This window comes from Streptomyces sp. NPDC088707 (assembly GCF_044752725.1).
In the GTDB taxonomy this organism is placed as follows: Bacteria; Actinomycetota; Actinomycetes; order Streptomycetales; family Streptomycetaceae; genus Streptomyces.
In genome coordinates, this window is the sequence record NZ_JBIVLV010000002.1 from 1 (window position 1) to 55,055 (window position 55,055).

At 72.0% G+C, this 55,055-nt stretch carries 56 protein-coding genes, 1 rRNA gene, 1 pseudogene and 1 riboswitch (1 of these 59 running past the window's edge); of the genes and pseudogenes, 36 read left to right on the forward strand and 22 right to left on the reverse strand.

Translation table 11 applies throughout. From position 1 onward, the window contains the following. Positions 1–136: 136 nt before the first annotated feature. The 11 genes from rrf (at position 137) to ACIP84_RS07445 (ending at position 10,893) form a co-directional block, all read left to right on the forward strand. A 5S ribosomal RNA gene (gene rrf, locus ACIP84_RS07395) occupies positions 137–253 on the forward strand. Positions 254–403: 150 nt separating this feature from the next. Further along, a complete protein-coding gene (locus ACIP84_RS07400) occupies positions 404–1,012 on the forward strand; it encodes a CDP-alcohol phosphatidyltransferase family protein (protein WP_355970173.1) in 609 nt (202 codons plus the stop codon). A 116-nt stretch (positions 1,013–1,128) separates the two neighbouring features. Then, entirely contained in the window at positions 1,129–3,624 is a 2,496-nt protein-coding gene (locus ACIP84_RS07405; RefSeq protein ID WP_355970176.1) for a mannose-1-phosphate guanyltransferase, read from the forward strand. Between the two features lie 101 nt (positions 3,625–3,725). Then, entirely contained in the window at positions 3,726–4,655 is a 930-nt protein-coding gene (locus ACIP84_RS07410; RefSeq protein ID WP_401795747.1) for a DUF881 domain-containing protein, read from the forward strand. Next, a complete protein-coding gene (locus ACIP84_RS07415; protein WP_015032176.1) occupies positions 4,652–4,984 on the forward strand; it encodes a small basic family protein in 333 nt (110 codons plus the stop codon). The genes ACIP84_RS07410 and ACIP84_RS07415 overlap by 4 nt, the downstream gene beginning before the upstream one ends. 5 nt (positions 4,985–4,989) lie before the next feature. Beyond that, entirely contained in the window at positions 4,990–5,988 is a 999-nt protein-coding gene (locus tag ACIP84_RS07420) for a DUF881 domain-containing protein (RefSeq protein WP_401795750.1), read from the forward strand. 58 nt (positions 5,989–6,046) lie between these two features. Then, a complete protein-coding gene (locus ACIP84_RS07425; RefSeq protein WP_355970192.1) occupies positions 6,047–7,009 on the forward strand; it encodes an FHA domain-containing protein in 963 nt (320 codons plus the stop codon). Positions 7,010–7,038: 29 nt separating this feature from the next. Continuing rightward, positions 7,039–7,782: a MerR family transcriptional regulator gene (locus ACIP84_RS07430; protein ID WP_355970183.1), complete on the forward strand. Its 744-nt coding sequence runs from the start codon at positions 7,039–7,041 to the stop codon at positions 7,780–7,782. Positions 7,783–7,948: 166 nt separating this feature from the next. Continuing rightward, positions 7,949–8,422, forward strand: coding sequence for a bifunctional nuclease family protein (locus ACIP84_RS07435; RefSeq protein WP_015032172.1), 474 nt, complete (start codon positions 7,949–7,951; stop codon positions 8,420–8,422). A gap of 192 nt (positions 8,423–8,614) precedes the next feature. After that, positions 8,615–9,292 (forward strand): MerR family transcriptional regulator, encoded by a 678-nt coding sequence (locus tag ACIP84_RS07440; RefSeq protein WP_355970186.1) that lies wholly within the window; start codon positions 8,615–8,617, stop codon positions 9,290–9,292. Positions 9,293–9,453: 161 nt separating this feature from the next. Next, entirely contained in the window at positions 9,454–10,893 is a 1,440-nt protein-coding gene (locus ACIP84_RS07445; RefSeq protein ID WP_401795755.1) for a DNA polymerase IV, read from the forward strand. Between the two features lie 428 nt (positions 10,894–11,321). Here the strand turns inward: ACIP84_RS07445 and ACIP84_RS07450 are convergent, their stop codons facing one another. Further along, the gene (locus tag ACIP84_RS07450) at positions 11,322–11,687 is read right to left on the reverse strand and encodes a PRC-barrel domain-containing protein (protein ID WP_073901970.1); all 366 of its coding nucleotides are present in this window, start codon (positions 11,685–11,687) and stop codon (positions 11,322–11,324) included. Between the two features lie 113 nt (positions 11,688–11,800). Next, positions 11,801–11,900: riboswitch (glycine riboswitch) on the forward strand. 177 nt (positions 11,901–12,077) lie between these two features. Between ACIP84_RS07450 and gcvP the strand changes: the two genes are divergently transcribed. Beyond that, on the forward strand, positions 12,078–14,963 hold the full coding sequence (gcvP, locus tag ACIP84_RS07455; protein ID WP_401795758.1) for an aminomethyl-transferring glycine dehydrogenase: 2,886 nt from the start codon (positions 12,078–12,080) through the stop codon (positions 14,961–14,963). Positions 14,964–15,055: 92 nt separating this feature from the next. Here gcvP and ACIP84_RS07460 read toward each other — a convergent pair whose 3' ends face one another. Then, the gene (locus ACIP84_RS07460; protein WP_355958209.1) at positions 15,056–15,262 is read right to left on the reverse strand and encodes a DUF5999 family protein; all 207 of its coding nucleotides are present in this window, start codon (positions 15,260–15,262) and stop codon (positions 15,056–15,058) included. 330 nt (positions 15,263–15,592) lie between these two features. Beyond that, on the reverse strand, positions 15,593–16,183 hold the full coding sequence (locus tag ACIP84_RS07465; RefSeq protein ID WP_355958211.1) for a hypothetical protein: 591 nt from the start codon (positions 16,181–16,183) through the stop codon (positions 15,593–15,595). Positions 16,184–16,663: 480 nt separating this feature from the next. Between ACIP84_RS07465 and ACIP84_RS07470 the strand changes: the two genes are divergently transcribed. Both ACIP84_RS07470 and ACIP84_RS07475 read left to right on the forward strand, forming a co-directional pair. Next, entirely contained in the window at positions 16,664–18,163 is a 1,500-nt protein-coding gene (locus tag ACIP84_RS07470; RefSeq protein ID WP_401795763.1) for a glutamate--cysteine ligase, read from the forward strand. 122 nt (positions 18,164–18,285) lie between these two features. Further along, complete coding sequence (locus ACIP84_RS07475; RefSeq protein ID WP_401795765.1) at positions 18,286–19,068, forward strand: CPBP family intramembrane glutamic endopeptidase; 783 nt, start codon at positions 18,286–18,288, stop codon at positions 19,066–19,068. A gap of 118 nt (positions 19,069–19,186) precedes the next feature. On the opposite strand, the gene ACIP84_RS07480 is transcribed toward ACIP84_RS07475, so the two are convergent. Then, the gene (locus ACIP84_RS07480; protein ID WP_401795768.1) at positions 19,187–19,996 is read right to left on the reverse strand and encodes a PhzF family phenazine biosynthesis protein; all 810 of its coding nucleotides are present in this window, start codon (positions 19,994–19,996) and stop codon (positions 19,187–19,189) included. A gap of 365 nt (positions 19,997–20,361) precedes the next feature. Between ACIP84_RS07480 and ACIP84_RS07485 the strand changes: the two genes are divergently transcribed. Beyond that, on the forward strand, positions 20,362–20,991 hold the full coding sequence (locus ACIP84_RS07485) for a PadR family transcriptional regulator (protein WP_187623566.1): 630 nt from the start codon (positions 20,362–20,364) through the stop codon (positions 20,989–20,991). A 226-nt stretch (positions 20,992–21,217) separates the two neighbouring features. Here ACIP84_RS07485 and ACIP84_RS07490 read toward each other — a convergent pair whose 3' ends face one another. Both ACIP84_RS07490 and ACIP84_RS07495 read right to left on the reverse strand, forming a co-directional pair. After that, positions 21,218–21,646 (reverse strand): SRPBCC family protein, encoded by a 429-nt coding sequence (locus tag ACIP84_RS07490; RefSeq protein ID WP_401795771.1) that lies wholly within the window; start codon positions 21,644–21,646, stop codon positions 21,218–21,220. Positions 21,647–21,715: 69 nt separating this feature from the next. Beyond that, a complete protein-coding gene (locus tag ACIP84_RS07495) occupies positions 21,716–21,940 on the reverse strand; it encodes a hypothetical protein (protein ID WP_355958220.1) in 225 nt (74 codons plus the stop codon). A gap of 196 nt (positions 21,941–22,136) precedes the next feature. Here ACIP84_RS07495 and ACIP84_RS07500 point away from each other — a divergent pair, with 196 nt between their 5' ends. The 3 genes from ACIP84_RS07500 to ACIP84_RS07510 all read left to right on the forward strand — a co-directional run bounded on the left by ACIP84_RS07500 (position 22,137) and on the right by ACIP84_RS07510 (position 24,973). Continuing rightward, positions 22,137–22,772: a Clp protease N-terminal domain-containing protein gene (locus tag ACIP84_RS07500; RefSeq protein ID WP_401795774.1), complete on the forward strand. Its 636-nt coding sequence runs from the start codon at positions 22,137–22,139 to the stop codon at positions 22,770–22,772. Between the two features lie 41 nt (positions 22,773–22,813). Continuing rightward, on the forward strand, positions 22,814–23,833 hold the full coding sequence (locus ACIP84_RS07505; RefSeq protein WP_401795776.1) for an EamA family transporter: 1,020 nt from the start codon (positions 22,814–22,816) through the stop codon (positions 23,831–23,833). A 174-nt stretch (positions 23,834–24,007) separates the two neighbouring features. Further along, positions 24,008–24,973: a DMT family transporter gene (locus ACIP84_RS07510; RefSeq protein ID WP_355958225.1), complete on the forward strand. Its 966-nt coding sequence runs from the start codon at positions 24,008–24,010 to the stop codon at positions 24,971–24,973. Between the two features lie 31 nt (positions 24,974–25,004). On the opposite strand, the gene ACIP84_RS07515 is transcribed toward ACIP84_RS07510, so the two are convergent. Then, the gene (locus ACIP84_RS07515; protein WP_401795779.1) at positions 25,005–25,649 is read right to left on the reverse strand and encodes an FMN-binding negative transcriptional regulator; all 645 of its coding nucleotides are present in this window, start codon (positions 25,647–25,649) and stop codon (positions 25,005–25,007) included. 47 nt (positions 25,650–25,696) lie between these two features. Beyond that, positions 25,697–26,419, reverse strand: a complete 723-nt coding sequence (locus ACIP84_RS07520) for a pyridoxamine 5'-phosphate oxidase family protein (protein ID WP_401795782.1) — start codon at positions 26,417–26,419, stop codon at positions 25,697–25,699. A 35-nt stretch (positions 26,420–26,454) separates the two neighbouring features. Between ACIP84_RS07520 and ACIP84_RS07525 the strand changes: the two genes are divergently transcribed. Further along, positions 26,455–27,789 (forward strand): aminotransferase class I/II-fold pyridoxal phosphate-dependent enzyme, encoded by a 1,335-nt coding sequence (locus ACIP84_RS07525; protein ID WP_401795785.1) that lies wholly within the window; start codon positions 26,455–26,457, stop codon positions 27,787–27,789. A 181-nt stretch (positions 27,790–27,970) separates the two neighbouring features. Here the strand turns inward: ACIP84_RS07525 and ACIP84_RS07530 are convergent, their stop codons facing one another. Continuing rightward, the gene (locus tag ACIP84_RS07530) at positions 27,971–29,071 is read right to left on the reverse strand and encodes a DMT family transporter (protein ID WP_401795788.1); all 1,101 of its coding nucleotides are present in this window, start codon (positions 29,069–29,071) and stop codon (positions 27,971–27,973) included. A gap of 74 nt (positions 29,072–29,145) precedes the next feature. Between ACIP84_RS07530 and ACIP84_RS07535 the strand changes: the two genes are divergently transcribed. Continuing rightward, on the forward strand, positions 29,146–30,048 hold the full coding sequence (locus ACIP84_RS07535; RefSeq protein ID WP_401795791.1) for a LysR family transcriptional regulator: 903 nt from the start codon (positions 29,146–29,148) through the stop codon (positions 30,046–30,048). Between the two features lie 8 nt (positions 30,049–30,056). Here ACIP84_RS07535 and ACIP84_RS07540 read toward each other — a convergent pair whose 3' ends face one another. Then, entirely contained in the window at positions 30,057–30,524 is a 468-nt protein-coding gene (locus ACIP84_RS07540; RefSeq protein WP_401795794.1) for a pyridoxamine 5'-phosphate oxidase family protein, read from the reverse strand. A gap of 78 nt (positions 30,525–30,602) precedes the next feature. Between ACIP84_RS07540 and ACIP84_RS07545 the strand changes: the two genes are divergently transcribed. After that, the gene (locus tag ACIP84_RS07545; protein ID WP_401795797.1) at positions 30,603–31,355 is read left to right on the forward strand and encodes a cysteine hydrolase; all 753 of its coding nucleotides are present in this window, start codon (positions 30,603–30,605) and stop codon (positions 31,353–31,355) included. Here ACIP84_RS07545 and ACIP84_RS07550 read toward each other — a convergent pair. Continuing rightward, the gene (locus ACIP84_RS07550; protein ID WP_355958237.1) at positions 31,342–31,743 is read right to left on the reverse strand and encodes a Rieske (2Fe-2S) protein; all 402 of its coding nucleotides are present in this window, start codon (positions 31,741–31,743) and stop codon (positions 31,342–31,344) included. The two genes, ACIP84_RS07545 and ACIP84_RS07550, sit on opposite strands and share 14 nt — an antisense overlap. A 714-nt stretch (positions 31,744–32,457) precedes the next feature. Between ACIP84_RS07550 and ACIP84_RS07555 the strand changes: the two genes are divergently transcribed. Continuing rightward, a complete protein-coding gene (locus tag ACIP84_RS07555; protein ID WP_401795800.1) occupies positions 32,458–33,246 on the forward strand; it encodes an alpha/beta fold hydrolase in 789 nt (262 codons plus the stop codon). A gap of 200 nt (positions 33,247–33,446) precedes the next feature. On the opposite strand, the gene ACIP84_RS07560 is transcribed toward ACIP84_RS07555, so the two are convergent. From ACIP84_RS07560 to ACIP84_RS07570, 3 genes are all read right to left on the reverse strand, one after another. Beyond that, positions 33,447–34,163: an adenosylcobinamide amidohydrolase gene (locus ACIP84_RS07560; protein ID WP_401795803.1), complete on the reverse strand. Its 717-nt coding sequence runs from the start codon at positions 34,161–34,163 to the stop codon at positions 33,447–33,449. 28 nt (positions 34,164–34,191) lie between these two features. After that, on the reverse strand, positions 34,192–34,650 hold the full coding sequence (locus ACIP84_RS07565) for a group II truncated hemoglobin (protein ID WP_401795806.1): 459 nt from the start codon (positions 34,648–34,650) through the stop codon (positions 34,192–34,194). A 148-nt stretch (positions 34,651–34,798) separates the two neighbouring features. Continuing rightward, positions 34,799–35,437 carry a TetR/AcrR family transcriptional regulator gene (locus ACIP84_RS07570; RefSeq protein WP_355958242.1) on the reverse strand — a complete coding sequence of 213 codons (639 nt, stop codon included), beginning with the start codon at positions 35,435–35,437 and terminating at the stop codon, positions 34,799–34,801. 183 nt (positions 35,438–35,620) lie between these two features. Between ACIP84_RS07570 and ACIP84_RS07575 the strand changes: the two genes are divergently transcribed. From ACIP84_RS07575 to ACIP84_RS07610, 8 genes are all read left to right on the forward strand, one after another. Continuing rightward, positions 35,621–36,763, forward strand: a complete 1,143-nt coding sequence (locus ACIP84_RS07575) for an agmatine/peptidylarginine deiminase (RefSeq protein WP_401795809.1) — start codon at positions 35,621–35,623, stop codon at positions 36,761–36,763. A gap of 193 nt (positions 36,764–36,956) precedes the next feature. After that, positions 36,957–37,802: a HipA family kinase gene (locus ACIP84_RS07580; protein ID WP_401795811.1), complete on the forward strand. Its 846-nt coding sequence runs from the start codon at positions 36,957–36,959 to the stop codon at positions 37,800–37,802. After that, positions 37,799–38,182, forward strand: coding sequence for a DUF3037 domain-containing protein (locus ACIP84_RS07585; protein WP_318206646.1), 384 nt, complete (start codon positions 37,799–37,801; stop codon positions 38,180–38,182). The genes ACIP84_RS07580 and ACIP84_RS07585 overlap by 4 nt, the downstream gene beginning before the upstream one ends. Positions 38,183–38,364: 182 nt before the next feature. Beyond that, the gene (gene fabG / locus ACIP84_RS07590; protein WP_319311502.1) at positions 38,365–39,126 is read left to right on the forward strand and encodes a 3-oxoacyl-ACP reductase FabG; all 762 of its coding nucleotides are present in this window, start codon (positions 38,365–38,367) and stop codon (positions 39,124–39,126) included. A 29-nt stretch (positions 39,127–39,155) separates the two neighbouring features. Then, a complete protein-coding gene (locus ACIP84_RS07595; RefSeq protein WP_355958248.1) occupies positions 39,156–39,923 on the forward strand; it encodes an SDR family oxidoreductase in 768 nt (255 codons plus the stop codon). Between the two features lie 148 nt (positions 39,924–40,071). After that, on the forward strand, positions 40,072–41,649 hold the full coding sequence (locus tag ACIP84_RS07600; RefSeq protein ID WP_355958250.1) for an ABC transporter substrate-binding protein: 1,578 nt from the start codon (positions 40,072–40,074) through the stop codon (positions 41,647–41,649). Positions 41,650–41,753: 104 nt separating this feature from the next. After that, positions 41,754–42,437: a uracil-DNA glycosylase gene (ung, locus tag ACIP84_RS07605; RefSeq protein WP_355958251.1), complete on the forward strand. Its 684-nt coding sequence runs from the start codon at positions 41,754–41,756 to the stop codon at positions 42,435–42,437. A 70-nt stretch (positions 42,438–42,507) separates the two neighbouring features. Beyond that, the gene (locus ACIP84_RS07610) at positions 42,508–42,981 is read left to right on the forward strand and encodes a hypothetical protein (protein ID WP_355958253.1); all 474 of its coding nucleotides are present in this window, start codon (positions 42,508–42,510) and stop codon (positions 42,979–42,981) included. Between the two features lie 83 nt (positions 42,982–43,064). On the opposite strand, the gene ACIP84_RS07615 is transcribed toward ACIP84_RS07610, so the two are convergent. The 3 genes from ACIP84_RS07615 to ACIP84_RS07625 all read right to left on the reverse strand — a co-directional run bounded on the left by ACIP84_RS07615 (position 43,065) and on the right by ACIP84_RS07625 (position 44,917). Next, the gene (locus ACIP84_RS07615) at positions 43,065–43,550 is read right to left on the reverse strand and encodes a hypothetical protein (protein ID WP_401795816.1); all 486 of its coding nucleotides are present in this window, start codon (positions 43,548–43,550) and stop codon (positions 43,065–43,067) included. A gap of 96 nt (positions 43,551–43,646) precedes the next feature. Next, entirely contained in the window at positions 43,647–44,183 is a 537-nt protein-coding gene (locus tag ACIP84_RS07620) for a DinB family protein (RefSeq protein ID WP_355958255.1), read from the reverse strand. Further along, positions 44,171–44,917, reverse strand: a complete 747-nt coding sequence (locus ACIP84_RS07625; protein WP_401795819.1) for a TetR/AcrR family transcriptional regulator — start codon at positions 44,915–44,917, stop codon at positions 44,171–44,173. Before ACIP84_RS07625 ends, ACIP84_RS07620 begins: the two co-directional genes overlap by 13 nt. A 103-nt stretch (positions 44,918–45,020) precedes the next feature. Between ACIP84_RS07625 and ACIP84_RS07630 the strand changes: the two genes are divergently transcribed. Together ACIP84_RS07630 and ACIP84_RS07635 are read left to right on the forward strand one after the other, a co-directional pair. Then, positions 45,021–46,262 (forward strand): FAD-dependent monooxygenase, encoded by a 1,242-nt coding sequence (locus ACIP84_RS07630; protein WP_401795822.1) that lies wholly within the window; start codon positions 45,021–45,023, stop codon positions 46,260–46,262. A gap of 59 nt (positions 46,263–46,321) precedes the next feature. Beyond that, positions 46,322–46,624 (forward strand): annotated as a pseudogene (locus tag ACIP84_RS07635) (Gfo/Idh/MocA family oxidoreductase); the annotation flags it as partial. 439 nt (positions 46,625–47,063) lie between these two features. Here the strand turns inward: ACIP84_RS07635 and lnt are convergent. Both lnt and ACIP84_RS07645 read right to left on the reverse strand, forming a co-directional pair. Further along, positions 47,064–48,929 carry an apolipoprotein N-acyltransferase gene (gene lnt, locus ACIP84_RS07640; RefSeq protein WP_401795825.1) on the reverse strand — a complete coding sequence of 622 codons (1,866 nt, stop codon included), beginning with the start codon at positions 48,927–48,929 and terminating at the stop codon, positions 47,064–47,066. A 123-nt stretch (positions 48,930–49,052) separates the two neighbouring features. After that, a complete protein-coding gene (locus ACIP84_RS07645) occupies positions 49,053–49,499 on the reverse strand; it encodes a nuclear transport factor 2 family protein (RefSeq protein WP_355958260.1) in 447 nt (148 codons plus the stop codon). A gap of 80 nt (positions 49,500–49,579) precedes the next feature. Between ACIP84_RS07645 and ACIP84_RS07650 the strand changes: the two genes are divergently transcribed. Further along, on the forward strand, positions 49,580–50,173 hold the full coding sequence (locus ACIP84_RS07650) for a flavin reductase family protein (protein WP_401795828.1): 594 nt from the start codon (positions 49,580–49,582) through the stop codon (positions 50,171–50,173). A gap of 107 nt (positions 50,174–50,280) precedes the next feature. Here the strand turns inward: ACIP84_RS07650 and ACIP84_RS07655 are convergent, their stop codons facing one another. Beyond that, positions 50,281–51,153, reverse strand: a complete 873-nt coding sequence (locus ACIP84_RS07655) for an undecaprenyl-diphosphate phosphatase (protein WP_401795831.1) — start codon at positions 51,151–51,153, stop codon at positions 50,281–50,283. A gap of 81 nt (positions 51,154–51,234) precedes the next feature. Then, positions 51,235–51,705, reverse strand: a complete 471-nt coding sequence (locus tag ACIP84_RS07660; RefSeq protein ID WP_401795834.1) for a winged helix-turn-helix transcriptional regulator — start codon at positions 51,703–51,705, stop codon at positions 51,235–51,237. A 135-nt stretch (positions 51,706–51,840) separates the two neighbouring features. Here ACIP84_RS07660 and ACIP84_RS07665 point away from each other — a divergent pair, with 135 nt between their 5' ends. After that, the gene (locus ACIP84_RS07665) at positions 51,841–53,010 is read left to right on the forward strand and encodes a thiolase family protein (RefSeq protein ID WP_401795837.1); all 1,170 of its coding nucleotides are present in this window, start codon (positions 51,841–51,843) and stop codon (positions 53,008–53,010) included. 131 nt (positions 53,011–53,141) lie between these two features. On the opposite strand, the gene ACIP84_RS07670 is transcribed toward ACIP84_RS07665, so the two are convergent. Then, positions 53,142–53,903 carry a TVP38/TMEM64 family protein gene (locus ACIP84_RS07670; protein WP_355958266.1) on the reverse strand — a complete coding sequence of 254 codons (762 nt, stop codon included), beginning with the start codon at positions 53,901–53,903 and terminating at the stop codon, positions 53,142–53,144. A gap of 129 nt (positions 53,904–54,032) precedes the next feature. Between ACIP84_RS07670 and ACIP84_RS07675 the strand changes: the two genes are divergently transcribed. Next, on the forward strand, positions 54,033–54,758 hold the full coding sequence (locus ACIP84_RS07675; protein WP_401795840.1) for a DNA alkylation repair protein: 726 nt from the start codon (positions 54,033–54,035) through the stop codon (positions 54,756–54,758). 34 nt (positions 54,759–54,792) lie between these two features. Then, a protein-coding gene (locus ACIP84_RS07680) for a spermidine synthase (protein WP_401795842.1) crosses the window boundary here: on the forward strand, positions 54,793–55,055 show its beginning. It continues 583 nt past the right edge of the window; the window shows 263 of its 846 coding nt (coding positions 1–263); its start codon is at positions 54,793–54,795; its stop codon lies off the right edge, out of view.

The window sequence follows — 55,055 nt, forward strand, 5'->3', positions numbered from 1 at the left end:
CGGATGTGGAAGCCCAGTAATGGGTGGAGCTGACCGGTACTAATAGGCCGAGGGCTTGTCCTCAGTTGCTCGCGTCCACTGTGTTAGTTCTGAAGTAACGACCGTGTTGTCATCCGGTTGGTTAACTTCATAGAGTTTCGGTGGTCATAGCGTTAGGGAAACGCCCGGTTACATTCCGAACCCGGAAGCTAAGCCTTTCAGCGCCGATGGTACTGCAGGGGGGACCCTGTGGGAGAGTAGGACGCCGCCGAACAATCTTTAGCCTCAACCCCCGGACCATGTCCGGGGGTTGAGGCATTTTTGCGTTCTGGGCCCGGCCCGGCGCCCCCTGTGCGTCGGGGCGTTGTGGCTGCGGGTAAGGTCAGGGGGCATCGTCCGTACGTTCCCAGCAGGAGGCCCCCGGGTGGAGGTCCAGGAGACCCGTGTTCAGACCGACCGGGTCCTCACCATCCCCAACATTCTCAGCATGGCGCGTCTTGCCGGCGTGCCGCTGTTTCTGTGGTTGATTCTCCGTCCGGAGTTCGGTGGCCCCAACAGTGACGGCTGGGCGCTTCTCGTCCTGATGGTCAGTGGTGTCAGCGACTATCTCGACGGCAAACTGGCCCGGCGCTGGAACCAGATCAGCAACCTCGGTCGGTTGCTCGATCCCGCGGCCGACCGGCTGTACATCCTGTCCACGCTCGTGGGTCTCACCTGGCGCGAGATCCTGCCGTGGTGGCTGACCGCCGCCCTCCTGGCGCGCGAGGCCATGCTCCTGGTGATGGTGGCAATCCTCCGCAGGCACGGTTACCCGCCGCCGCAGGTGAACTTCCTCGGCAAAGCTGCGACTTTCAACTTGATGTACGCGTTCCCGTTGCTGCTTCTCAGTGACGGAACGGGCTGGCTTTCGTCACTCGCTGAAGTTTTCGGGTGGGCCTTCGCCGGATGGGGTACAACTCTGTATTGGTGGGCAGGGATCCTCTACGTGGTCCAGGTCCGTCGACTCGTGAAGACGGATACCGCGGCCGATTGAGCCCGTCCGTCCTGTGCCGAGCAGCGTCGCCGGCAACAACGAGGACGCCCCAGGGCCCCTGAGCGGACAGGTGAAGTCGGCAGGACCGTCGTCTCTTCAAGGAGGACGCTTCCGACATGAAGGCCGTTGTGATGGCCGGTGGCGAAGGAACACGCCTTCGCCCTATGACCTCGAGCATGCCCAAGCCTCTACTGCCGGTGGTGAACCGGCCGATCATGGAGCATGTCCTACGACTGCTCAAGAGGCACGGTCTCAACGAGACCGTCGTGACCGTGCAGTTCCTTGCCTCTCTCGTCAGGAACTACTTCGGTGACGGCGAGGAACTCGGAATGGAGCTCACGTATGCCAACGAGGAGAAGCCACTCGGTACAGCGGGCAGTGTGAAGAACGCCGAGGAGGCGTTGAAGGACGACACCTTCCTCGTCATCTCGGGGGACGCCCTCACCGATTTCGATCTTTCCGATCTCATCGCCTTTCACAAGGAGAAGGGCGGCCTCGTCACGGTCTGTCTCACCCGCGTGCCGAATCCACTGGAATTCGGCATCACGATCGTCGACGAAGAGGGCAAGGTCGAGCGCTTCCTGGAGAAACCCACCTGGGGCCAGGTCTTCTCCGACACCGTGAACACGGGCATCTACGTGATGGAGCCCGAAGTCTTCGACTACGTCCAGGCAGACGCCTCCGTGGACTGGTCGGGTGATGTCTTTCCTCAGTTGATGAAGGAAGGCAAGCCGATCTACGGCTACGTCGCCGAGGGCTACTGGGAGGACGTGGGCACCCACGAGAGTTATGTGAAGGCCCAGGCGGACGTCCTCGAGGGCAAGGTCCAGGTCGACATCGACGGCTTCGAGATCTCGCCGGGCGTGTGGGTCGCCGAAGGCGCCGAGGTCCACCCCGACGCCGTGCTGCGGGGACCGCTCTTCGTCGGTGACTACGCCAAGGTCGAGGCCGGCGCCGAGATCCGCGAGCACACCGTCGTCGGCTCGAACGTCGTCGTGAAGAGCGGTGCCTTCCTCCACAAGGCCGTCGTCCACGACAACGTCTACATCGGGCAGCAGAGCAATCTGCGCGGCTGTGTGATCGGGAAGAACACCGACATCATGCGGGCCGCCCGGATCGAGGACGGAGCCGTCATCGGGGACGAGTGCCTGATCGGTGAGGAATCGATCGTGCAGGGCAACGTCCGGGTCTACCCGTTCAAGACGATCGAGGCCGGCGCGTTCGTCAACACCTCGGTCATCTGGGAGTCCCGTGGGCAGGCCCACCTCTTCGGGGCCCGAGGGGTCTCCGGCATCCTCAACGTGGAGATCACCCCGGAACTGGCCGTCCGTCTGGCGGGGGCGTACGCCACGACCCTGAAGAAGGGCGCGACCGTCACCACGGCCCGTGACCACTCCCGGGGCGCGCGGGCGCTGAAACGGGCGGTGATCTCAGCGCTGCAGGCCAGCGCCATCGACGTACGGGACCTGGAGAACGTACCGCTTCCGGTGGCACGGCAGCAGACCGCGCGGGGAAGCGCCGGCGGCATCATGGTGCGGACCTCGCCCGGAGTGCCCGACTCCGTGGACATCATGTTCTTCGACGAACGTGGTGCCGACCTGTCACAGGGCGGTCAGCGCAAACTCGACCGGGTGTTCGCGCGGCAGGAGTACCGCCGTGCGTTCCCCGGAGAGATCGGTGACCTCTCCTTCCCGGCGAGCGTCTTCGACTCGTACACCGGGTCCCTGCTGCGGAACGTCGACACCTCCGGGATCGCGGAGGCCGGGCTGAAGGTCGTCGTGGACGCGTCCAACGGCAGCGCCGGGCTCGTACTGCCCAGCCTCCTCGGACGGCTCCAGGTCGACTCGCTGACGATCAACCCCGGGCTCGACGAGTCCCGACCCACCGAGTCGGTCGAGAGCCGGCGGGCCGGGCTCGTACGCCTCGGGGAGATCGTGGCATCCGCGCGGGCCGCGTTCGGGGTGCGGTTCGACCCCGTCGGTGAGCGGCTCTCGCTCGTGGACGAGCGGGGGCGGATCATCGAGGACGACCGGGCGCTCCTGGTCATGCTGGACCTGGTGGCGGCCGAGCGGCGCTCGGGACGGGTCGCGCTGCCGGTGACGACCACACGGATCGCCGAGCAGGTCGCCGCGTACCACGGCACGCAGGTGGAGTGGACGACGACCTCGCCGGACGACCTCACAAGGGTCGGGCGCGAGGAGTCGACGATCTTCGGCGGCGACGGGCGCGGCGGGTTCATCGTGCCCGAGTTCAGCAGCGTCTTCGACGGGGCCGCCGCCTTCGTGCGGCTCATCGGTCTCGTCGCGCGGACCCAGCTCACGCTGAGCCAGATCGACGCGCGGATTCCGCGGGCGCACGTCCTCAAGAGGGACATCGCGACACCGTGGGCCGTGAAGGGGCTCGTGATGCGCCGGGTTGTGGAGGCGGCGGGCAGCCGCTCCGTGGACACCACCGACGGAGTGCGGGTGGTCGAGGCCGACGGGCGGTGGGTGATGGTGCTGCCCGACCCCGCCGAGGCCGTCACCCATCTGTGGGCCGAAGGACCCGACGACGCCTCCGCCCAGGCCCTGCTCGACGAATGGGCCGCAGTGGTCGACAGCGCAGGTAGCTGAGCGGATCGGGCCGGTCGGCGGGGCGCACCCTTCCGGGTGCCTCCCCGCCGGCTGGAGGGGCCATTCGGCGGTAGGCCGTGCGACGTGCGACGATGTGCGGCATGTCGCAGCAGCCCCCCGTTCGGAGCACCGGATCACCGCCGCCGCGCCCGGACGCGTCCATGTCGCTGCTGAACAACGTGATAGACCACGCGCTCGACGACGGTTACGCGGAGGCGACCGCCCGACGCGCCGCCGAGGGCGGTGGGCTGCCCCGTAGCCTGCGGGCCAAGCTGGGTGTCGCCGCGGGCCTGGTGCTCGCCGCCGCCGTGGTGACCGTGGGCGCGGCCGAGGCACGGATCTCCGCGCCCGTCGTCGCCAAGGAACGGCAGGAGCTGATCGACCGGATCGAGGCGGAGACGTCCTCGGCCGAAGAGCTGGAGCAGGACGTCGAGCGGATCCGCTCCGAGGTCGGCGAACGCCAGCGGCAGGCACTCCAGCAGCACGGCGGCGACCAGGCCGAGCTCGTGGGGCTGCTCTCCGGCGCGACGCCCGTGCACGGCCCCGGCGTGAAGCTCGTCGTCAACGACGCCAAGAACACCGACACCGGTGGAGGCGGGCCGCGCGAGAGCAGCGGCTTCTCCGACACGGGCCGGGTGCGCGACCGGGACATGCAGCGCGTCGTCAACGGGCTCTGGGAGTCCGGCGCCGAGGCCGTCGCCATCAACGGTCAGCGGCTCACCTCGCTGTCCGCGATCCGGGCCGCGGGCGACGCCATACTGGTCGACAACAAGCCGCTGGTGCCGCCGTACACCGTCCTCGCGATCGGGGACGGACAGCGGCTGAGCACCGCGTTCCAGGACAGCGCCGACGGGCAGTACCTGCACGCGCTGGTGGAGAACTTCGGGATCAGGAGCGGGATCACGGCGGAGGGCGACGTAAGCCTGCCCGCCGCGCCCAGCCTGACCGTACGTACCGCAGAGCCGAGGGGGGCCGGGGCGGCGACGCCGTCCGGTCGGGCCACGGCCGACACAGGGAAGGGCACATCGTGATCGCCGTACTGGGCCTGATCGTCGGAGTCGTGGTCGGACTGTTGGTCCGCCCCGAGGTTCCGGCGGTGGTCGAGCCCTATCTTCCGATCGCCGTGGTCGCCGCCCTCGACGCGGTCTTCGGCGGCCTCAGGGCCATGCTCGACGGGATCTTCGTCGACAAGGTCTTCGTGGTCTCGTTCCTCTCCAACGTGGTCGTGGCCGCCCTGATCGTCTTCCTCGGCGACAAGCTGGGTGTGGGCGCGCAGCTGTCGACCGGTGTGGTCGTCGTGCTGGGCATCCGGATCTTCTCCAACGCGGCCGCCATCCGGCGCCATGTCTTCCGGGCGTGAGGCCGATGAGCGAGAACCCGCAGAACCCTGAGAACGCCGGGAACCCCCAGAACTCGGAGGGTGCCGAGAACGCCGAGAGCACGGGGAGTTCCGTGAACTCCGGCGGCGAGCGGGAGCCCGGGAGCCTCCGGAAGCCGCAGAGCCCCGCCAGGCCCGAGAGCGTGGGCGAGCCCGCGCGTGGCGGAGCGGCGGGAGAGCACGAGGCGCCCTCGGACTCCGTCCACGACACGACCGCGGACCACGACGTCCGCGTACCCGTGCCGCCGGCGGCCCCCGCGGCCGAGCCGAGCGGGCGGCGGCGGCTCGCCTCGGCCGTGTGGCCGCCCCGGGTGACCCGGGCCCAGCTCGTCGTCGCGCTGCTGCTGTTCGTCCTCGGTCTCGGCCTGGCCATCCAGGTCTCCTCGACCAGCGACAACAGCGCCCTGCGCGGGGCGCGTCAGGAGGACCTGGTCCGGATCCTCGACGAGCTCGACGACCGTACGCAGCGCCTGGAGGACGAGAAGGCCCGCCTGGAGAAGCAGCGCACCGAGCTGGAGTCCAGCTCGGACCAGGCCGAGGAGGCCCGCAAGCAGACCCAGGAGAAGGAGCAGCAGCTCGGGATCCTGGCCGGCACCGTCGCGGCCGAGGGTCCCGGCATCACGCTGACCGTCGGCGACCCGACCGGGGCCGTCGAGTCGGACATGCTGCTCGACGCCATCCAGGAGCTGCGCGCCGCCGGCGCCGAGGCGATCCAGGTCAACGGTGTCCGGGTGGTCGCGGACAGTTATTTCACCGGTGGCGGTGATGACATGCGGATCGATGGAACGAAGGTGACCGCTCCGTACGTCTTCAAGGTCATCGGCAAGCCGGAGGATCTCGAGCCCGCGCTCAACATCCCCGGCGGTGTCGTGCAGACCCTGGAGAAGGAGCAGGCCACAGCCACGGTGGAGCGGTCGGCGAAGATCATCGTCGATGCCTTGCGACCCGCGAAGCGGCCTGACTACGCTCAGTCGTCCTCGCAGTGAGAGGGAGACAAGGGGTCCCGCGACAAGGGCAAGACGTTGCGGGGGGTCGGCGCACCACATCGGTGGTGCGTGGTGGAAACTGTCCGGAGGATACGGACGTTGTGAAGGTGTCCGGGTCGGCAGGTGTGATGGATCTCGGTTCGTCCTGCCCCACGGGCGGGTCTGTTTCGGTCAAGGGGAATCGCCCGTGAGTTTTTTTGCGAAGTTGTTCGGCAAGAGCGGACGCGAGGACGGCGGTAACGCCAAGCACCGCGCGTCGCGCCACGCCCAGAGCGAGGAGCAGGGCGGCGAACGCCCGCTCTTCCGCGATGAGGTCGGCGGTCAGGGCGGTGACGTTCCAGGCGCGTACGGCGCGTCGTCTGTTGACCCCGCCGGGGCCGCCCGCATAGGTTTCGGAGAACCATCAGCCTCAGGTACGGGTGGAGGGTTCACCCCCGATCCGTACGCGACACAGACCTCGGCGGGGCAGCCGCGGCAGGAGGATGCGTCCATGCCGGTGTGTACGAGGTGCGGTCACCGCAACGCGGCCGACAGCCGCTTCTGCTCCCACTGCGGTACGCCGCTGCGGGGCGGAGTCGCACCCGAGCGGGCTTCCGAGACGACGTCCACGATCTCCATCTCGGGCCTTGAGGCCTACGACGCGGAGGTCACCGGCCAGACCCAGCTGCCCTCGCTCTCTCCCGAGGCGCTGGCGGCCGTCGAGGCACTGCCGTCCGGTTCCGCGCTTCTCGTGGTGCGTCGTGGACCGAACTCCGGCAGCCGCTTCCTGCTCGACGGCGAGCTGACCACGGCCGGCCGTCACCCGCAGAGCGACATCTTCCTGGACGACTTCACGGTCTCCCGGCGCCATGTCGAGTTCCGGCGGGCCCAGGACGGCAGCTTCACCGTCGCCGACGTCGGCAGCCTCAACGGCACGTACGTCAACCGCGAGCCGATCGACTCGGTCGTTCTGTCCAACGGCGACGAGGTGCAGATCGGTAAGTACCGCCTGGTCTTCTACTCGAGCCAGCGGGGCATGTAGCGCCTCGGAGAAGCCTTCAGGGAAGGTCCATGCTGCGAACACCGACGGGCGGTGCCGGTTCCGGCACCGCCACCGCGGGCGACCGGCTGGTCAGCATCGGCACGGTGCTGAACCAGTTGCGTGACGAATTTCCCGAAGTGACCATCTCCAAGATCCGGTTCCTGGAGGCCGAGGGGCTCGTGGAGCCCCGGCGTACGGCCTCCGGGTACCGGAAGTTCAGCCCGCAGGATGTCGAGCGGCTCGCTCAGATCCTGCGGATGCAGCGGGACCACTACCTTCCGCTGAAGGTCATCCGTGAGCACCTGGACGCCCTCGCCAGGGGAGAGCAGATCAAGCTCCCGGCCCCCGGGCGTCGACGGGACCTGCTCGAAGGGGCCTGGGAGCAGGACGCCGAGCCTCCCACCGCCGCGCGGATCGGGCGGGCCGAGCTGCTGGCCGCGGCCGAGGTCACCGAGGCGGAGCTCCTCGAGTGGGAGTCGTACGGTCTGATCTCCGAGACGGACGGCGGCGGGTACGACCCCGAGACCGTGACCGTCGCGCGGCTCGTCGCGGATCTGGGGCGCTTCGGACTCGAACCCCGGCACCTGAGGGCCGTCAAGGCCGCCGCGGACCGCGAGGCCGGACTGATCGAGCAGGTCGTCGCGCCGCTGCGCCGGCATCGCAACCCGCAGACCAGAGCCCATGCGGAGGCCACCGCGCAGGAGCTCGCCGCGCAGTCGGTGCGGTTGCACGCCGCACTCGTTCAGACCGCGCTCGGGATTCGGCTGCAATGAGCTCGTGAGGGGCGTTCGGGACCGGCTCGCGCCCGGTTCCTGCCGGGTTCGTACCCGCGTTCCTATCGGATTCGTGCCCGGTTCGCGCCGGGTTCGAGGCGTCTCGGGGGCGGGCTTGGGAGGGCCCGACTATCCAAACCGGCCGCGCACGTCCTAGGGTTGCTGTGTGAACGAGCTCGACGTTGTGGGTGTCCGGGTGGAAATGCCCTCCAACCAGCCGATCGTGCTCCTGCGTGAAGTGGGAGGCGATCGGTACCTCCCCATCTGGATCGGACCGGGTGAGGCGACCGCGATCGCCTTCGCCCAGCAGGGGATGGCCCCTCCGCGGCCGCTGACGCACGACCTGTTCAAGGACGTGCTGGAGGCCGTGGGACAGGAGCTCACCGAAGTCCGCATCACGGATCTGCGTGACGGGGTCTTCTACGCCGAGCTGGTCTTCGCCAGCGGCGTCGAGGTGAGCGCGCGGCCTTCGGACGCGATAGCCCTGGCCCTCCGGACCGGAACGCCGATCTACGGCAGTGACGGTGTGCTGGACGACGCCGGCATCGCGATTCCGGACGAGCAGGAGGACGAGGTGGAGAAGTTCCGCGAGTTCCTCGACCAGATCTCACCGGAGGATTTCGGGACCAACAGTCAGTGAGCCGAAGCGGCGCGGCCGAAGGCCGTTCGCGGGGTGCTGTCAGAGCATTCGAGTAGCCTTTCCCCGGCGAGAGAGACGCGAAACCACTCTCAGGGTGATTATCACTCGGCGTGCCGAGTGTGGCGATCGTTGACGCACCCCGAGTGACTGCCTACCTTCGTGTGGGCAGGTCAAGGACGGAGGGTCGGCGTGATGAGCAGCGCGGACGGTACGGCAGGGAGCTCGCTCGGACGCGTGTCCGGAGAGAGCGGTCCGTATCCGCTTCACGGCAGTGTGGGCGACTTCGGTACGGGATCGGGCACGGACGCCGGTGCGGGGGGTGGCGCAGCCGCGGGACCCGGGGGCGCTTCCGGTGCCGGTTCCGGCGTGGCGGGCGAGACGGTGGGCTATCGCGGTCCCACGGCCTGCGCGGCGGCCGGGATCACCTATCGCCAACTGGACTACTGGGCGCGTACGGGGCTCGTGGAGCCGAGCGTGCGGCCCGCGTACGGGTCGGGGACCCAGCGGCTCTACAGCTTCCGCGACGTCGTCGTGCTGAAGATCGTCAAGCGCTTCCTCGACACCGGGGTCGCCCTCCAGAACATCCGGGCCGCGGTGCAGCACCTGCGCGCGCGGGGCTTCCGCGACCTGGAGCGGATGACGCTCATGAGCGACGGGGCCACGGTGTACGAGTGCTCCTCGCCGGACGAGGTCGTCGATCTGCTCCAGGGCGGGCAGGGCGTCTTCGGCATCGCGGTCGGCGTGGTGTGGCGGGACGTCGAGGCGGCGCTCTCGCAGCTGCACGGGGAGCGGGTCGACACGGGCGAGACGCTCGTGGGGCACAACCCTGGGGACGAGCTGGCGCGGAGGCGGCGGGACCGGGCGGTCTGAGGGCGGGACCGGGTGGCCTGAGGGGTGGGGCCGGGTGGTCTGAGGGCGGCTCCGGCTCCGGCTGAGGGGTTGCCGCCTTGGTGGCGCTTTGGTGTCGCGTCGTCGCCGGCAGGCTTGCGTCGTGCGGCCCGTTGTCAGTGGTGTGAGGCAGCATCGGACGTGTGAGAGCCGCGCCCACCATCCTCCATCTCGACATGGATGCCTTCTTCGCCGCCGCCGAGCAGGCGTCGAAGCCCAGCCTGCGCGGAAAGCCCGTGGTCGTCGGAGGCCTCGGGCCACGGGGTGTGGTCGCCACCGCCTCGTACGAGGCGCGCCGCTTCGGAGTCCACTCGGCCATGCCCATGGGCCAGGCGCGGCGGCTCGCGCCGAACGCGGCCTATCTCGTGCCCCGCTTCTCGTTCTACCGCTCGATCAGCGAGCAGGTCATGGAGCTGCTCGGACGGCTCTCCCCGCTCGTGGAGCCGCTCAGCCTCGACGAGGCCTTCGTGGATCTCGAGGCGGGGGGCGTGGCCGACGACAGCGCGAGCGCGCGTGCGGCCGGTGAGCGGCTGCGGGTCGACATCCTGGCGACGACGGGGCTCACGGGGTCCGTGGGGCTCGCCGGATCCAAGATGATCGCGAAGATCGCCTCCGAGGAGGCGAAGCCCGACGGCCTCGTGCTGATCGAACCGGGGACGGAGCGGGAGCTTCTCGCGCCGCGTTCGGTCCGGATCCTGCCCGGCGTCGGGCCGGCGACCGGGGAGCACCTCCGGCGGGCCGGGATGACCACCGTGTCCGACCTCGCGGAAGCGGGCGAGGACGAGCTCGTACGGCTCCTGGGACGGGCGCACGGGGCCTCGCTGTACCTGATGGCCCAGGGGTACGACGATCGGCCCGTGGTGGCCGAGCGGGACGCCAAATCGGTCTCGGTCGAGGACACGTTCGACGTCGACCTGCACGACCGGGTCCGGATCAGGTCCGAGGTCGAGCGACTCGCGGAGCGGTGTGTGGCGAGGCTGCGGGCCTCCGGGCACTCCGGGCGGACGATCGTCCTGAAGGTGCGGCGCTTCGACTTCTCGACGCTCACGCGCTCCGAGACGCTCCGGGGACCGACGGACGATCCCGGGGTGGTACGGGAGGCGGCGGGGCGGCTGCTCGAGGCGGTGGACACGACCGGGGGCGTGCGGTTGCTGGGGGTCGGCGTGAGCGGGCTCGCGGACTATACGCAGGAGGATCTGTTCGCTCAGGCGGAGGCGGCGGAGGCGGCGGAGGCGGCGGCGGAGGGGGCTGCGGCGTCGGTTGCCGCGTCGGCTTCGGCTTCGGGTTCCCCTTCGGTCGACGGGGCGGGGGGTGATGTGGCTGCGGCCGTGACCGGAGTGTCGGCTGTGTCGGCTGTGGCCCCTGTTGAGCCTGAGGCTGAGCCCGTGGAGCGGCGCTGGGCGCCCGGGCATGACGTGCGGCATGCCGTGTACGGCGCGGGGTGGGTGCAGGGGAGTGGGGTCGGGCGCGTGACGGTGCGGTTCGAGGAGCCGGGGTCGGAGCCGGGGCGGGTGCGGACCTTTGCGGTGGACGACCCGGAGCTGGAGCCGGGGGAGGCGTTGCCGCTGGTGGGGCGGGGGTGAGGGGCGGGTCCCGTGGTGCCGGTGGCCGGTGGCGGTGACCGCGGGTGGGCTGGGGCGGGCTTGGGGGCGGGCTTGGGGCGTGTGCGGCCTGCGGCCGGGCGTGGGTTCCCGCCCGTACCACCCGTGCGAGCGGTGGCGGAGGTGCGGGTGCTCCCACCGACCGCGCGTGCTGCTGGGCGGGCGGAGGTGCCGGTTTCCCGTGGGGTGGGAGCGCCGTCGTCGGCTGCGGCTGAGTCGAGGGCGGCCACGATGCGACGGGCGGCCCCGGCCGGCCGCAGGCGGGCGGCCGGGGCCGCCCGCCTGCGGCCGGACCGATGGACTTCCCCGACCCCTGTCCGGTGGTGGACCCGTCGGGTCGGCCGAAGGGCTCTCGCCTCGGCGGGCCGCCCTCCTGACACGCCGCGGCCGGCGGCCCCCTGCCCGGTGGGCTACTGGCCTGCCAGGTGGCCGAAGTCTGTGTCCGGGGTGTCCGTGGGGGGCGGAGGGAGCGCCAGGCTGTAGTGGCGGTAGAGCTGGAGCTCCTGTTCCGGGGAGAGGTGGCGGCCCACGCCGAAGTCGGGGGCGTCCTTGATCAGGGCGCGCTCGTACGGGATGTGGAGTCCGTTGTCGATGAGTTCGCTCGGCTCCAGGGGGACGAAGGCGTCCCGGCTGAACAGACCCGTGCGGACCGCTGCCCACTCCGGGATGCCGGTCGCGTCGTCCAGGTACACCTCGTCCACGGTTCCGATCTTGTGTCCGTTCCGGTCGTACGCCTTGCGGCCGATCAGGCTGCGCGGATCGATATCGGTCTGCACGGTCCCTCCAACTGGTCGCAACTGCTCTACACCCCTACGAAAGTGCACAACTGGGATGTCGGCCACTTGAGCGATGGAAGCCGCAACCGCGCTGGTAGGCTGGCTGTGGCTGTCGACCCCGTGCGGGAGAGTCCCCCGGAGAAACCTTCCGGTGGGCGCCGAAGGAGCAAATCCTCCCCGGAATCTCTCAGGCCCCTGTACCGCGCGGACGAGGTCACTCTGGAAAGCAGAGCGGTGTCCGACGGCATGCGCTCTCACCGACGGTGAAAGCCGGCGTGCCCTGAGGCGTGCCGGTGAAACTCTCAGGTTGAGATGACAGAGGGGGAGGCCGTCCGGGTACCCGCGCCGTGGTGCCCCTCGCAGGTCGTGACGACCAGGAGGCCTCCGTACATGACCGCCAACCGCATTCCGCTCTCCGAACTCGAACAGGGCATCCCGTTCGAGCAGCGGCACATCGGGCCCGACGCCGAGGCGCGCGCCAAGATGCTCGCCCAGGTCGGTTACGGCTCCCTCGACGAGCTCACGGCCGCCGCGGTGCCGGACGTCATCAAGAACACCGAGGCGCTGGGCCTGCCGGCCGCGCGCACGGAGGCCGAGGTGCTCGCCGAGCTGCGCACGCTCGCCGACCGCAACCAGGTCCTCGCGCCCATGATCGGTCTCGGCTACTACGGGACCTTCACGCCGCCGGTGATCCTCCGGAACGTGATGGAGAACCCCGCCTGGTACACGGCGTACACCCCGTACCAGCCGGAGATCTCTCAGGGGCGCCTCGAGGCCCTGCTGAACTTCCAGACCGTCGTCGCCGACCTGACCGGGCTGCCCACCTCCGGTGCCTCGCTGCTCGACGAGGGCACCGCCGCCGCCGAGGCCATGGCGCTCTCCCGGCGCGTCGGCAAGGTCAAGAACGGTGTCTTCCTCATCGACGCCGACGCCCTGCCGCAGACGATCGCCGTCATCGAGACCCGCGCCGAGCCCACCGGCGTCGAGGTCGTCGTCGCCGACCTGAGCGCGGGGATCCCCGCCGAGGTCGCCGAGCGCGGTGTCTTCGGTGTGCTCATCCAGTACCCCGGCGCCTCCGGTGCCGTGCGGGACATCAAGCCGCTGATCGACGCCGCGCACGAGCTCGGTGCGATCGTCACCGTCGCCGCCGACCTGCTCGCGCTCACCCTGCTCACCTCGCCCGGTGAGCTCGGGGCCGACATCGCCGTCGGCACGACGCAGCGCTTCGGCGTCCCGATGGGCTTCGGCGGTCCCCACGCCGGTTACATGGCCGTCCAGGACAAGCACGCCCGTTCGCTGCCCGGCCGTCTCGTGGGTGTCTCCGTCGACGCCGACGGGAACCGCGCGTACCGCCTGGCCCTGCAGACCCGCGAGCAGCACATCCGCCGCGAGAAGGCCACCAGCAACATCTGTACCGCTCAGGTGCTGCTCGCCGTCATGGCCGGCATGTACGCCGTCTACCACGGTCCCGAGGGCCTCCAGGGCATCGCGCGCCGCACCCACCGGTACGCCGCGATCCTGGCCGCCGGCCTCACCGCCGGGGGCGTGGAACTCACCCAGGGCGCCTTCTTCGACACCCTCACCGCCCGGGTTCCCGGCAAGGCCGACGAGGTCGTCGCCGCCGCCCGTGAGGCCGGTGTGAACCTCTACCGCCTCGACGCGGACCACGTGTCCATGTCGTGCGACGAGACCACCGGGCGCGCCCAGCTGGCCGCCGTGTGGGGTGCCTTCGGCGTGACCGCCGACGTCGAGGCCCTGGACGCCACCACCGAGGACACGCTGCCCGCCGGGCTGCTGCGCTCCGACGCGTACATGACCCACCCGGTCTTCCACGCGCACCGCTCCGAGACCTCGATGCTGCGCTACCTGCGCAAGCTCGCCGACCGCGACTACGCGCTCGACCGCGGCATGATCCCGCTCGGCTCCTGCACGATGAAGCTGAACGCGACGACCGAGATGGAGTCGGTGACCTGGCCCGAGTTCGGTCAGATGCACCCCTTCGCCCCGGTCGAGCAGGCGCAGGGCTACCTCACGCTCATCACCGAGCTCGAGGAGCGTCTCGCCGAGGTCACCGGCTACGACAAGGTGTCGATCCAGCCGAACGCCGGTTCTCAGGGCGAGCTGGCCGGCCTTCTCGCCGTCCGCGCCTACCACCGCGCCAACGGTGACGAGCAGCGCACCGTCTGCCTCATCCCGTCCTCCGCGCACGGCACCAACGCCGCCTCCGCGGTGATGGCCGGCATGAAGGTCGTCGTCGTCAAGACCGCCGACGACGGCGAGGTCGACGTCGCGGACCTGCGCGCCAAGATCGAGCAGTACCGCGACGAGCTGTCCGTGCTGATGATCACCTACCCGTCGACGCACGGCGTCTTCGAGGAGCACGTCGCCGACATCTGCGCCGAGGTCCACGAGGCCGGCGGCCAGGTGTACGTCGACGGCGCCAACCTGAACGCGCTCGTCGGTCTCGCCAAGCCGGGGCACTTCGGTGGCGACGTCTCGCACCTGAACCTGCACAAGACCTTCTGCATCCCGCACGGCGGCGGCGGCCCGGGTGTCGGCCCGGTCGGTGTGCGCGCGCACCTCGCCCCGTACCTGCCGAACCACCCGCTCCAGCCCGCCGCGGGCCCGGAGACCGGCGTCGGCCCGATCTCGGCCGCCCCGTGGGGCTCTGCGGGCATCCTGCCGATCTCGTGGTCGTACGTGCGCCTCATGGGCGGCGAGGGCCTCAAGCGCGCCACGCAGGTCGCCGTCCTCGCGGCGAACTACATCGCCAAGCGCCTCGAGCCGCACTTCCCGGTGCTCTACACCGGCCCGGCCGGTCTGGTCGCCCACGAGTGCATCGTGGACCTCCGCCCGCTGTCCAAGGCGACGGGCGTCACGGTCGACGACATCGCCAAGCGCCTGATCGACTACGGCTTCCACGCGCCGACGATGTCGTTCCCGGTGGCCGGCACGCTGATGATCGAGCCGACCGAGTCCGAGGACCTGACCGAGCTCGACCGCTTCTGCGACACCATGATCGCGATCCGCGCCGAGATCGAGAAGGTCTCCTCGGGCCAGTGGCCCGCCGACGACAACCCGCTGCGCAACGCCCCGCACACCGCGGCCGCGCTGGGCGGCGAGTGGAACCACGCGTACACGCGGGACGAGGCCGTCTTCCCGGCCGGTGTCTCGGCCGCCGACAAGTACTGGCCGCCGGTGCGCCGCATCGACGGTGCCTTCGGCGACCGGAACCTGGTCTGCTCCTGCCCGCCGCTGGACGAGTACGACAACTGAGCATGACGTCGGCCGCGCACGACGGCCGAGCGTGCATACGAGGGCCGGTTCGGAGAACGTCTCCGGGCCGGCCCTCGGCGTTGCGCGTGCCGTCAGGCGGCGGTCGTCACCTGGCCCGCCGACCACGGCCGGTGCGGGGCGATGATCTGCCCGTCCGGCAGCAGTTCGCCGGTGTCCTCGAAGAGCAGGACACCGTTGCACAGCAGGCTCCAGCCCTGCTCCGGGTGGTGTGCCATCAGTCGGGCCGCCTCACGGTCGGCGGAGTCGGCGGTGGGACAGGCAGGCTGGTGCTGGCACATGGGTGGGTTCTTTCGCTGCGTCGTAGTGGATGTCCTGCGGCTCTTCGCGCTCATCGCCGCCCCCGTCGGTCGGTTCGGTTCCGGTCCCAGTCTTGCCCCATGGACGGTCTTCCGCAGGGATTTCGCGGCAGCTCGTCCTTTCCTGGGAAGACGCATCACCCGCAGGGGCGGTTCAGGTCAACTGCACCGTCTCTTTGGGTGGTTCGGAGTGGTCCCAGTGGGCTAGTCCGTCCGGGAGGGGTGTTCGGACGACGCGTTCGGGCCGGGTCGTCGGACAGCAGTGCGCCCCGTGACTCCGGCGGGTCACGGGGCGGACGCTCGTGCGGTGGATCAGGCGGGCGCCGCCGAGCCCAGGAGGGGCGGCGGCGCGAGACGCGTACTCAGCACGGGCAGGAGGTCGGCGACCTGGTACGGGCGGTGGGCCGCGATCCCCGGCGGGGCGGGCGCCAGCGGCACCAGCAGATCCGCCGCGGCCGGGGTGGTGGTGGCACCGTCCGCCTCCGGCTCGGCGTGCAGCCAGAGGGTCAGCATGTACAGCTCCGGTACGGAGAGCAGTCGCGGCTGGTACGGGCCGGGCAGCGCCTCGGCCTGGAGCAGCGCCCGCTCCGTGGCGGTGACGTACGGCCCTTCGAAGAAGTGCGAGAAGGACCAGCCGTCGGGGGTCAGCATGGTGTCCGCCGCGGCGATGGCCCGGCCCCCGTTCCTGATCAGGAAGCGCCAGCCGGCGAGGCGGGTGCGGGGGGCCTGCCCGGGTGTCCGGGCCACGCCGAGGACGTGGACGGGCAGGGGGAGTTCGGGGCTCAGTGGTCCCTGCGCGGCCCGCAGGGCGGGAGTTCGCGCCTCGCGGACGGCGGTCGGTGAGCCGAGGGCCGCGAGGACACTGCGGAGGGCCGGCGCAGGGGCCGGGGAGGGTCGGAGCATGGTGGGTCGCCTCTCACTCAGGAGACACGGTGATGCGTGGGCAGGTACGACGGCGCTGTCGGCGGCGGGGCCAGAGGAGGGCCATGAGGCCATGACCGGGCGCCAACACTCTGCCTCGTCCGCGGAGTTTATACGACACGTGTTCACGGAGTGTTTCCGCTAGACGCCGCCGATATTCCTGGCAAGGCGTCATCAGGCCGTAAATCGGGGGTCGCGGAAGCGGAATCCGAGGGTGGTGGCGCTCCCACCTGCGTATTCCTCGCGGCGCCGGACGGCTGAATTCATTCCCCCGGTTACGGGACAATAGGACATTGGTATATGTCGAATGTTCCATGCCGTCGGGATGTGACCGTGGGGCACAGCATCAAGCCTATCCTCCGACGGCCCTCCTCCGCAGGCGTTGTGGATCAGCGGGGTGGGCATCATCGTCCGTGACGCGCGGCCGTCCTGGCGGCCGCCCACTCGCGGAGGGACGCTTCGATGGGGGAGAAGGTCGTGGCCGACGGGTTCGGCCCGTCCGACCGGCAGCAGTACCGGAGAAAGCTCCAGCAGTGCCTCGCGGGGCTCGCGAGGCTTCTGGCGGAGAAGAGGTTCGACCGTCCCCGAAATCTCATGGGCGTGGAGATCGAACTCAATCTGGCCGGTGCCGACGGACTGCCCCGCATGCTGAACGGGCCGGTTCTCGAAAAGATCGCCAGCTCCGATTTCCAGACGGAACTCGGAATGTTCAACCTGGAAGTGAACATCGCGCCCCACCAGCTCGACGGGCGCGTATTCGACCGGCTCGCGGAGGAGATCGGCACCGGAATCGGATACGCCGACCGCAAGGCCGCGGAACTCGACGCGGGCGTCGTCATGATCGGCATACTGCCGACTCTCACCCAGGACGACCTGGTTCCCGAGAACCTCTCCTCCGCGGACCGCTACACGCTCCTCAACGACCAGATCCTCGCCGCCAGGGGCGAGGACTTCATGCTCGACATCCACGGGGTGGAGAGGCTCCTCTGCACCTCGGAGTCGATCGTTCCGGAGGCGGCCTGCACCTCGGTGCAGCTCCACCTCCAGGTCACGCCGGCCCGCTTCGCCGCCGTGTGGAACGCGGCGCAGGCGGTGTCGGGCGTCCAGATCGCGCTCGGCGCCAACGCCCCCTTCGTCTTCGGCCGCGAACTGTGGCGCGAGTCCCGGCCCCCGCTCTTCACCCAGGCCACCGACACCCGGCCGCCCGAACTCCAGGCCCAGGGCGTCCGGCCGCGCACCTGGTTCGGGGAGCGGTGGGTGGACTCGGTCTACGACCTCTTCGAGGAGAACCTGCGCTACTTCCCCGCGCTGCTGCCGATCTGCGACGAGGAGGACCCGCTGCTCGTCCTCGACCAGGGCGGGGTGCCGCGCCTCCAGGAACTCGTCCTGCACAACGGCACGGTCTACCGCTGGAACCGGCCGGTGTACGGCTGGGTCGACGGCGTCCCGCATCTGCGCGTCGAGAACCGGGTCCTGCCGGCCGGGCCGACCGTCACCGACGTCATCGCCAACGCGGCCTTCTACTACGGGCTCGTCCGTTCCCTCGCCGACGACCCCCGGCCCGTCTGGAGGCGGATGGCGTTCGAGGACGCGGAGGCCAATTTCGACACGGCCTGCCGGCACGGCATCGATGCGGAGCTCCGCTGGCCGCGTTCCGGCCGGGCCGGCGGCATCGCGACCGTCCCCGCGGTACGGCTCGTCCTGGACGAACTGCTGCCGCTCGCGGCGGCCGGGCTCGACGCCTGGCACATCGAACCCGCGGACCGGGACTTCTACCTCGGGGTGATCGAGCAGCGCTGTCTGCGGAAGGTGAACGGCGCCTCCTGGCAGGCCGACACCTTCCACAAGGCGCTGGAGGCGGGCCTCGACCGCGAGGCGGCCCTGGCGGCGACCACCCGCCGCTACCGGAGCCTCATGCACGCGGGGGAGCCGGTGCACACCTGGCCGGTCGGGATCGACTGAGCGCGGCTCCCGGGGTCGCGGGCGGGGGCGGGGGCCGATCATGGCACAGTGATCGGGATGCCGCCGGAACGGCGTCCGTCCGCGACCGGGAAGTGGAGACAGGTGTGGTGTCGGACCAACGAGTGAGTGACGCTTCCCTGCCCCCCGACGGGCTGTCGCGCCGGGTCCTGCGCAACGAGACGCTCATCGTCCTCGCGCTCTCGCTCGGGGCGAGCGCCCTGTCGTCCCTCATCAGCTTCATCGGCTCGCTCACCAAGTCAGGGGCGCTGAAGGAGCAGGCGGCCACGCTCAACGGCTCGTACGCCCCGGGGCGGCCCTGGCTCGACCTGTCCTGGCAGCTCTTCGGCATCGCCTCGGCCCTCGTGCCGGTCCTGCTCGTCGCCCATCTGCTGCTGCGCGAGGGCTCGGGGCTGAAGGCCATCGGCTTCGACCGGACCCGGCCCTGGCCCGACCTCGGGCGCGGGACCCTGGTCGCGGCGGGCATCGGCAGCGCGGGGCTCGCCTTCTACCTGGCGGCGCGGGCGACGGGCTTCAACCTCACCGTGGTGCCCGAGTCGCTGCCCGAGGTGTGGTGGAAGTACCCGGTGCTGATTCTCTCGGCGATCCAGAACTCCGTTCTGGAGGAGGTCATCGTCGTCGGGTATCTGCTGCGCAGACTCGGGCAGTTGGGGTGGACGCCGATGGCCGCGCTGGTGGCGAGCTCGGTGCTGCGCGGCTCGTACCACCTCTACCAGGGGATCGGCGGGTTCGTCGGCAATGTGGTGATGGGAGTGGTCTTCGTCCTGCTGTACCGGCGCTGGGGGCGGGTCGGGCCGCTGGTCGTGGCGCACGCGCTGCTCGACATCGTGGCCTTCGTCGGGTACGGGCTGCTCGCGGGCAAGGTGGGGTGGCTGCCCACCGTGTGAGGCCGCCCCCGGGGAGCGCGGGCAGCGGGGGGACTGGGAAGGGGTACGTCGACGGGGGTGCGTCGAAGGGGGGTACGGGTTCTCCGTACCCCCCTCGCTCGTTCCGCGGGCCTTCGGTTCAGGCGTGCAGGTCGCCTTCGATGACCGTGACCGCGTGACCGTTCAGGAGGGTGCGGTCGCCGCGCAGCCGCGTACGGACGATGCCGGTGCGGGCGCCGCCCTGCAGACCGACCAGGTCGTCGCGGCCGAACCGGGCGGACCAGTAGGGGGCGAGCGCGGTGTGGGCGCTGCCGGTCACCGGGTCCTCGTCGATGCCGACGGCGGGGAAGAAGCCGCGGGACACGAAGTCGTAGCCGCCGTCCGGGTCCTGGGCGGCGGCGGTGGCGATGATGCCGCGGGTCGACAGGACCTTCAGGGCGGCGTGGTCCGGCGCGAGTGCGCGCACGGTGGGCTCGTCGCGCAGCTCGACGACGAGGTCGCCGATGTGGTCGGCCGTGTCGTGGACGGCGACGACCTCGGCGCCGAGCGCCTTCTCCAGGCCGTCGGGGACGGGGGCCGGGGTGAGGTCGGAGGTCGGGAAGTCCATCGTGATCGTGCCGTCGGCCTCGGCGGTGGCGCCGAGGAGGCCGCAGCGGGCCGCGAAGCGGACGGGGCCGCTCGCCGTACCGGTGGAGTGCAGGACGTGGGCCGTGGCCAGTGTGGCGTGGCCGCACATGTCGACCTCGGTGGTGGGGGTGAACCAGCGCAGGGCCCAGTCGGCCTCGCCACCGGCGGGCAGCGGGTGGGCGAAGGCCGTCTCGGAGAGGTTGACCTCCGCGGCGACCCGCTGGAGCCAGGCGTCGTCCGGGAAGGAGTCCAGGAGCAGGACTCCGGCCGGATTGCCGGAGAAGGGCTGGTCGGTGAAGGCGTCGACGATTCGGATCCTCATGGCGCAGACCGTACCGGGGGCCGGATGGGGCGGGCCAAGGCCAATCGGGGAGAACTGGCCCGTGTGGGCGCGCACCGGCACTCCTTCGGCATGGGGGCGGGGACCTAGGCGGACGAGGTGGGTGGGCCCGCGTCCGGTGGACGGGGGCATGGCCTTGGCCCGCGCCATTCCGGCGCGCAGGGGGGTCGTCGGCGATCGGCGGACGACGACGCCGAGCGCGTAGCCGGTGACGAGCGGGCCGGCGGTGGGGATCGGCGGCGGGACGGCCGCGGTTCACTCGCATGCTTGCTCGCCGAACAGTTCCGATATATCGTTGAGCCATCGCGACAGTTCAGCGTATGAAACCCGATGGAAGGAGCGTTGCGATGCGTTCACATGGACACGAGTACGGAAACGGACACGGAGCCGGCCGTGGAGGCTGCGGCCCCGGGCCTCGCGGTGACTTCGAGGGACGGCGCGCGGCGTTCGGACCCTTCGGGCCGGGCTTCGGTGGCGGCGGCCCCTTCGGGGGCGGGCCCTTCGGCGGCGGACGCGGTCACGGGGGCGGCCGGGGACGGGCGCGGCGCGGCGACGTGCGTGCCTCGATCCTGGCGCTCCTCAAGGACCGCCCGATGCACGGCTACGAGATGATCAGGGAGATCGGAGAGCGCAGCGACGGGGCCTGGCGGCCCAGTCCCGGCTCGGTCTACCCCACCCTCCAGATGCTGGAGGACGAGGGTCTGATCACCAGCGCGAGCGAGGGCGGCAAGAAGCTGTTCACGCTCACCGACACCGGACGCGCCGAGGCCGAAGAGGGTCCCGACGCGCCCTGGGAGGACGCCGGGCGCGGTGTCGACTGGGAGGCCATGAACGAGATCCGGCAGGCCGGTTTCGGTCTGATGGAGGCGTTCGGGCAGGTCTGGAAGGCCGGTAGCGCCGAGCAGCGGAAGAAGGCGGTCGGCGTGATCAACGAGGCCCGCAAGAAGCTGTACCTGATCCTGGCCGACGAGCACTGAGCCCGCGCCCGTGACGGGCCGGGAGCGGTCGAAGGGCCCCGTGGCGGTTGCCGCGGGGCCCTTTCGTGCGTCGGGTTCGGGTGGTCGGTCGTCGGCCGGCCGTCCGGTCCGGGGTGAGAGCCGTCCGGCCCGGGTGAGCCGTCCGGTCCGGGAGTGAGCCGTCCGGTCCGGGGTGAGCGCTCCGGTCCGGGGTGCGCCTCTCGCCGTCAGCCCGGGTCGGGCCGGATCAGGCCACCAGGCCCGAGAGCTTGCGCAGCGACTCGGTCAGGGCCGCCGTCGCCGAGTCCTTGAGCTTGCCCGCCATGAGCGAGACCGCCGCGCCGGTGAACTCGCCGTCGATCCGTACGGTCGTGGCGTCCCCCTCCGCCGCCAGTGAGTAGCGGGTGGTGACCAGCACGCCCATCGGCCCCTTGCCCTTGATGGCGAAGGCGCGCTCGGCCTCCAGCTCCTCGACCGTCCAGAGCACCTCGGCGGGGAAACCCATCAGAATCATGTTCTCCGTGAAGGTGGCGCCCGCCTCAAGGGTTGCCGGACCGCCGTTCGGGAAGTTGGTGTGGGTGGCGTTCCACTCGCCGTACGAGGGGAAGTCCACGAGCTGCGCCCAGACCTTTCCGGCCGGTGCCTCGATCCGTGCCTCCGCGCTGACTTCGGCCATGAGACCACCCCTTCACGCGTACCTGCTGGGTTCCGGTGTCGCGGAACGTAGCCGGGTGGCCGTGAACATTCAATACTGATGAACCGTCAGTTCTGCCGTGGCCGGCCCCGTCCCGTCGCCGATCCACCAGATCTCGGACGCGTCGAAGCTGTCCGAGGCGCGGGGCGCCCCGTCCTCCTCGTGGCAGTGGAAGGCCGCCCAGAACAGATCGGCCGGCAGCGCCTCCCGGGGCGCGTACACCCGGTAGACGTACTGCCGCCCGTCGCGCGCGAGCAGAGCCACCATCCAGAACACGCTCGGAAGACGTAGGGGGCAGGGCCTGTGGTTGCGTCAGGGGCGCAGAGCAAGGCGGCGCGCGCCCTGGGAGGGCAACGCGCGCGATCTCATCCGTAAGGAGGAGAAACCGTGCGCGCGTGCCCAACTCCGGTGGGATGCGGACATGCTTCTCCCCGGTGATGTCACGGCCGCCCGAGCCTGATGAGGTGAGAGGGTGCACCGTCCCGTCCCGATTCCCCAGCAGCCGCTCCGGCAGCCCGCCGCCCCGCGCGCCGAACTCGCGCCCTTTCTGACACCGTCCCTCATGGCGGTCGTGACGGGCGCGCGCCGCAGAGCCCTCAGGGACGGCGACCGGCAGATCGACACCGCCCACCTCCTGCACTCGCTCCTCGAGTCCGACCCCGAGGCCGGCGCCGCCTTCGAGGACGGCCGGAAGCTCGCCCGCGTCCTCGGCTACCTCGTCCAGCGGTCCATCGGATACGGGCTCCGCTGGCAGCGCTCGGTCGAGGAATCGGGGGCAGGCCGTCTCCTGCCCGCCACGCGCGGGGTCGAGGGGCGGGGCGGCCGCGGCTCCGGCTGGTCGCCGGCCGCGACCGCGGCCCTCGAGGAGGCCTTCCGGCGGGCCGCGGAACGCGGGGACGCCCAGGCGCGCGGCCTCGACCTCCTCGCCGTCGTCGCCGCCGATCCGGAGAGCCGGGCCGCCGAGGTGCTGCGCCGCGCCGGGGTCGACCCGGCCGCGCTGAGCGCCCGTGCCGGAGCCCCCGCCGGAGCCCGCTTCGAGGCCGGAACGGCCGCTCTGGCGGAAGGCTCCGTTCCATGGCGTGACGAGGAGCCGTCTCAACAGGTGTGACGGGGGTTACGCCCCTGACCGGGTCCTGTCATCATGGCCCGATGCACGCGTCTCAGGGGAGAAGCGCCGGCCTGGGACTAGCCCTGGCCTCGGCCTTCGCATTCGGTGGTTCAGGAGTGGCGGCCAAGCCGCTCATCGAGGCGGGACTCGACCCGCTCCACGTGGTGTGGCTCAGGGTCGCCGGCGCCGCGCTCGTCATGCTCCCGGTGGCCTGGCGCCACCGCGACCTCCTGCGCCGCAAACCCGCACTCCTCGTGGGCTTCGGGCTGCTCGCCGTCGCAGGCGTCCAGGCCTTCTACTTCGCCTCGATCTCCCGCATCCCCGTCGGCGTCGCGCTGCTCATCGAGTACCTCGCCCCGGCCCTCGTCCTCGGCTGGGTCCGCTTCGTCCAGCGCCGGCCCGTCACCCGCGCCGCGGCCCTCGGCGTCGTCCTGGCCGTCGGCGGTCTCGCCTGTGTCGTGCAGGTCTGGTCCGGGCGCACCTTCGACCTCGTCGGACTCCTGCTCGCGCTCGCCGCCGCCTGCTGCCAGGTCGGCTACTTCGTCCTCTCCGACCAGGGCTCGGGCGAGGCCGAGCAGGCCGACCCGATCGGCGTCATCGCGTACGGCCTGATCATCGGCGCGCTCGTCCTCACCGTCGTCGCCCGCCCGTGGGGCATGGACTGGGCCCTGCTCGGCGGCAGCGCCGACATGGACGGCACCTCCGTGCCCGCCTGGCTGCTGCTCGGGTGGATCGTGCTGATCGCCACGGTGCTCGCGTACGTCACCGGCGTCGTCTCGGTGCGCAGGCTCTCCCCGCAGGTGGCGGGTGTCGTGGCTTGCCTGGAGGCCGTCATCGCGACCGTGCTCGCCTGGGTGCTGCTCGGGCAGTACCTCGACGCGCCGCAGATCATCGGCGGCGCGGTGGTCCTGGTCGGAGCGTTCATCGCCCAGTCGTCGACGCCCAAGGCGGCTGGGGCGGGTCCCGCGGCGGGGTCGGCGGCGGACGTGGCAGGTGTGGTGGAGGCCGCCGGCGCGACGGGCCGCGATACCGAGTTGTCCGCCCGGCGGACCGGGGCCTAAGGTGCCGATCATGCATGCGACCGTGCTTCCGCCTCCCGCCGCCTAGCGCGCGGGTACCCTCCTCGACGAAGACCGGGCTCGGCCGGGCGACCTCTCGCCCCCGAGCGGTTCGTCGCTGCCCGCGCGCGGAGCCGAGCGACCACCTTTCCCTCCTGTCTTCCACGGAGAAGCCACGTGTCGAACACTTCGGAATCCGCCCTGTCCGTCGGGCGGAGCCTGCTCTATCTGATCGTCGCCGGGATCGCCTGGGGCACGGCCGGTGCCGCCGCCTCACTGATCTTCCGCATCAGCGACATGGGCCCGCTGGCCCTGTCCTTCTGGCGCTGCGTCGGCGGTCTCGTGCTGCTGCTCGGGGCGCTCGCCCTGCGTCCCCGGCGCCGGGTCGCCCGTACGGCAGTGGAGTCGCGCGGCCGCCGGACGGCCCGCATCCTCGGCACCGGGATCGGGCTGACCGTCTTCCAGAGCGCCTACTTCGCCGCCGTCGAGGCCACCGGCCTGGCGGTCGGCACGGTCGTCACGCTGGGCGCGGGTCCCGTCCTCATCGCCGTCGGCGCCCGGCTCACCATGGGCGAACGCCTCGGCCGCGGCGGCATCACCGCGGTCACCGGCGCGCTCGCCGGGCTCGTCGTACTCGTCCTCGGTGGCGGGGCGGCGGAGGTCCGTCCGCTCGGTGTCGTCCTCGCGGTCGTCTCGGCGGCCGGATACGCGGCGATCACCCTGCTCACGCGCTACCTCGGCCGCGACGGCGGCCGCACGGACGCGCTGTCCACCACGACCTGGGCCTTCGCGATCGGGGCGGTAGGTCTGCTGCCCGCGGCGCTCGCGGAGGGACTCGTACCGCACACGGACGCGCCGGTGAGCGTCGTGCTCCTGCTCGTCTACGTGGCCGCCGTGCCGACCGCGCTCGCCTACGCGCTGTACTTCGCCGGGGCGGCGGTCGTGCGGGCCGCCACCGTCTCCGTGATCATGCTCCTGGAGCCGGTGAGCGCGGCCGTGATCGCCGTCTCGCTGCTCGGTGAGCGGCTCACCACCGCCATCGTGCTCGGCACGCTGCTGCTGCTCGCCGCGGTCACGGGCCTCGCGTTCGCCGAGGCGCGGACGGCGACGGCGGAACGGCGGCGGGAGGCCGTGGCGGTGTAGTCGGAGGCGGGGGCTCGTGCCCCCGCCGAAGTCAGCCGGTGGCGCGACGGCGCAGCTGGTGGCCCCGCGCCGCCCGGTCGCGCGGGCCGTCGCGCTCGGCCAGCCGCTCCATGACCCGGTCCTGGATCTCCTGGGGCTTGTTCCCCGCGTACTTGAACTTGGCCCGCACCCCGGTCACCTCGAGGCGCAGCCCCCGGATCCCGGACAGCATGCGGCCGAACGGCGCCTCGCCGGGGACGGCGGGGGCCGTGCCGCCGTCCGGCTGGAAGTGGGCGACCTGGCGGTTGAGCAGCTCCGCCTTCTCCGCCGGATCGTCGACCACGTGCGCGGTGCAGCGCAGCTGGACGGAGGCGTAGTAGGAGGTGGGCGTGCCGTGCGCGGTGGGCATGCCCTCGGGGGCCGTCCACGTCCCCGGCACGAAGACGTAGTCGTCGACCACGCCGAGGAGCACCGTCGGGTTCGCCTCAAGGGCGCGCCACAGCGGGTTCGGGCGGGCCAGATGGGTCAGCACCCGGCCGTACGGGCCGGGCTCGGCCTCGTACCGGAAGTGCGTCGGCTGCACCCACGGCGGGTCTCCGGGCAGGCCGTTGACGGCGAGTTGGCCGAAGTCGTGCCGGGAGAGCCAGTCGCGCCACTCGTCCTCGTCGTGGGGGGCGTCCCAGGGGTGGATCAGCATCGTCCGTCCGTCCCTTCGTCGTTCGCGGCTTCGCCGTCCGGGGCCTTCTAGAGGGCGGTCAGGTAGTCGGGCAGGGCGACGGCCGGGTCGAGGTCGTCGGCCGGGACCGGCGCGCCGTAGCCGCCGCGCACCGGGACCACACCGGACCAGTGGGGGAGGGCGAGGTCCTCGGCGTCGTCGTTGGGGCCGCCGGTGCGGACCTTCGCCGAGACCTCGTTCAGGTCCAGGCGGATCACGGCCGTGGCGGCGAGCTCCCTGGCGTTCGCGGGGCGGGAGTCGGCGGAGCGGCCGGGGACGACCTGGTCGACCAGGGCGTCGAGGGCGGTGCGCAGCTCGTCGGGGTCGGTGACCTGGTGGGCGGTGCCGAGGACCACGACCGAGCGGTAGTTGAGCGAGTGGTGGAAGGCGGAGCGGGCGAGCACGAGGCCGTCGACGTGGGTCACGGTCAGGCAGACGGGCAGGCCGGGGGCCGCCACTCCGTCGCCGGCCGCGCGCAGCGGCCGCGAGCCGGTCGAGCCGTGTACGTAGAGGCGGTCGCCGACGCGGCCGAAGAGGGTCGGGAGGACGACCGGCGCGCCGTCCCGTACGAACCCGAGGTGGCAGACGTACGCCTCGTCGAGTATCGAGTGGACGAGGGTCTTGTCGTACGACGCGCGCTGGCGGGAGCGGGTGGGGACGGTCCGGTCGGTCGGCGTGTACGTGTCGGCGGCAGCGGTCTCGGCGGCCCCGGCGGAGGTCTTGTCGGCGGCCGTGTCGGCGGCGGTGCTCATTGCGTTCTCCATTGCACTAGTGCATACTTGTCTTTGTGCTAGGAGAGTATCGGATCGAAGGTCGTCGCGCATCGGACATCGCCGCGAGTGTGGAGCGGGGGGTGGGGCTCGGGGCTCTTGAGCCAGGACAACTTCTGCCGCCAATGCGGGAGTTGGCCGGCGTGCTCGGCGTGAACCCGAACACCGTCGCCGCCGCCTACCGCACCCTGCGCGAACGCGGGGTCATCGAGACCGACGGGCGGCGCGGCAGCCGGGTGCGCCCGCGACCCGCCACGACCGCACGCGGCTCGATCCGGGTGGAGGCCCCCGCCGGGGTCAGGGACGTCAGCAAGGGCAACCCCGACCCCGCCCTGCTCCCCCCGCTCGGCGAGGCCTTCGCCGAGGTCGCCCGGAGGTACGCCGAACGGCCCGGCATGTACGCGGAGGCCCCCGTCGACGAGGAGTTCGGGCGCCTCGCGCGCGCCGCCTTCGACGCGGACGGAGTGCCGGACGGGCCCGTCGGCGTCACGTCCGGGTCCCTCGACGCCGTCGAGCGGGTGCTCGCCGTGCACCTCCGGCCCGGCGACGCCGTCGCCGTCGAGGACCCGGGCTGGGGCAGCCTGCTCGACCTGGTGCCCGCGCTCGGGCTGCGGCCCGTGCCGGTCGCCGTCGACGACGAGGGGCCGCTTCCCGAGGCGGTCGAGCGCGCGATCGGGCATCACGGGGCGCGGGCCGTGATCGTGACGGACCGGGCGCAGAACCCGACCGGTGCGTGTGTCACCGAGGCCCGCGCGGGGGAGTTGCGGCGCGTGCTCGCCGGGCATCCCGGAGTGCTGCTCATCGAGGACGACCACGGGCACGGGATCGTCGCGCAGCCGCTGCACCCGCTGGCCGGGGGCACCGACCACTGGGTGCTGATCCGCTCGGTCGCCAAGGCCTACGGGCCCGACCTGCGGATCGCCGCCTTCACCGGCGACGCCGAGACCGTCGACCGGGTGCTCGGCCGGCAGCGGCTCGGGCCCGGCTGGGTCAGCCGGCTCCTCCAGCGGACCGTCGCGCACCTCTGGGCCACGGACGCGGTCGACGCGGCGGCCGTCGCGCGCTCGTACGGGCAACGGCGCGACGGACTCGTACGGGCCCTGGCCCGGCGGGGCGTCGAGGCCCACGGGCGCAGCGGCATGAACGTATGGGTGCCGGTGCCCGACGAGACCGGGGCGGTGGCGGGCCTGGTGGCTTCGGGGTGGGCGGTGGCGCCGGGGGCGCGGTTCCGGATGGCTGCGGGGCCGGCGGTGCGGCTCACGGTGTCCGGGCTTGAGGCGGGCGAGGTGGAGGCGCTGGCGGAGGCGGTGGCGGGGGCGGTGGGGCCGGTGGCGGCGCGGAGCTATGGATGAGGCGGGGGTGTGGCGGGGCCTTGCGGCTCCGGGCCGCGGCCCGCGCAGTGTGGGCAATCGTCCCGCTGGGGCGGGACGGGTGGGCACACGGGACGGCGCCCTTGGCGGCGCCTCCGCCCCTTGTGGCTGGACCCGCACCCCAAGCGCATTGCGCAAGGAGTGCGGGTCAGGGCGCGGGAGCCTAGGCCCGGCAAGGGGCGCCGTCCGTTGTGCCCACCCGTTCCGCCCCGGCGGAACGATTGCCCACAACGGGGGCGGCGTCCGTTGTGCCCACCCGTTCCGCCGAACGATTGCCCACAACGGGGGTGACCGTGGCGGCACCCGTTGTGTTCACGTTGCCCGCGACAGGCGTGGTCGTGCGGCGGGACGGCCGGGTTTGGGTGAGGGCTGCGCCGGCCAGGACTATCACGGCGCCCACCGGGGTGTTCCACGTGAGTTGTTCGTTCAGCAGGACCACCCCCGCCGCCGTCGCGATGACCGGGATGAAGTACGTGACCATCGCGGCCGTCGTCGGGCCGACCTCCGCGACCACCCCGTACTGGAGCAGCATCGCGTACCCCGTGCCGAGCGCGCCGAGCGCGATCACGGCGAGCAGGGGGAGTACCTCCACCGACTTCGGGACTGAGGTGAACAGCGGCGTGACGACCGCCAGTTGCAGGGTCGCCAGGCCGACCTGGGAGCCCGCGAGCGAAAGGTTCGAGGAGCCCGTGCCGGTCAGAGTCCTGCGGACGTAGATCCAGCCGACCGCGTAGCTGAACGAGGCGAGCAGGGCCAGCGCCGTGCCCGTCACGTCGACGCCCGAGAAGCCCTGCCACGCGCCGAGGACCGTGAGCACGCCCATGAAGCCGATGCCCAGGCCTGCCGCGCGGACCCGGGTCGGGCGGTCCTCGGAGAGAGCCACGAGGGAGAGCAGCATGCCCCACAGCGGGGTCGTCGCGTTGCAGATGCCGGCGAGCGTCGAGGGGATGGTCAGCTCGGCGTACGCGAAGAGGGAGAACGGCAGTGCGTTGAGGAGGAAGGCCGCGACCGTCAGATGGCCCCAGACGCGGGCGCCGCGCGGCAGCCGGTCGCGCTTCACGACCAGGGCGACGGCGAGCACCGCCGTACCGAAGAGGAGCCGTCCGAAGGTGACCTGGAACGGCGCGAAGCCCTCCGTGCCGACCTTGATGAAGACGAAGCTGAAACCCCAGATCAGGGCCAGTACGCCGAAGCGGACGCGCCAGTCGAGCAGGCGTGGGGCGGGGGACGCCGGGGATGTCGTGGGTGGGGCTGCGGGGCTCATGCCACTCAGCGTGACCGCCCCGACCTCTTAGAACAAGCGAGAATTCCTCGACCCCTTCCCTTAGTATCGCTTACATGTTGAATCTGGAGCGCCTGCGCACCCTCGACGCCGTCGCCCGGCACGGCTCGGTCAGCGGCGCGGCCGACGGACTCCACGTCACCACCTCCGCCGTCTCCCAGCAGCTGGCCAAGCTGGAGCGCGAGGTGGGGCAGGCGCTGCTCGCCAAGAACGGCCGGGGGGTGCGGCTCACCGACGCCGGGCAGCTGCTCGCCGAGCACGCGGCCCGGATCCTCTCCCAGGTCCAGATGGCCCAGGCCGACATCGAGGCCCAGCGCGGCCAGGTCGTGGGCGAGGTGCGGGTCGCCGCCTTCCCGACGGCCGCCCGGGGCCTGTTCCCGGCGGCGCTCGCCGCACTGCGCGCGGGGCATCCCGACCTCCGGGTCCGTACGACGGAACTGGAACCGGAGAACGGCGTGCGCGCGGTGCTGCGCGGGGACGCCGACCTCGCGCTCGTCCTGGACTGGAGCAACAAGCGGGCTCCCGTGCCCGGCGGTCTCGAGCGTGCCCATCTGCTCGACGACTCCGCCGACGTGGCCCTGCCCGCCGGGCACCGGCTGGCCGGACGTGAGGCGGTGGACCTGGTGGACTTCGCCGACGAGGAGTGGGTCTCCTGGCCCGAGGGCGAGTTCTGCCACGACTGGCTGATGTTCACACTGCGCTCGCAGGGCATCGAGCCGCGGATCGGTCACCTGGCGGGGGAGCACCACACCCAGCTGGCGCTCGTCGCGGCGGGGCTCGGCGTCTGTGTCACGCCCAGGCTCGGTCGGCCCGTACCGGAGGGGGTCGTCTTCGTGCCCGTACGGCAGCAGGTGCGGCGTCATATCTACGCGACCTGGCGCGCCGACGCGGGCCGCCGGCCCTCCGTACGGGCGGTCGTCGGCGCGCTGCGGGCGGCGGCCGAGCCGTTGGGGAGCTGACCCGGGGGTCAGCGGCCCGCCAGTTTGCGGAAGTCCCAGGACGCGATCGCGTCCGGTGCCAGCCGCATCCAGGCGTGCCTGCCGTCGTGCGGCATCGCGTCCAGGCCGAAGTTCTTGGCGGCGAAGAGCTGCTCGGGCACGTCGAGTTCGGTGCACGGCTCGCCCGTACGAGGGGCCTCGCCGACGAAGGTGACGGTGCCGGACAGCTCCACGCCGCGCAGTTCGCCGTAGTCCTCGCCGTCGTCCACCACGACGGCGATCCTCGGGTCGGCGCACAGCTCCGCCCAACGGCGGCTGCGCGTCAGCGAGTACAGCCAGAGCGAGGAGCCGTCCCAGGCGAACCAGAGCGCGCTCACGTGCGGGCGGCCGTCGGTGGAGACGGTCGCGACCCGGCAGGTGCGCTGTTCGGCGAGGAAGGAGTCGAGCTCCGCCGGGGTCATCATGATCCGGCGTCCACGGCGCTGTGTGACGGTCATCGTCCGCACCCTTCTGGATTTCTGATGAGACGTCAGAAAGCATGGGGGGCCATTCGCGCGCGTGCAAGGGGAGAGACCATGGAGCAGAGGGCGAGAGAGCGGCTCGGGGAGCGGATCCGGCCGGACGGCGGGGTCGTGCTGCTCACCGTCGAGTGCCAGCAGGGGGTCGTCGGGACGGAGAGCGCGCTGCCCGAACTGGCCGCCGCCGCCCGTGCGTCGGGCGCCCTGCGGAACGTCGCCCGGCTCGTGGCCGCCGCGCACGAGGCGGACGTCCAGGTCATCCACGCCGTCGCCGAACGGCGCCCCGACGGGCGGGGGGCCAACAGCAACGCCCGGCTCTTCCGGGCCGCCGCCCGGCTTCCCGTGCAGCAGCACAGCGGGAGCACGGCGGTACGGATCGCCGAACCGATCGAGGTCGCCGAGGAGGACCTCGTCGTACGGCGGCTGCACGGGCTCTCGCCGCTCGCCGGGACCGACGTCGACCCGCTGCTCCGCAACCTCGGCTGCCGGACCCTGATCGTCACCGGGGTCTCCGCCAACGTGGCCGTGCCCAACGCCGTCTTCGACGCCGTCAACCTCGGCTACACCGTGGTCGTGCCCGCGGACGCCATCGCGGGGGTGCCGGCCGACTACACCCCCGCGATGATCCGTCACACCCTCGCGCTCGTCGCCACGATCACCACGACCGACGAGATACTCGCCTGCTGGAAGTTCCCCCGGCGGTCCGCCGGCGCGTCCGGCGCGTCGGGCGGAGGAACCACAGGAAGCGCCGGAGCCACCGGAAGCCACGGAAGCGACGGGAACCCCGGGGGTGCCGTCAGCCGAGGCTGATCGCGTCACCGACCACCTGGATCGGAGTGGGAGGCAGCGGGGAGCCGGCCGGGCCGGACTTCACGCTGCCGTCCGACATGTCGAACCGGCTCTGGTGGCACGGGCAGACGATGACACCGTCCTTGACGCTGCTCACGGCGCAGCCCGCGTGGGTGCACTTCGAGGAGAAGGCCTTGAACTCGCCGGCCTTCGGCTGGGTGATGACCACGCCCTTGTCGGCGAGGATCTTCCCGCCGCCCACCGGGATGTCCGCGGTCCGTGCGAGCGTCTCGCCCTCCGCCGCCTCCCCCCTGTCGTCGGTGCCGCCACCCCCGCATGCGGTGAGTGCCGCTGCCAGGCCCGCGCCGCCCGCTGCCGCGACGACCGTCCGGCGTGCCACTCCGCTCATGTGCTGCCCCTCTTCCCTCGTGTCTTCGGAGCGCTGGTGCTCCTGCCAGAAGGTACGTCTGTGACCTGTGTCCCGTTCACAGGATCGGCCGTTCGCCTCCTCACAGTTCTGACTAGAGTGTCCGATCCTGGACATCTTGTGGTCGAACTGTCCATCTGACGGGCGGCGACGGGCATGCTGACACGGTCGGTGAGTGCCCATCACGTACGAGCCGTGCTGCGGGCCGCCGAGCGGCGCGGGGTCGCCACCGGGCCGCTGCCCGCCCGGGCCGGACTGCCCTCGGCGCTCGCCGGGGAACCTCGGACCCACGGGACGCAGTACGGCGCCGCGGTCGTCGACCAGACCGCCGTACGGCCCGACGGCTCGACGGCTCGACGGCTCGACCGGATCCGTACGAGTCCTCCGCATGGGGTTCGCGGACGGGATGCTCAACGGCCTCTGCCTGAGCCCGCTTCGGCATCCAGGCGCGGTACGCCACGTTCGACCGGATCGTCGGCACCGCCCAGGACTTCCAGATCCCGGGCCTCCTCACGACACCGAAGCCCAAGCTCTCCGTGCGACCGGGCACCGTCGCCTGCCCCGCCCCGGCGGCGCCCACCGGGACACCCGGCGCCCCGTGAGTCCCGGACCGTCTCCCCGTCCGCCGGGGTTCCGTATCTGACGGACCGTGCGACCTGGCAGACTGCGGGCCTCACGGTCGTCTCCCCCCGTGTCGTGAGCGGACCGCTCCACCGGGGAAGCGGCAAGCGACTCCTGGAGGCCCACCATGGCGCAGCAGCCCGGACAGTCGGCGGTCCGCACGAGCGGACGGCCCCGCCGGCCACCGCACCGGCCCGGGAGCGGGGCGAACGCCCGATGACGCTCTGCCCCACCCGACGTGCCGACCCCGGCGGGTTCGTCGTCCGCAGCGCGCCCGCCGTGCCGACCGCGGCCGTGCTGCTGCTCCACGGGGGCCGCGCCGACGGCCCCGAGCCGCCCCCCGCCCTCAACCTGCCCGCGCTGCGCATGCGGCCCTTCGCCGCCGCGGTGAGCCGGGCCGTCCGGGGCCGGAACGTCCTGATCGCCGAGGTGCGCTACCGCCACCGCGGCTGGAACGGTGAGAGTGCCGACGCGGCCAGGGACGCCGAGAGCGCGCTCGTACGCCTCCGGGAACAGGCCGGGCCCGTCCCCGTCGTCCTCGTCGGCCACTCGATGGGGGGCCGCGCGGCACTCGCCGCCGCGGGAGACCCCACCGTCCGCGGTGTCGTCGCCCTGGCCCCCTGGTGCCCCACCGGCGAGCCCGTCGACCACCTGGGCGGCCGGCGCCTCTACCTGCTCCACGACGAGAGCGACCGCGTCACCTCGGCCCGCGCGTCCTGGGACTTCGTCCGCAGGGCCCGCGCCGCGGGCGCGGACGCGGCGGGCATCCCGATGCCGACGGGCGGCCATGCGATGCTGCGCGGCGCCCATCTGTGGCACCGGCGGGCGGCCGAACTCACGGCGGCGCTGCTGTCGCACGGGTGAGGGGCCGCGACCGGCGGAGCCGGAGCGACCGGCCCCCGCCGACGCACTCGTGAGCTCGCCGATGAGGTGTCGCGCCACGGGCTCGACCTTGAGCGAGGACCGGCTCGATGCTGAGCGAGGACCGGATATAGGCGCTCGCACCGGGCCCGGCCGCGTATCAGCGGGATGCGACGCGCCGTACGCCACGGGTGGGTCGGACCCTAGGCGGTGATCTGGCCCGCGCACGCCGCGTGCGTCGCCCCGTGAACCGCGCGGGCCAGGCGGGCGCCCCACAGGGAGCGCGGGCCGGCGAAGGGCTCGGCGTCGGCGTCGGCGTGGGGGCTGGTGCCGGTGCCCGTGCCGGGACCGGTGGGCGTCGGGGCCGCCACGCAGACCGCGTCCGTCGGTGTGCCCGAAGCGTCCGCGCCGAGTTCCACCAGGGCCTGCACCTTCGCCTCGGTGGCGGTGGCCACCGCGTTCACGAGGGCCGCGTCCGTGAGGGGGACCGGCAGGGACACGATGATGTTGATCGTGCCGGGGCGGGGCACCGTGACGCCGCCGACGCCCGGTGCCGCCGCCCAGCCCCGTACGCCTATCCCCGCGGTGACCACCGCCCGTACACCGCCGTCCTCGGCGTGGCACCGGTCCGCGACCGAGGCGGCCGTCATCAGACCCACCCCCGGACCGGTGAGCCCCGCCCCGGCCGCCAGGTCGCGGAGGTGGGCGACGGGATCGAGCCGGTCGTAGCCGGGCGGTACCTGGGCGTTGATCACCCACTCCCGCTCGCCGATGCCGCCGCCGAGAACCGCGCTCGACACCATGCGGAAGCCAGGCCCCGGCGCCCACACGAGGAGGGGTCGGTCACGGCCCTGCTCCGTGTGGGTGAGCAGAGTCGCGTCGGCGAGAGACGTGCTGGTCAGGAGGGTTCGCGTAGGCACCCCCGCACCCTAGGCGGTGCCTCGTGGATCAGACGAGGCCGTCCCAGCCCCAGCGCGGTGTGGGGCCGGGTTCGCCGAGGTCCGTGCCGGGCGCGGAGGCGGAGACGTCCTTGGCGATGCGCGTACCCCAGTCGAAGTACTCCACCACCCGGCGGCGCAGCAGGGTGTCGTCCGGCAGTTCCTTCTCCACGGCCGCCGTCATCAACTCCATCCAGCGCAGCCGCTGTTCCTCCGTGATGCCGAGCCCGAGATGCGCACGGAGCAGGGCCTGGTGACCGCCGAGCTCCGCCGTGAACCCGGCGGGGCCCGAGAACACCTCCGCCAGCCAGACGGCGACGTGCTCCACATGGGCGGCGGTGAAGTCGGCGAAGACCGGCGCGAGGAGCGGGTCGGCCAGGACCCCTTCGTAGAACGTCTCGGAGAGTCGGCGCAGCGCGTCGGCGCCGCCCACGGCCTCGTACAGCGTGTTCGTGTGCTCGGCGGTCATGGAGGGCCTCCGGATCCGTGATGTGTCCTCCCAGCTTTCACACAACAGGCCCGGGATCCAAGGATGTTCGCTCTCGGCGGGGCGGGGTGATCCCCTCGGGTCCGCCGGTGTGCCAGGTCTCCGGCGGGAGCCGGGCCGGCCGGCCGTCTCAGGCGCCGGCGGCGAGCGTGTGGACCAGGGTCCTGAGGACCGCACCGGCGTCGACATCGGCGTCCAGGGACTCCACGGCGGCCAGACCGTCGACGGCCGCGGCGACGGCCTCGCCCAGCGGCCGGGGGTCGAGACCGCCGCCCCGCTCGTCGGCGAGAACCTGGAACAGGGCGACGAAGCAGGCGCGCCAGCGCCGGTACTCCGTCTCCAGGGACTCCCTGACCCGGTCGTCGTTCAACGCGTGCCAGTGCAGCGCGGAGTGGAGGTGGGCGAGGTCCGCCTTCTCCGGCCTGCCGAGCAGGTCGAGCACCCGCTCGGCGCGCTCGGCGAAGGTGCCGGGAGCGGCGACCGCCTCCTCCAGGGGCGAGATCCACTCGGGCCGGATGTCCGCGACGACCGCGAGGACGAGGTCGGTCCTGTCCTGGAAGTGGTAGTGGCACATCCCGTGCGACACCCCGCAGAGCGCTGCCACGTTGCGGGTGGTGAAACGCTCGCTCATCTCGCCCGAGAGCAGGGTGCGGGCGGCCGCGATCAACCGGGTCCGGGTCTGCTCGCCCTTCACCGAGGCCCGCGACCGTGAGGCCGGGCGGGTCGGGGGAGCGGTCGGGTTCGGAGAGTCCTTCGCGGATGCTGCCATGGCCTCACTCTAACCAGGCTGCACGCCCGCCATCTGCGGGTTTCGTTGCTTCGCACACCCGGTGGCGGACGAGTTCCAGCGGTTCCGGGCCATGCTGCGCTTAGTATTGACCGAGCGCTCGGTCAGTTTTACTTTTCCGGCCATCCGCGGACCCTCCGCGGGGAGTTCAAGCAGGAGGCACACGTGAGCCGTCCCGAATCCAGCCGACACGCACGCAGCGGCCCGAGCCGCCGGGGACTCCTCGCCGCGGCCGGTCTGACCGCCGCCGGAGCCGCCCTCGCCACGACCCGCTTCCAGGCCGGGGCCGACAAGGCCGCGGGCACCTTCCGGGTCCCGGTCGAGGACGTCCGCCACACCCGTACGTGGATGGCCTGGCCCGACAGCACGTCGATCTGGGGCGACAGGCTGAGCGGCGTCCAGGCGGACATCGCCCTGATCGCCCGCACCGTCGCGAAGTACGAGCCCGTCGTGATGTGCGCCAACTCGGGCAGCGCCGCCACGGCCCGCCGGCTGTGCGGCTCCACGGTCACCGTCATCAGCAGCATCCCCGTCGACGACTGCTGGATGCGCGACTCGGGGCCCGTCTTCCGTACCGACGGGGCCGGCGGCCTCGACGCGATCGGCCTCAACTTCAACGGCTGGGGCGACAAGCAGACCCACGCCAAGGACGCCCTCGTCGCCGGACGCGTCGCGTCGTACGTCGGCGTGCCGATCACCTACGCCGACCTGGTCGGCGAGGGCGGAGCCGTCGAGCAGGACGGCGCGGGCACCCTCATGGCCACCCGCAGCAGCCTCGTGAACCGCAACCGCAACCCCGGGGTGACGGAGCGCCGGCTGGAGGCCGCCCTGTGTGCGGCGTACGGCGCTTCCAAGGTCATCTGGTTCGACGGCGTCAAGGGCCAGGACATCACCGACGACCACGTCGACGCCACGTCCCGCTTCCTCGCCCCCGGCGAGGCCCTCGTCCAGATGCCCCTCGCGTCCGACGACGACGCCTACGCCCGGGACGCGCGCCGGCAGTTCAGCGTGCTGTCCGCCTCGACGGCCTCCAACGGCGTCCCGATGGACACGATGCGCCTCCAGGGCCCCGACTACGACAGGATCCGCTCCGCCGACCCGAAGTTCCTCGCCTCGTACGCCAACTTCTACCTCTGCAACGGTGCCGTCATCAGCGCCCACTTCGGCGACACCCGCGCGGACCGGGCGGCGAAGGCGACCCTGCAGAACCTCTACCCCGACCGAGTCGTCGAGCAGCTGGACATCGACCGCCTCGGCACCGGTGGCGGCGGCATCCACTGCGTCACCCAGCAGCAGCCCGTCCGCTAGGGCCTGGAGAGCGGGCCGCTGCGACCGAGGGCCGATGCCGGCCCGCGGCCACCCTGACGGGACATCATGTCGGCGCCTCTCCCTGCCGGAGTGGTGCCTTCTCCCGGTGTAAATTGGCGAGATCGTCATGGCGTGAACGCAAAAAGGACCGAACCTTTGATTGCTTGGTTCGGCCCTGGGATAGCCTGGGAAAATGCTAACAGAGGTCACTGCAACCCGCTATGTCACGCCCTTGCGTGAGGGTGGCTCGCTCCCCGGGATCGTCGAGGCCGACGACCTCGGCACGTATGTCATGAAGTTCACCGGCGCCGGCCAGGGACGCAAGACCCTGGTCGCCGAGGTCATCTGCGGGCAGCTCGCCCGCCGGCTCGGTCTGCGGGTGCCCGAGCTCGTCACCATCCAGCTCGACCCCGTCATCGGACTGTCCGAGCCCGACCAGGAGGTGCAGGAGCTGCTGAAGGCGAGCGGCGGGCTCAACCTGGGCATGGACTACCTCCCCGGCTCACTCGGATTCGACCCGCTGGCCTACGAGGTGGACCCGGTCGAGGCCGGCAGGATCGTCTGGTTCGACGCGGTGATCAACAACGTCGACCGGTCCTGGCGGAACCCGAACATGCTCGTCTGGCACGGCGACCTGTGGCTCATCGACCACGGCGCCACCATGATCTGGCACCACAACTGGCCCGGCGCCCAGGCGTCGGCCGCCAAGCCGTACGACGCCTCCGACCACGTGCTCGCCCGCTATGCGCCGGACGTCGCCGCCGCGGCCGCCGGACTGGCCCCGCTCGTCACGCGCGAGCTGCTCGACGAGATCGCCGCCGACGTGCCCGACGAGTGGCTCGTCGACGAGCCCGGCTTCGACAGCACGGACGAGGTCCGCGCCGCCTACGTCGCGGCGCTGCTGCCGCGCGCCGCCACCATCCACGAGCGGATCACGCTCGGCCCCCGGACCGAGAGCCGGCCGCAGCAGCCGCCCGGCTGGCTCGCCGAGCGCCTCGCACCCCGGACGCACTCCACCGAGAAGGACAGCACCCCGTGACCGACCGCGATGTCTTCGAGTACGCGCTGCTGCGCGTGGTGCCGCGGGTCGAACGCGGCGAGTGCTTCAACGCGGGCGTGGTCGTCTACTGCCGCGCCCGTTCCTACGTGGCCGCCCGCACCCACCTGGACGAGGCGAAGCTGTCGGTCCTCGATCCGGCGGCCGACGTGACCGGGGTGCGGGCCGCCCTGCGCGCGGTCGAGGGGGTCTGCCTGGGCGGTGAGGCCGCCGGTCAGGCCGCGGGCGACGACGCGGGGCGGCGCTTCCGCTGGCTGATCGCGCCGCGCTCCACGGTCGTCCAGCCGGGGCCGGTGCACACCGGCCTCACCGCCGACCCGGAGGCAGAGGTGGAGCGGCTGCTCGACCTCCTCGTGCGCTGACCGCCCCCACCCCGCGACGGGGAGTGACCGGGTGCACCCGGTGGGCCGTTGACACCGGGTGCCAGGGCTTCTAGCGTCTCGTTCTGCGGACGATACTAAGCGGTCGCTCATGTGCGGGACGCAGGAGCGGGTGACCGGTTCGACCGCGACCAGGGACGATCCAAGGGCGAGGAGAACCAAGCATGTCCACCACCGAGCAGCGCGTAGCCGTCGTCACGGGTGCCGCACGGGGTATCGGGGCCGCCACGGCGCTCCGCCTCGCGGCCGAGGGCCGCGCCGTCGCCGTACTCGATCTCGACGAGGCGGCCTGCAAGGACACCGTCGAGAAGATCACCGCCGCGGGCGGCACCGCCCTCGCGGTCGGCTGCGACGTCTCCGACAGCGCCCAGGTGGAGGCCGCCGTCGCGCGCGTCGCCGCCGAGCTCGGCGCGCCGACGATCCTCGTCAACAACGCGGGTGTGCTCCGCGACAACCTGCTCTTCAAGATGTCGGAGTCCGACTGGGACCTCGTCATGAACGTGCACCTCAAGGGCGCCTTCCTGATGGCGAAGGCCTGCCAGAAGCACATGGTGGACGCGGGCTTCGGCCGCATCGTGTCGCTCTCCTCCTCCTCGGCCCTGGGCAACCGAGGCCAGGCCAACTACTCCGCCGTGAAGGCCGGCCTGCAGGGCCTCACCAAGACCCTCGCCAAGGAGCTCGGCAAGTTCGGCATCACCGCCAACGCCGTGGCCCCGGGCTTCATCGTCACGGAGATGACCGCGCAGACCGCCGAGCGCGTCGGCATGGGCTTCGAGGACTTCCAGGCCGCCGCCGCGTCCATGATCCCGGTGCAGCGGGTCGGCCGCCCCGAGGACGTCGCCAACGCGATCGCCTTCTTCACCGGCGACGACGCCGGCTTCGTCTCCGGCCAGGTCATGTACGTGGCCGGCGGCCCGCTCAACTGACGACCGGCATCGAGAGGAGCACGGCAGACATGACCGCACAGGCACGGCCGGAACCGTCCGGCAAGGTCGCTCTCGTCACCGGCGCCAGCCGGGGCATCGGCTACGGCATCGCCGAGGCGCTCGTCGCCCGCGGCGACCGGGTCGTCATCACCGGACGCGGCGAGGAGGCCCTCAAGGAGGCCGTGGAGCGCCTCGGCGCCGACCGGGCGATCGGCGTCCCCGGCAAGGCCCACGACGAGGCGCACCAGGCCGCCGCCGTGGAGGCGGCGATGGACGGCTTCGGCCGGGTGGACTTCCTGATCAACAACGCCGGTACGAATCCGGTCTTCGGTCCCATCGCGGACCTGGACCTCGGGGTGGCGCGCAAGGTCTTCGAGACGAACGTGGTCTCCGCGCTCGGCTTCGCCCAGCGGACCTGGCACGCCTGGCAGAAGGAGCACGGCGGGGCGATCGTGAACATCGCCTCGGTCGCGGGCGTCTCCGCCTCGCCGTTCATCGGCGCATACGGAATCAGCAAGGCCGCGATGATCAATCTGACCATTCAGCTGGCCCATGAGTTCGCCCCGGTCGTGCGGGTCAACGCGATCGCCCCGGCGGTCGTGAAGACGAAGTTCGCGCAGGCGCTGTACGAGGGCCGGGAGGCGGAGGCGGCCGCCGCCTACCCGCTCGGCCGGCTCGGCGAGCCCGAGGACATCGGTGGCGCGGCCGCCTTCCTCACCTCGTCCCAGTCGGAGTGGATCACCGGACAGACCCTCGTGGTCGACGGCGGGATTTTCCTGAACGCCGGAGTCGGGTGACCGATAATCGGACACTTTCCGGATTTCGTGTCCGGATTGACCCCGGTTATACGTCGAATGCCTCAAGTGCCCCGTCAGGCTCGAACATTGACCTGACGGGGTGCTGCGGTATCGTCGGCCGACCCGTGGCTGAACGAGGAGCGTGCACGTGTTCAACCGGACCAGTCTGCAGGCCGCTGCAGCCCTTGTGTCCATATCCCTGGTAACCGGATGCAGTGTCTTCTCTGACAGTGATTCGGCCGGGGATCAGAGAATCGTCGTCGGTACGACGAGCTCTCCCACCACGCTTGACCCGGCTGCCGCCTGGGACAATTCCTGGGAGCTCTTCCGGAATGTGTTCCAGACCCTGGTGAGTTTCCCGACGGGCAGCACGACCCCGGATTCCGACGCCGCGGAGTGCAAGTTCTCGGACACGTCGAGCCGGGTCTTCGAGTGCAAGCTCCTGGAGGGCCTCACGTTCTCCAACGGGCACAAGCTGGACGCCAAGGCCGTGCAGTACTCGATCGAGCGCATCCGCACGATCAACCACAAGGGCGGCCCGAACGGCATGCTCGGCTCGCTCGACAAGATCGAGACCGTCGGCGACCGGACCGTCGTCTTCCGGCTCAACAAGTCGGACGCCACCTTCCCGATGGTCCTCGCCACGCCGGCGATGTCCCTCGTGGACCCGGCCGAGTACCCGGCCGACCGCCTCCGCGCGGACGGCAAGCTCACCGGCTCGGGGCCGTACGTCCTCGACTCGTACACCGAGCGGGAGTCGGCGGAGCTGACCAAGAACCCCACGTACAAGGGCTTCGCCGACCGCAAGAACGGCGGCGTGACCCTCCGGTACTTCGACGACTCCGAGGCGATGGTCGCCGCGCTCAAGAAGAAGGAGATCGACGCCACCTACCGCGGCCTCACCGCCGAGGAGGTCATCGAACTCCAGGACGACAAGCCCGAGAACCAGGGCCTGCAGATCGTCGAGTCGACCGGCGCCGACATCCGCTACCTGGTCTTCAACACCCAGGACCCCACGATCGCCAAGCCCGCGGTCCGCAAGGCCATCGCCCAGGTCGTCGACCGCGACGAACTGGTCAGCAAGGTCTACCAGGGCACCGCCGAGCCCCTGTACTCCATGGTGCCCAAGGGAATCGCGGCTCACACCACCAAGTTCTTCGACCGCTTCGGCGACCCGGACGCCAAGAAGGCCAAGAAGATCCTCCGCCAGGCCGGCATCACCGAGCCCGTCGAGCTGAAGTTCTGGTACACCACGGACCGCTACGGCTCCTCGACGGCCGCCGAGTTCAAGGAACTCAAGCGCCAGCTCGAGGAGACGGGCCTCTTCGAGGTCGCCATCGAGGGCAAGCCCTGGAAGGACTTCCAGGCGGGCTACCAGAAGGGCGAGTACCCGGTCTTCGGCCGGGGCTGGTTCCCCGACTTCCCGGACCCGGACAACTTCGTGGCGCCGTTCGTCGGCAAGGAGAACGTCCTCGGCACGCCGTACGAGAGCCCCAGGATCACCGGCGAACTGCTCCCGAAGTCCCGCCGCGAGAGCGACCGCGGGACCGTCACGGACGAGTTCGTGGAGGCCCAGGAGATCATGGTCCAGGACGTCCGGCTGCTGCCTCTGTGGCAGGGCAAGCTGTACATCGCTGCCCGTGACGACATCGGCGGCGGCGAGGGCGCGCTCGACCCGCAGACCGTCATGCAGCTCTGGGAGCTGAGCCGCCGGGCCAGCTGGTAGGACCCGGGGCCGGCGGGGAGCCGGGAGCCTGCGGGGGCCACTGTCAGTGGCCCCCGGTAGGTTCGGGGACGAGTAACAGGAACGTCCACCGGAGGTTGTTGACCGTGACCGACACCAACATGCTGCCCGAGTCCTGGCGGGGTGTCCTCGGCGAGGAACTGCAGAAGCCGTACTTCGCCCAGCTCACCGAGTTCGTCGAGGAGGAGCGTGCCAAGGGACCGGTCTTCCCGCCGAAGGACGAGGTGTTCGCCGCCCTCGACGCCACCCCGTACGACAAGGTGAAGGTCCTGATCCTCGGTCAGGACCCCTACCACGGCGAGGGGCAGGGGCACGGTCTCTGCTTCTCGGTCCGGCCCGGGGTGAAGACCCCGCCCTCCCTGCGGAACATCTACAAGGAGATGCAGGCCGAGCTCGGCCACCCCGTCCCGGACAACGGCTATCTGATGCCGTGGGCCCAGCAGGGCGTCCTCCTGCTCAACGCCGTGCTGACCGTCCGCTCCGGCGAGGCGAACTCCCACAAGGGCAAGGGCTGGGAGAAGTTCACCGACGCGGTGATCACCGCCGTGGCCTCGCGCCCCGACCCCGCCGTCTTCGTCCTCTGGGGCAACTACGCCCAGAAGAAGCTGCCCCTCATCGACGAGGAGCGGCACGTGGTGGTCAAGGGTGCCCACCCCTCGCCGCTCTCGGCGAAGAAGTTCTTCGGATCGAAGCCCTTCACCCAGATCGACGCGGCCGTCGCGGCCCAGGGACACGAGCCGATCGACTGGCGCATCCCGGACCTCGGCTGAGCCTCGGCCCGATCCGGCCCCGGTGCGGCTAGCGTCGGCTCTCCCAGTGGGTGAGCGGGTGGAGGTCGCGGTGACCGAGCAGCAGCAGGTGTCGGACGACGGGGTCATGACCAGGATCGGGCAGGCGATGATGCTGCTCCACGGCGGCGACCGCGAGGAGGCACGCAACCGCTTCGGGCTGCTCTGGCAGCAGATCGGCCCGGACGGGGACCCCCTGCACCGCTGCACCCTCGCGCACTACATGGCGGACGCCCAGGACGACCCCGACACCGAGCTGGCCTGGGACCTGCGGGCCCTGAGCGCGGCGGAGGGCCTCGCGGAAGAGCGGCTCGCCGAGCACGGCTCCGCGGTCGCCCTCCGGGCGCTGTACCCCTCACTCCACCTCAATCTGGCCGCCGACTACGTCAAGCTCCAGCGGCCCGACGCCGCGCGGATCCATCTGGACCGGGCCCGCGCCGCCTCGGACCACCTCGACGACGACGGCTACGGAAACGGTGTGCGGGCCGCGATCGAGCGCCTGGAGCTGCGGCTTCGGGGACGGTGAGGGCCGGGCCCGGCGAAGCCGTTCGCTCCGTGGCCTCAGCGGGCGTACGTGCCGTGGCCTCAGCAGCCGTTCGCTCCGTGGCCTCAGCGGATGTACGTGCCGTGGCAGATGCGTGACGGGTCGCTGTCGGGCGCCCAGCCGCCGTACCGCTCGCCCAGGTCGCAGACGTCCGCCCGGGAGACGGGCGGACTCTTCGGCAGCTCGGCGAGCTCCGCCGGCAGCTCGGGCAGCGGCGGCCGGGTCTCCGGGCGCGGACGCTCACGCTGCCGCGGTACGGACTCGGGGCGCGGCGCCTCCCGGCGGGGGGCGGCCTCTTCCCGGCGGCGCGCCTCGGGCGAACGCGTCGCGCGGGGCGCGGCGGACGACGGGGGAGCGGGGAGGGCCGCTTCGAGGGCCTCCAGGGCCGGTCCCTCGACGATCTGCGGGGCCACGTCCTGACCGGGGCGTACGGTCTCCGCGGCGGAAGCGGGGGCGGGGGCCGTCGGCGGGGTGTCCACCGAGACGCAGCCCGCGAGGGCGGCCACGGCCGCCCCGACCAGGATCTTCGCTGTTGTTCGGGTTCCATGCACCCGCGCCACTCTGCTGGCCGGGTGGTGATCTTCGCGCCCCTACCGGAGGGGAATGCCCCGCACGGGTGAGTCGGGCGGGACCGCCCTTGACCCCCGTCAGTCTCCGGTAGCGCCGTCGATCCGCTCCCGGACGAGGTCCGCGTGGCCGTTGTGCCGGGCGTACTCCTCGATCATGTGCAGGTAGATCCAGCGCAGGTTGAACCGCTGCCCGCTGCGGTGCTCGCCTTCGCCCAGGTCGTCGAGTCCTCGCGCGGCGGCCACGGTGCGCGCGTGGGCGATCTCCGCCTGCCAGGCCGCGTGGGCCTCCTCGTAGGTGTCCTCGTCGGCGACGTGGAAGTCCCGGTCGCGGTCCTCCTCGGTCGAGTAGAGCCTCGGCGCCTTCTCGCCGGCCAGGACGTTGCGGAACCAGCCCTGCTCGACCTCGGCCATGTGGCGGACGAGGCCCAGCAGGCTGAGCTCCGAGGGAGGGGCGGACAGGGTGCGCAGCTGGGCGTCGTCGAGCCCCTCGCACTTCCTCGCCAGGGTCGCGCGATGGAAATCGAGCCACTGCTCCAGTGCCTCGCGCTCCCCCGAGGTGGTGGACGGCTCGACGCGGAGGGTGGTTTCCGTGCGGTCGGTGGTCATGCGCGGCATCGTCCCCCACGATCACCGGCCGCGCCAGTGCTTTCCCCGCGCCCCGGTCCGGCGCCGCTGCCGAGCATGCCGCGCAGCAACTCGTCGAAGCCGGTGCGCAGTTCCGCCCGGCTCGGCACGGCCGCATGGAAGGAGCCGACGGCGCAGGAGAACATCAGCCCCTCGCACCAGGCGATGAGGGAGAGCGCGTGACGCTCGGGCTCGGGAGAGCCGGCCGCCGCCGTCATCGCGACCAGGGGGCCGCGGAAGACGGAACCGGCGGCGTCGAAGAAGGCGCGGAGCTCGGGGCGGCGGGTCGCCTCCAGGGCCAGTTCGTAGCGGGAGACGAGCAGGGCGCGGTGATCGGTGAGATAGCGGTGCAGGGCGAGGGAGAGGGCGTCCACGAGGGTGTCGGTGCCGATGGGGCCCCCCTCGTGGGACCCAGCCGGCAGCTCGTCCGGGGCCAGGACCTGGGACTCCAGCTGAACCTGACGTCGTACGGCGGTCTCCAGGAGGGCCTGGCGGGTGCGGGCGTGGTTCGACGTCGACCCCTGCGGCAGCCCCGCCCGCTCGTCCACCGCCCGATGGGTCAGGCCCCGCATGCCGCGCTCCACGAGCAGGTCCAGGGCGGCGTCGCCGATCCGGTCCGCGCGGGAGGCGGCGGAGCCGGCGGCGCCGGCGGGGGCGGAGCCGCCGGCAGCGCCGGGGGATCCGGCGGGGCCGGGAGGGGCAGCGGAGGGCGTCGCCGAAGTCATGAGGACAACCTACAGCCGGCCACTACCCGCATCACTACATCTGTAGTACGGTCGCGTCACCGGAGTTACTACACCTGTAGTTCCCCGATCCGGAGGAGCAGTCATGGAACAGCACCGCGCCGTCGTCGTCGGAGCCGGCATCGGCGGACTCACCGCCGCCGTCGCCCTCCACCGCAACGGTTGGCAGGTCACCGTTCTGGAGCGGGCCGCCGACCTCGCCCCCGTCGGAGCCGGCATCGGCCTCGCCCCCAACGCCCAGCGCGCCCTGGACGTCATCGGTCTCGGCGACCGCGTCCGCGACCTCGCCGCCTGGCAGGGCGACGGCGGCATGCGCGCCCCCGACGGCCGCTGGCTCGCGCGTACCGACGCCAAGGCCGCCGCCGCGCGCTTCGGCGGGCCGCTCGTCCTCCTCCACCGGGCCACCCTCGTCGACATCCTCACCTCGGCCCTCCCCGACGAGGCCGTCCGCACCGGAGCGGCCGCCACGCTCGTCGACCCCGGCGACGACCGCCGCCCCGCCCGCATCGCCACCCCCGACGGAGAGATCGAGGCCGCACTCGTCGTCGCCGCCGACGGCATCCGGTCCGCGACGCGGCACACCCTCTTCCCCGGACACCCCGGCCCGCGGTACGCCGGCTGCACCACCTGGCGGGTCGTCGTCCCCGCCCCCGAGCGGCCGTTCGCCCCGCACGAGACCTGGGGCGCCGGACGCCTGTGGGGGACGCAGCCCCTCAAGGACGGCAGGATCTACGCGTACGCGATGGCCGCCGCCCCGGCCGGCGCCAGGGCGCCCGACGACGAGAAGGCCGAACTCCTGCGCCTGTTCGGCGACTGGCACCACCCCGTCCCCGAGATCCTCGCCGCCACGGACCCCGCGCTGGTACTCCGCCATGACGTCCACCACCTGCCCGACCCGCTGCCGGCCTTCCACCGGGGCCGGGTCGCGCTCCTCGGCGACGCCGCGCACGCGATGATGCCGAGCCTCGGCCAGGGCGGGAACCAGGCCATCGAGGACGCCATCGTCCTCGCCCACCACATCGGCCCCGCCGCCGACGCCGACCGCATCGGCTCCGCGCCCGGTCCCCACCGCACCGGCCCCGCCCCCGGCTTCGTCCCGAGCCGCGCCCTCGCCGCGTACACCGCCGACCGCCTCCCCCGTACCACCGCCATCGTCCGCAAGGCCGCCCGCACCGGAGCCGTCACCCTGCTCGCGGCCCGCCCCGCCGTCGCGCTGCGCGCCACGCTCGTCAGCGCCGTCTCGCGCATCGGCCCGGGGCTCGTCCTGCGCGGCTTCGACGGCATCGCCGACTGGCGGCCGCCGGTGGCCCCGGCCCGGTCCGCGTAAGCTGACCAGCGCGAACGGCCCACCCGTACAGGGCCTGTGGACACGACAAGGGAGAACCCGTGAAGGTTGGCTGCATCGGACTCGGCGACATCGCGCAGAAGGCCTACCTTCCGGTCCTCGCCACCCTCCCCGGGGTCGAACTCCACCTCCAGACCCGCACCCGCGCGACGCTCGACCGGGTCGCCGACACCCTCCACCTGCCCGCCGCGCAGCGCCACGGCGACCTCGACTCGCTGCTCGCCGCGGGACTCGACGCGGCCTTCGTCCACGCGCCGACCGCCGCGCACGCCGAGATCGCCGGCCGACTCCTGGACGCGGGCGTCCCCACGTACGTCGACAAGCCCCTCGCCTACGAGTACGCCGAGTCCGAGCGGATCGTGGAACTGGCCGAGAAGCGCTCGGTCGGGCTCGCCGTCGGCTTCAACCGGCGCCTCGCCCCCTCGTACGCCCAGTGCGCCGAGCACCCGCGCGAGCTGATCCTCCTTCAGAAGAACCGCGTCGGCCTGCCCGAGGACCCCCGCACCTTCGTGCTCGACGACTTCATCCACGTCGTCGACACGCTGCGGTTCCTCCTCCCCGGCGAGATCGAGCACGTCGACGTGCGCGCCCGGATCCGCGAGGGGCTCATGCACCACGTCGTGCTCCAGCTCTCCGGCGACGGGTTCACCGCCATCGGCATGATGAACCGGATGAACGGCTCGGACAGGACACCAAGCGCCAGGTCGTCAATCTCTCCGACGTCGTCGACCACAAGGGCCAGCCGACCCTCCGGCGGCGCGGCGACTGGGTGCCGGTGCCCCGTCAGCGCGGCATCGAGCAGGCCGTACTGGCCTTCCTCGACGCCGTACGCGACGGGCGGGTGCTCAGTGCCAGGGACGCCCTGCGGACCCACGAGCTGTGCGAGCGCGTCGTGCGCGAGGCGCTGATCCAGGCCTCCTGAACGCGCCCGCGCCCTCGGCGGCGCACACCGCGCCCACCACGGCGAGCGCCGCGTCGTGCGCGAGGCGCTGATCCAGGCCTCCTGAACGCGCCCGCGCCCTCGGCGGCGCACACCGCGCCCACCACGGCGAGCGCCCCGTACAACGGCCAGTCGCCCCAGCGGACGTAGCCCGTCGTCGAGTCCGAGAGCGGCAGCTCGCGGACGGCGACGGCGCTCTCGTCCGTACCGAGCACGGGCCCGATCCGTCGTCCGTCGGGGCCGTACGCCGCACTGACCCCGGTGAGCGTCGCGTGCGCGACGGGCCGTCCCGTCTCCGCGGCCCGCAGTGCCGCCAGGGACGCGTGCTGGGCGGGCGCCCAGCTCTCCTGGAACGTGCTGGTCGACGACTGGACGACGAGGAGCCCGGCCCCGTCGCGCACGAGGTTCCGGCTCATGTCCGGGAAGGCGGACTCGAAGCAGATGAGCGGGCCGATCAGCGGTTCCCGGGCCCCGGCACCGGTGTTCCCGCTGCCGTCGCCCGTACCGTCGGCGCTGCCGTCGCCCGTCGCGGGCAGCCGCATCACGACCGGTGCGGTGCCCCGCCGACGGTCCTCCTCGGCGGCCTTGCCGAACGACGTCACCCAGCCCAGGACCCCGCGCGCGGGCACGTACTCGCCGAACGGCACGAGCCGCATCTTGTCGTAGCGCTCACCCGTGAGCCCCGCCGGGCCGACCAGGACGGCACTCTTGAAGATGCCCGGGCGGTCGGCCCGCCGCGCGTCCACGTTGACCAGAAGCGGCGCGTCGACCTCCCGCGAGAGGGCGGTCAGCCGGGCGGCCAGATCGGCCCGGCCGGCCGGATCGGCGCCGACACCGCTCTCGCCCCAGACCACCAGATCGAGGCGCTGCCCGGCGAGCGAGCGGGTCAGCTCCTCGGCACGGTCGAACCGCCGCTGCGCCCCGTCCGCACCGTCGAACACCCCCGGCTGTACGAGGGCCACCCGCACCGTCCCGGTCACCCGCGGCGCCCCCACGCCCCAGGCGGCCGTACCCGCCACGAGCGCGCAGCCCGCGAGCCCGGCGACCCCGACGGTGCGCAGCCCCGGCCCGGCCAGCAGCAGGGCCACGGCCGTGTTCACCGCCACCACGAGGGCTGTCACCAGCCACACCCCGCCGACCGAGGCCAGCCGGAGCGCCGCCGGCACCTGCCACTGGCTCGCCCCGAGCAGCCCCCAGGGACCTCCAAGACCCTCCCAGGAGCGCACCAGCTCGATCAGCAGCCAGCCCGAGGGCACCGCGACCAGGGCGGTGGAAGCCCGCAGCGCCGACGGCGCGCCACCGAGCAGGGACCGTACGAGCCAGGCCCAGGGCAGCCACAGCAGGCCGAGCAGCGCGGAGAGCGGGAGGAGGAAGACGTGCAGGCTGGGCAGCAGCCAGTGATGGACGGCGAACACGAAGCCGATCCCGCCCAGCCAGCCGTCCAGGGCGGCCCGGCGCGCTCCCGGAGCCGTACGGATCAGGAGAAGCCAGGGGACGAGCGCCAGGTACGCCCACCACCAGAGGCCGGGGGCGGGGAAGGCGAGGGCGGGCAGCGCGCCGCAGCCGACGGCGAGCAGGGACCGACCGAGGGCACGTCGACGGGTCCGGCCGCCCGAGGCCTGCCCCTGCTCCCGGCCGGGGGCCGCTTCCGGGACCGGGACAGGGAGCGGGTCCGGGGTCGGGCCCCGTCGTACGAACGGATTTCGCATGGCATGCCTCCGCCCTTGCCTTCAGTGTCGGGCGTGACCGGGTTCGGCGCGGCTCGGGCGGTCCGCCGTGGTGACCGAAGCGGAAGGCCGCCGGGCGGCGGCAGCGGGGGCCGGTGGTGGCGGTCAGTTGTGCCGGCGCCACCGTTCGTCGACGACGACGGAGGTCAGCCGCCAGCCGTCGGCGGTCCGCACCGCCCCGAACGCGTAGCGGCCCCCGCAGACGAAGTCCTCGCCGGAGGTGAAGCGCATCGGGTTGACGTAGTCGGCGCGGATCTCCGCCGTGTCCCCGTTCTCCGGGTACCCGGTCGGCCCGCGGAAGAGGACGCGGCGGTTCACGATGAGGTGCTGTCGTACGGGAAAGAGCGTCAACGTCTCGGCGAGCCAGTCGGCCACCTCCGTCGCCGGGCCCTCGACGCCGCCCGAGCCGCGGTAGTCGGCCCTGCCGTCCGGTGAGAACAGGGCCCGGTAGGCGGTCCAGTCGGCGTCGTCGACGGCCGCCGCGTACCCGGTGACCAGGTCGTCGACGGCGAGTCGGTCCATCACGGTCGCGAGGTCCACGCGCTGCGTCATCGGATCAGTGTCGGGCAGGCCGGGCCGGGGGCCAAGGGGCGTGCGCGGGAGGAGTCGCCGAACGCGGTCATACTGGCCGGATGCGTGTGAACATCGATCCCGAACTGAGCGACCGCACCTCCTTCTACCGGCTGCTCACCGCCACCGTCGTGCCCCGGCCGATCGCCTGGGTCTCCACGTCCTCGGCGGACGGTACGGACAACCTGGCCCCGCACTCCTTCTTCACCATCGCCTCGGTCACGCCGCCGGTCGTGCAGTTCACCTCGGTGGGGCGCAAGGACTCACTGCGCAATGTGGAGGAGACGGGGGAGTTCGTCGTCAATCTCGCTCCCGAGGGACTCTTCGAGCAGATCAACGCGACGGCGACGGACTTCCCGCGCGGGGTCAGCGAGTTCGACGCCTGCGGCGTCGAGCGCGAGCCGAGCCTCCGCGTGAAGCCGCCGCGGGTGGCGGCGTCGCCGGTGGCGCTGGAGTGCGAGCTGCACAGCACACTGCGGATCGGCGACTCGACGGTCGTCTTCGGCCGGGTCGTCCACGCGGCGATCGACGAGTCGGTCCTCCTCGACGACCACCCCGAGATGGCCCTGATGCGCCCGCTGACCCGGCTCGGCAAGAACGAGTGGGGCACCCTGGGCGGCATCAAGGAGATCGCCCGCGTGCCCTACCGGGGCTGAGTGAGGATCCGGGGCCGAGTGAAGAATGCCGGGCCCTGAGAGCAGGGCCCGGCATGCGGTGCGGCGGCGTCGCCGACCGGGGGCGGCCCGGGCGGCCCCCGGCTTCGTCAGCCGCCCGACTCGCCCGCGTGCGGGCTGAGCGCGTCCGTGCCGACCAGGATGAAGAGCAGGATGCCGAGCAGGATCCGGTAGATCACGAACGGCATGAAGGACTTCGTGGTGATGAACCGCATGAACCAGGCGATCACCGCGTACCCGACCGCGAAGGCGATGATCGTGGCGAAGATCGTCGGGCCCCAGGAGACGTGTCCCTCGCCCGCGTCCTTCAGTTCGTACGCGCCCGAGGCGAGCACCGCCGGGATGGCGAGGAGGAAGGAGTAGCGCGCGGCCGCCTCGCGGGTGTAGCCCATGAGCAGGCCGCCGGAGATCGTCGCGCCCGAGCGTGAGACGCCCGGGATCAGGGCCATCGCCTGGCAGAGGCCGAAGATCAGGCCGTCCTTCACGCTGAGTTCCTTGAGCGTCTTGCGCTCGCGGATCGCCCGGTGGCGGCCGCCGATCTCGTCGCGGGCGGCGAGCCGGTCCGCGACGCCGAGGACGATGCCCATGACGATCAGGGTGGTGGCGATCAGCCGCAGGTCGCGGAAGGGGCCCTCGATCTGGTCCTTGAGCGTGATGCCGAGGACGCCGATCGGGATCGATCCGATGATCACGAGCCAGCCCATCTGGGCGTCGTGGTCGGAGCGCATCGCCTTGTCGGTGAGGGAGCGGAACCAGGCCGAGACGATCCGGGCGATGTCCTTGCGGAAGTAGATCAGTACCGCGGTCTCCGTACCGATCTGGGTGATGGCGGTGAAGGCCGCACCCGGGTCTTCCCAGCCCGCGAACGCCGCCGTGAGACGGAGATGCGCGCTGGAGGAGATGGGAAGGAACTCCGTCAGCCCCTGGACGAGTCCGAGGATGAACGATTCGAACCAACTCATGGGGCTAGGGCCGTCCCGTTATGTACGTGTGCGGTCAGAAGGTCGTGCGCAGCGTACCGTCCCCAGATGACGGGACCGTGCTCAGGCCTCCTGAGGGACCGTAGGCCCCGCGGCGGTCCAGCCCGGTGCCCTGACGTGGGCGGTGAGGCTGTCGCTGTCGGCCTCGTCCCCGCAGTGGGCGCAGACGATCCGGGGGCTGAGGACCTCGCCGCAGCGGTGCTCGAGGACGACCGGGCGGTGGTCGGCGTTGAGGTGGCGGTCGCCCCAGGCCATCAGGGTCACCAGGACCGGCTGGAGCTCTTCGCCGGCCGCCGTCGCCCGGTACTCGAAGCGCGGGGGGCGCTCGCTGTACTGCACCTTCTCCAGGATCCCGGCCTCGACGAGCCGCTTGAGGCGGGTGGTGAGGATGTCGCGGGGCGCGCCGGTGTTGCGGGCGATCCGGTCGAAGCGTCGCACGCCGAGGGAGACCTCGCGGAGCACGAGCAGGGAGTACTTCTCGCCGACGAGCGCCAGGGTGTCGGCGATCGAGCAGGGGCGGGGTGCGGCCTTCATGGGACAAGCCTAGGGCAGTGACGGCTCGGTTCGTTTGGAAAGCCAACTCATCATCGCGCATGGGTTTGAAAAGCGAACTCGCTGGGCTATGTTACCGATGAGTGTTGGTCCACTTCTCCAACTCAGGAGCCTGTCATGCGCGACGCCGTCATCGTCGAAGCCGTCCGGACGCCGATAGGGAAGGGCAAGACGGGGGGCGCCCTCTCCCATGTCCATCCCGTCTCCCTCCTCTCTCACACCCTGCGTGCCCTGATCGAGCGCAGCGGCATCGACCCCGCCCTCGTCGACGACGTCATCGGCGGCACCGTCGACCAGGTCGGCGAGCAGGCCATGAACACCACCCGCTACGCCTGGCTGGGTGCCGGATTCCCCGAGTCCGTGCCCGCCACCACCGTCGACCGGCAGTGCGGCTCCTCCCAGCAGGCCGTGCACTTCGCCGCCCAGGGCGTGCTCTCCGGGGCGTACGACATCGCCGTCGCCTGCGGCGTCGAGTCCATGAGCCGGGTCCCCATGTGGTCCAACGTGCCGGCCGGCGCCGACCCCTTCGGCCCCGGAGTCGCCGAGCGCTACCCCGAGGGCCTCGTCCCGCAGGGCATCAGCGCCGAACTCATCGCCGCGAAGTGGTCGATCGACCGCGAGGCCATGGACGCCTTCGCCACCTCGTCGCACACCAAGGCGGCCCGCGCCTGGGCGGCCGGACTCTTCGACGCCGAGGTCGCCCCGTACGAGGACGTCCGCCGCGACGAGTCGGTCCGCCCGGCGACGACCCCCGAGATCCTCGCCGGACTCCGGCCCTCCTTCGAGGACCCCGGCTTCGCCGAGCGCTTCCCGCAGATCGACTGGTCCGTCACCGCCGGCAACAGCAGCCCCGTCAACGACGGCGCGTCCGCCGTGCTCGTCATGGCCGCCGACACCGCCGAGAGCCTCGGCCTGCGGCCCCTCGCCCGGCTGCACAGCTTCGCCGTCACCGGCTCCGACCCGCTGCTCATGCTCACCGGTGTCATCCCCGCCACGGAGAAGGTGCTGCGGCGCTCCGGCCTCTCCCTCGCCGACATCGACCTCTTCGAGATCAACGAGGCCTTCGCCAGCGTCGTCCTCGCCTGGCAGCAGGAGACCGGCGCAGACCCGGCCAAGGTCAACGTCCGCGGCGGTGCGATCGCCCTCGGGCACCCCCTCGGCGCCAGCGGCACCCGCCTCACCACCACGCTCGTGCACGCCCTGCGGGCCCGGGGCGCCCGGTACGGACTCCAGGCGATGTGCGAGGCGGGCGGCCTGGCCAACGCGATGATCGTCGAGGCGCTCTGACCTCGGGCGGTCGGGCAGTCCTGGCCGGGGCCGGCCGACCTGCCGGACTGACCACCTGGTACTGACCTCCCGGACTGACCTCCCCGCACTGTCCTTCCGTGGCCTGACCCCGCCGCTCGGACACCCCTCTCCTAGCGGGGACTGCCCACCGTCTCGGGCGTCTGCTCCGGCTCCGGTGCCACGGCCGGAGCCGGGGCCCGCAGGTGGTGCCGCTTGCGCCAGGCGACCACGGCGGCCGCCACGGCGGACAGGGCGATGAAGCCCGCCGAGACGAGGAACGCGGGGGAGCCGGGTTCCCCCGCCTGCGCCCCCGCCACGACGTACGCCGCCGTGTTGGGCACCGAGCCGAGCGCCGTCGCCACCAGGAACGGCACGTACCCCATCCGGGAGACGGCGGCGCAGTAGTTGGCCGCCGCGAACGGCACCCCCGGGAACAGCCGGATCGCCAGCATCGAACGGAACCCGTGCCGGCTGAGCTGCCCGTCCGCCGCCGTCAGCCAGCGGCCCCGCAGCATCGGCCGCAGCGCCTCCTGCCCCAGGAAGCGGCCGAGGGTGAAGGAGATCCCGGCGCCGAGCACCGTCCCCGCGATCGCCGCCGTCAGGCCGAACGCCGAGCCGAAGAGCGCGCCCGCGGCCAGATTGAGCACCGGACGCGGGACGAACGCCGCCGTGCACACGCCGTACGCCAGGCCGAAGAGCATCACCGCGTCCGTGCCGTCCGTCTGCCGGGGCCAGCCCGAGGAGAGCAGCCGCTGCGGCTCGTACAGCACGACGAGAGCGGCCGCGGTGAGCAGCAGCAGCGCGAGCACCGAGAGCCGTGCGCGGGGCGCGAGCAGGGCCCGGGAGCAGCGGAGGGCGAGGGAGCCCGGCGGCCGGGGCACGGGAGCGAGCATTCGGGGAGAGTAACGGACGCGTCCGTATGATCGCCGTAATGTGCGTCATGTCCCGCCTGGCGAACAGCTCGTGGCCTCGGGCGGGCGGCCCATGACCCCGGGCGGACAGCCCACGACACGGAGGGCGCCATGACCGAGACCGCGCCGACGGCCGGCGGCCCCGCCGGCATCCCCGACAGCGCCCTCGCCGACACCCTTCTCGAGCGGCTCACCACCGTCTACCCGGCCGCCGGGAACCCCTTCCGGGCGCAGGAGATGGTCGCGTACATGAAGGGAGTCGCCCCCTTCCTCGGGCTGCGCACCCCCGAGCGCCGGGCCCTCTCCCGTACCGTCCTCGACGGCACTCCCCGCCCGGACGAACAGGACTGCGCCGCCGTCGCCCTGCGCTGTTTCGCGCTGCCCGAGCGCGAGTACCACTACTTCGCCGTCGACTATCTGCGCCGCCATGTGAAGCGCTGCTCGTCCGCATTCCTGCCGGTCGCCCGCGGGCTCGTCACCACCGTCTCCTGGTGGGACACCGTCGACCACCTCGCCGCCCATGTCGTCGGCGGTCTGGTCGCGGCCGATCCCGCCCTCGGGGACCGCATGGACGAGTGGATCGAGGACGAGGACCTGTGGGTGGCCCGGACGGCGATCCTCCACCAGCTGCGGTTCAGGGACGCCACCGACGCGGACCGGCTCTTCGCCCACTGTCTGCGTCGCGCCGCCGACACCGACTTCTTCCTCCGCAAGGCCATCGGCTGGAGCCTGCGCGAGTACGGCAAGACGGCCCCGGCCGAGGTCCGGGCCTTCGTCGCCGCGCACAGCACCCGGCTCTCACCGCTCTCGGTCCGCGAGGCCCTCAAGCACCTCTGACGGTCCCCGCGGAAACCCCCTGCACAATGAGAGCGTGAACGAGCAGATTCCCGTCATCCGCGAGGTCGACCAGGGCACGGCGCGCCTCATGCCCGATGTGGACCGGGAGCGGGCCTGGCTCCTCACGGTCGACGGCGCACCCCAGTCGTACGTCGACCTCGACGACCCGGCGTACCTGGAGTTCGAGTACGCGCGCCGACTCGCCCATGTCGTCGACGGCGCCGCCGACGACGGCGAACCGCTGGACGTCCTGCACCTCGGCGGCGGGGCGCTCTCCCTGCCGCGCTACGTGACCGT

Bases quoted from the DNA above. Each gene is read 5' to 3' on its own strand.
- ACIP84_RS07405 (WP_355970176.1), top strand. From the start codon at position 1,129: ATGAAGGCCGTTGTGATGGCCGGTGGCGAAGGAACACGCCTTCGCCCT.
- ACIP84_RS07410 (WP_401795747.1), top strand. From the start codon at position 3,726: ATGTCGCAGCAGCCCCCCGTTCGGAGCACCGGATCACCGCCGCCGCGC.
- ACIP84_RS07420 (WP_401795750.1), top strand. From the start codon at position 4,990: ATGAGCGAGAACCCGCAGAACCCTGAGAACGCCGGGAACCCCCAGAAC.
- ACIP84_RS07430 (WP_355970183.1), top strand. From the start codon at position 7,039: ATGCTGCGAACACCGACGGGCGGTGCCGGTTCCGGCACCGCCACCGCG.
- ACIP84_RS07440 (WP_355970186.1), top strand. From the start codon at position 8,615: ATGAGCAGCGCGGACGGTACGGCAGGGAGCTCGCTCGGACGCGTGTCC.
- gcvP (WP_401795758.1), top strand. From the start codon at position 12,078: ATGACCGCCAACCGCATTCCGCTCTCCGAACTCGAACAGGGCATCCCG.
- ACIP84_RS07460 (WP_355958209.1), bottom strand. From the start codon at position 15,262: ATGTGCCAGCACCAGCCTGCCTGTCCCACCGCCGACTCCGCCGACCGT.
- ACIP84_RS07465 (WP_355958211.1), bottom strand. From the start codon at position 16,183: ATGCTCCGACCCTCCCCGGCCCCTGCGCCGGCCCTCCGCAGTGTCCTC.
- ACIP84_RS07470 (WP_401795763.1), top strand. From the start codon at position 16,664: ATGGGGGAGAAGGTCGTGGCCGACGGGTTCGGCCCGTCCGACCGGCAG.
- ACIP84_RS07480 (WP_401795768.1), bottom strand. From the start codon at position 19,996: ATGAGGATCCGAATCGTCGACGCCTTCACCGACCAGCCCTTCTCCGGC.
- ACIP84_RS07485 (WP_187623566.1), top strand. From the start codon at position 20,362: ATGCGTTCACATGGACACGAGTACGGAAACGGACACGGAGCCGGCCGT.
- ACIP84_RS07490 (WP_401795771.1), bottom strand. From the start codon at position 21,646: ATGGCCGAAGTCAGCGCGGAGGCACGGATCGAGGCACCGGCCGGAAAG.
- ACIP84_RS07505 (WP_401795776.1), top strand. From the start codon at position 22,814: ATGCACGCGTCTCAGGGGAGAAGCGCCGGCCTGGGACTAGCCCTGGCC.
- ACIP84_RS07515 (WP_401795779.1), bottom strand. From the start codon at position 25,649: ATGCTGATCCACCCCTGGGACGCCCCCCACGACGAGGACGAGTGGCGC.
- ACIP84_RS07520 (WP_401795782.1), bottom strand. From the start codon at position 26,419: ATGAGCACCGCCGCCGACACGGCCGCCGACAAGACCTCCGCCGGGGCC.
- ACIP84_RS07530 (WP_401795788.1), bottom strand. From the start codon at position 29,071: ATGAGCCCCGCAGCCCCACCCACGACATCCCCGGCGTCCCCCGCCCCA.
- ACIP84_RS07535 (WP_401795791.1), top strand. From the start codon at position 29,146: ATGTTGAATCTGGAGCGCCTGCGCACCCTCGACGCCGTCGCCCGGCAC.
- ACIP84_RS07540 (WP_401795794.1), bottom strand. From the start codon at position 30,524: ATGACCGTCACACAGCGCCGTGGACGCCGGATCATGATGACCCCGGCG.
- ACIP84_RS07545 (WP_401795797.1), top strand. From the start codon at position 30,603: ATGGAGCAGAGGGCGAGAGAGCGGCTCGGGGAGCGGATCCGGCCGGAC.
- ACIP84_RS07550 (WP_355958237.1), bottom strand. From the start codon at position 31,743: ATGAGCGGAGTGGCACGCCGGACGGTCGTCGCGGCAGCGGGCGGCGCG.
- ACIP84_RS07565 (WP_401795806.1), bottom strand. From the start codon at position 34,650: ATGACCGCCGAGCACACGAACACGCTGTACGAGGCCGTGGGCGGCGCC.
- ACIP84_RS07570 (WP_355958242.1), bottom strand. From the start codon at position 35,437: ATGGCAGCATCCGCGAAGGACTCTCCGAACCCGACCGCTCCCCCGACC.
- ACIP84_RS07580 (WP_401795811.1), top strand. From the start codon at position 36,957: ATGCTAACAGAGGTCACTGCAACCCGCTATGTCACGCCCTTGCGTGAG.
- fabG (WP_319311502.1), top strand. From the start codon at position 38,365: ATGTCCACCACCGAGCAGCGCGTAGCCGTCGTCACGGGTGCCGCACGG.
- ACIP84_RS07595 (WP_355958248.1), top strand. From the start codon at position 39,156: ATGACCGCACAGGCACGGCCGGAACCGTCCGGCAAGGTCGCTCTCGTC.
- ACIP84_RS07620 (WP_355958255.1), bottom strand. From the start codon at position 44,183: ATGCCGCGCATGACCACCGACCGCACGGAAACCACCCTCCGCGTCGAG.
- ACIP84_RS07625 (WP_401795819.1), bottom strand. From the start codon at position 44,917: ATGACTTCGGCGACGCCCTCCGCTGCCCCTCCCGGCCCCGCCGGATCC.
- ACIP84_RS07630 (WP_401795822.1), top strand. From the start codon at position 45,021: ATGGAACAGCACCGCGCCGTCGTCGTCGGAGCCGGCATCGGCGGACTC.
- lnt (WP_401795825.1), bottom strand. From the start codon at position 48,929: ATGCGAAATCCGTTCGTACGACGGGGCCCGACCCCGGACCCGCTCCCT.
- ACIP84_RS07645 (WP_355958260.1), bottom strand. From the start codon at position 49,499: ATGACGCAGCGCGTGGACCTCGCGACCGTGATGGACCGACTCGCCGTC.
- ACIP84_RS07650 (WP_401795828.1), top strand. From the start codon at position 49,580: ATGCGTGTGAACATCGATCCCGAACTGAGCGACCGCACCTCCTTCTAC.
- ACIP84_RS07655 (WP_401795831.1), bottom strand. From the start codon at position 51,153: ATGAGTTGGTTCGAATCGTTCATCCTCGGACTCGTCCAGGGGCTGACG.
- ACIP84_RS07660 (WP_401795834.1), bottom strand. From the start codon at position 51,705: ATGAAGGCCGCACCCCGCCCCTGCTCGATCGCCGACACCCTGGCGCTC.
- ACIP84_RS07665 (WP_401795837.1), top strand. From the start codon at position 51,841: ATGCGCGACGCCGTCATCGTCGAAGCCGTCCGGACGCCGATAGGGAAG.
- ACIP84_RS07670 (WP_355958266.1), bottom strand. From the start codon at position 53,903: ATGCTCGCTCCCGTGCCCCGGCCGCCGGGCTCCCTCGCCCTCCGCTGC.
- ACIP84_RS07675 (WP_401795840.1), top strand. From the start codon at position 54,033: ATGACCGAGACCGCGCCGACGGCCGGCGGCCCCGCCGGCATCCCCGAC.